This window comes from Actinocatenispora rupis (genome assembly GCF_016861975.1).
GTDB lineage: Bacteria > Actinomycetota > Actinomycetes > Mycobacteriales > Micromonosporaceae > Actinocatenispora > Actinocatenispora rupis.
Window position 1 is genome coordinate 1 of the sequence record NZ_BOMB01000044.1, and the last position, 55,001, is coordinate 55,001.

The window sequence follows — 55,001 nt, forward strand, 5'->3', positions numbered from 1 at the left end:
CACCATCAGCGGTCCCGGCTGGTACACGTGCTCGTCGTCGGCGTCGACCAAGGTGATGTGCCAGGCGTCCCGGTCGAGCCTGCGACGCAGGCGGTTGGCCGCGACCCTCCCGGCGGTTCCGCCACCGAGGATCACCACATGCCCCATCACCCCTCTGCCCTTCGCCCGCCCGTACGGCCACGGGCCGGGCACCGGCGTCGTTGCCCCCAGCTCAGCCGATCCGGCGGCACCGGGACAGTGCCGCAGGACCGGTCGCGCGGGAACCATCGGCCCGTCCGCGGGTTCCGGGAACCGCGGCAACGCTTCGGTGCGACGCGATCCACCGCGGCGCGACGCCGAAGGCGCACGCGGTCAGCGCGGCGGGTTCTGCCGTCGGTAGTGGTCGCGCCAGATCAGCCGGTAGACCGGGACCAGGCGCGGGATCGACCGCAGTCCGGGGATGAACGGTAGCAGCACCAGCGCGAGGGTGAGCACGGCCATCACGCCCCACACCAGCGCGTCGGCGTTGGCGGACGACGAGAACGGCGGCACCTGGTACCAGAAGGTGTAGAGCCACAACCAGGCCTGGCCCGGGTAGTTGCCGGTCTCGTTCATCATGCCCCACTGGTCGCCGGCCAGGTGCTGGGCGCGCGCCCGCGACTCCAGGTAGCTGCCGTCGGACAGGTACAGCAGTGGGCGGGTGTAGTCGGTCTGGTAGAAGCGGACGCCGCCCTCGGACTGCAGCGTCCCGTCCAGGCCGCCGGCCTGCGCCAGCCCGAGCAGCCGACCCATCATGACGGGAACGGGCCCGTAGTCGCCCGCGGGCACCTTGGTGGGGTCACCGCCCGGCGCCTTGGCGAGCGCGGCGGAGTAGTGGGCGGTCCAGGCGCGTTCCTGGGCCGACGGTGCCGTCGCGTACACCTGGAGCGCCAGGGACAGGAGCGGATCGTGGGCGCTGGCCCGCTCCAGCGGATCGAGTACGAAGTCGTGCGCGGTGTCGACGGGATGCCGGACTCCCGCCCACTGTTGCGGGGACAGCGGCCCGATCCGTTGCGCGGCACCGGACGTCGTCGTGTACGGGGGCCCGTAGGTGGCGGTGGCGCTGGTGCCGTCGAGTTCGGTCACGGAGGTGGCGACGAAGTCGTTCGGGTCGGCGTTCGACCAGCTGGCCAGCGTGATCGGCCGGTCGTCGGGCGAGGAGAACACCACGGCCAGACCCACGGTGAGTACGACGACCACGCCGAGCGCGATCACGAACTCCTTGACCAGGTCGTACGGCCGGTAGGACTGGCCAGTGGCCGGTGTCTCGGTCATGCTGGGCCCTCCCGCCGGGACCGGTCTCCCGGAGCGCCGGGCGGCGCGAACGGGCCGCCCGGCGCCTGGGCCGGGCGCGTCTCATCGGGCGTCGCCGTGCCGGGTTCCGTCGGTTCCGCCTGAGGCGCCTGGTCGGGCGTCCCCACGACAGGACCCGTCGTTTCCGTCTGACGCGCCTCGTCGGACGCGGCGCCGGGCTGCTCGGCCGCGCCCGCCGGACTCGCCTCGGCGGGTCCATCCGGTCCGTTGTCTCCACCATCACGCCGCCGGTACGGGAGGGGTTCGACGACGCCGCGCCGGCGTACCAGCAGGATGTGCAGCACGGTGAGGACACCGATGACCAGCGGGAGCAGCACGACGTGCCAGAGCAGCATCTGGCCGAAGTCGAGGACGTTGAAGTACGCACCGATGCCGACGGCGTTGAGCCCGTCCTTGGCCTGGGTGGAGATCCACTGCGAGTCGAAGTTCTGCTGGACCAGGTAGCCGGTGAACGCCGTACCGATCGAGCCGACGAACGCCAGGACGCCGGTGATCCAGGTGAGCGCGCGCCGGCCCCGCCACGCGGCCATGAAGAACTTGCCCCACAGGTGGATGACCATGAAGGCGAAGAACAGTTCGACGCTCCACAGGTGGGTGCTGTTGACGAAGTGCCCGACGGACGAGCCGTGCCACCACGCCGGCCCATACAGGGCGAGCAGGCCGCCGGACACCAGCGCCACGACCAGCGCCGACAGGGTGAGCACGCCGAACACGTACACCCAGGACGCCACGTAGCTGGGCTGCTTGTCGGGTAGCAGCCGGTCCGGTGGCAGCGCCCGTACGGCGCGGCGGCGTACCGCGGCCGTCCACCCCGTCGCCGGGGCCTCGGTGTCGTCACGCAGGTCCGGGTCAGCGTCGTCCACGGCGTTTCCCCTTCGGGAACGGGACGATCAGTGCGAGGACGAACAGCAGGATCATCAGGCCGATCACGACCAGGTTGGCCAGGGACAGCTGCACGACACCCCAGTGCAGGTAGTGGCCGGGATGGTTCAGGTCCACCGGCGTCGACAGCGCTCGGCCCCAGCTCATGGTTCCCACGCTCCTTCCATCGCCGTCCGATGACGTTCCGCGGCGACGGAATCCGTGACCCCAGAATGAGCCCGCCGCCGCGGAGTCCGGTGCGGCCGTTCGGCTTGCGTTACCGGGGACGAACGGCCCGTCGACGCGGACGGCAGGGCACGTACCTCACGTCAGGCGCGCAGGCTATCCGCGCCGCGGGGCCGACCGGCGTCGAGTACGGGACCTCTGGCACTTCGTCGTCGCCGGCAACGCGCCCGACCATGGACGGGCACCGGTGGTGCGGTGTCCCCGCCCGGGCGTCACGTACGCCCGCAGGTACGGCCCCGGGAGGCGGCAATGGGGTGGATGCGTGTCGACGCGGTGATGACGAGCGCCGTGCTGCTGCTGACGACCGACACGCCGTACCGGCGGATCGTCGAGTTGTTCGCCGAACGCGGCATATCGGGTGCACCGGTGGTCGCTTCGACCGGTGTCGTCCTGGGTGTGGTGTCGGAGACCGACCTGTTGGCCGGGGTCGCCGAGTCCGGAGACCGCGCACCGCGGCGGCGGTTGCTGCACAGGCACGCCGCCGACGCCGGCGGGGTGGACGCGGTGGGCGCTCGGACCGCGCGCGACCTGATGACCTTCCCGGCGCTGGTCGTCGCGCCGGAGGCGGCGGTCGCCGAGGCGGCCCGCATCATGATCGACAACCACATCAACCGGCTACCGGTGGTGAACGGGCAGGGCCGCGTGGCGGGCATCGTGACGCGCGGCGACCTGCTGCGTGCCTTCCGCCGGACCGACGAGGCGATCCGTACCGAGATCGTCGACGACGTGTTCCGGCTCGTCTTGCGGGTCGGTCCACCGGACGTGGACGTACGGGTCCGCGCGGGCCTCGCCACCCTGACCGGGCAACTGTCCGAGGCTGGCGACATCGACCGGGCCGTACGGCTGGTGCGGAACGTCGACGGCGTCACCGGCGTCGTCAACGACCTGACGTACCAGGGCGGCGACCGACGGGCGACGGGGTGACACCGGGCGCCGTCGTGGTGGACGACACGTCGGGCGCCGCGGGCGTACTCGACGGGCGCCGGGCCGCGGGGTGCCCGTCGACCGGAAATACGCCGTCCGTACGGCCACATGGGCCCCACGACCGGCCCGGGCAACAGGGGCCGTCCGGCCCTCCCCCGGGCCACCGTACGGGCCGCAGAGTGGGGCGCGGGGTGGTTGGCATGTTCCAGGACCGGGCGCAGGGCGGCCGGATGCTCGCGCACCGGCTGTCCGGGGTGTGCGTGGACGAGGCGGTCGTCCTGGGGATCACGCGCGGCGGGGTGCCGGTCGCGCGGGAGGTGTCCCGGCTCCTGACGATCCCGATGGACGTGCTGGTCGTCCGCCGGGTGACACCGGCGGACCGGCGGCTGACGCTCGGGGCGGTTGCCGAGACCGGTGAGCCCCAGCTGCGCCATGCGATCCACCGGTTCGGGCCGGACCAGCTCGTGGAGTTCGTCCGGTGCGCCGAGGCACAGGTCTCGCGCGAGGTCGCCGTCTACCGGATGCGGCACGCGCCCCTACCGCTGGTCGACCGTACCGCGATCCTCGTGGACGACGGTGTGGTCACCTCCGCCACCGCCCGGGTGGCGTGCCGGCTCGCACGCAGCCGCGGCGCGCGGCGGGTCGTGTTCGCGGCGCCGGTGATCCCGGCCGATGCGGTCGCCGCGCTCTCCGATCTCGCCGACGACCTGCCGCGCGCGGTGACGCCCCCTCGGGCGACAGCCGTGCGCGACTGGTACGTCGACTTCCCGGCGGTGACCGACGCCGACGTACTCGGCCTGCTCGGTCCGGTCGACGAACCCGCCACGGCGGGGCGGTAGCGGCGATGGACGACGCGTCGGTTCACCGCAACACGGTCGTGGTGGGTGTCGACGGCACCGGTTGGGCGGCGCTGGACTGGGCCGCCCGGTACGCCTCGGTCACCGGCGCGCGGCTGCTGGTCTGCGTGGCCCAGCCGTACGAGGATCGGCTGTCGCAGGAGGCGCTGGACGCGGCCGAGGAGGTTCTGGCCACGGCCCGCGACCGGGCGTCCCGCTGGCTGCCGCCGACCCGGCTCGATCCGTGTCTCCGGCACGGGGATCCGGCCACCGAACTCGCCGAGGCCGCGCGCGGCGCAGACATGGTGGTGGTCGGTTCTCCCGGGCGGATCGGCTGGCCGGAGCGGGTGCTGGGGCCACCCGTGGTGTCGGTCGTCGCCCGCGCCCGCGCACGGGCGGCGGTGGTACGGCCGGACCGGGACGGCCCGCCCGGACCGTACGCCGGGCACGTGGTCGTCGGTGTGGACCTGTCGGCGGGCGGGGACGCCGCCCTGCGGTTCGCGTTCGAGTACGCGGCGGCGCGGCGGCTGCCCCTGGCGGCGGTGCGGGTCGCCACGGACGGCGGCGGCGAGGACTACTGGTTCGACGAACGGATGCTGGAGACGCACTTCGCCGCGGTACCCGGTTCGATGAGCCTCGTCGCCGAGCGGGTGGAGCGGTTGCGTCACCGGTTCCCCGAGGTGATGGTCAAGCTCGCCGTGTCGCGGTCCGATGATCCGGGCACCGGCCTGCTGCGCGCCGCCAGCGGCGCGCAGCTGCTCGCGATCGGCCAGCGGGACGCCGATCCGGGCCACGACCCGCTCGGCCCGGTTGCCCTGACCGTCCTGTTGGACGCGCCCTGCCCGGTCGCGGTCCTGCGTCGGTGACGACCCCTCGGCGACCGACACGGGGCGCCGGCGGTACGGATGGGAGGCGGGAAGCGACATGACCAGGTACCGACGGGCCGCCCTCGTGGCGCTGCCACTGCTGCTACTCGCGGGATGCGCGGCCGGGCCGAACGATGTGGTCGCCACCAGCGGTTCGCAGCCCGCGGGGTTCTGGCTGGGTCTCTGGCAGGGCCTCATCAGCCCCGTCACCTTCCTCGTGTCGCTGTTCAACGACCACGTGAACATCTACGAGGTCCACAACAACGGCAACTGGTACAACTTCGGCTTCATGCTGGGGATCTCGACCGTCTTCAGCGCGCTGGCCCGGCCGGCGGCGGTGGCGACCGGTCGCCGGCGCGAACGCCGCCGCAACCACCGCCCGGACCGCTGACGTGGCTCCTCAGACGCCGTGCAGCACCCGCCGGTACGGGTCGGGATCGTACGTCGGCGGCCCCAGTCGTACCTTGGCGTCCACGACGGTCAGGCCGGTCGGGGTGACCACGACCGGGTTGAGGTCGATCTCGGTCGCCTCCGACGCGTGCGTGGCGAGCCACGACAACCGCAGCAGCAGGTCCTCGACGGCCGCCGTGTCGACGCGGGGCGACCCCCGGTAGCCGGTGAGCAGTGGCGCGGTACGCAGGGCACGCCACATCCCGGCCGCGTCCCGGTCGGTCAGCGGCAGCAGGTGCAGGACCCGGTCGCCGAGCAGTTCCGTCACGGTTCCCCCGGCGCCGAGCAGGACCACGGGCCCGAACAGCGGATCGTGCCGGAGCCCGGCGATCAGCTCCATCCCGGGCGCGGCCATCGCCTGTACCAGTACCCGACCGTCCGCGTCTCCGTCCGCGGCACGGACGGCACTCGCGGCGGCACGGACCCCGCCGGCGTCGACGATGCCCAGCCGTACGGCGCCGACGTCCGACTTGTGCAGCAGGTGCGGGTCGGCGGACTTGACCGCCACCGGGTACCCGATCGACTCGGCGGCGCGCACCGCCCGGTCCGCAGGCACCACCTGGCCCGTTGCCAGCGGTACGCCGAGGGCGGTGAGCAGGCGGGTCGCCGTGTCCTGGTCGAACCAGTCGGCGGCACCCCCGTCGTGCGCGCGCTCGACGGCGGCGCGTACTGCTGCCGCGTCGATTCCCGGCGGGGTGACGGCCCGCCCGACTGGCGTGCGGCGCCACCGGGCGTACCGACAGGCGCGGCCGAGCGCGCGGACGGCGCGTTCGGGTGACACGTAGACGGGTACCCGGCGGTTGCCGACACAGGCGGGGGCGTCGTCGGCACCGACCAGGACGACGGCGGCCGGCAGGTCGGGAGCGGTGTCGAGAGCTGCCGCGACCGCGGCGAGCAGCGTGCACGGGTGGTTGCCCCGCAACGCGATGAGTCCGACGACGAGGCAGTCGACCTCTCCGCTCCGGGCGAGCGTCCGTACCGCGTCGGACAGCGTGTCGGCAGGTATGTCCGCGCCGAGGTCGACCGGGTTGGTGAGGCCGCCGGGGTGGGTCGGGCCGTCGAGCGTGTCCACGAGCGTCCCGGACAGTTCCGGTACGGACAGCCCGGCGGCCTCGGCGGCGTCCGCGGCGAGGATGTTCAACCCGCCGGCGTTTCCGATGACGCCGAGCCGGTCGCCGGTGGGCGCCGGCTGGTCGACGAGCAGCCGCGCGGCGTCGAGCAGTTCGTCGGGGTCATCCGTGCGGATCACGCCGGCCTGCGCGAAGAGGCTGTCGACGATCGCGTCCGGGGTCGCCGCGGCGGCGGTGTGTGCGGCTCCGGCGCGCCGGCCGCCGACCGAGCGGCCGCTCTTGACCACGAGAACGGGTTTGCGCCGGCCCGTCTGGCGAGCAAGGCGGGCGAACCGCGCCGGGTTGCCGAACGATTCGAGGTACAGCGCGACCGCCTGGGTCCGCGCGTCGTCGTACCAGAAGCTGAGCAGGTCGTTGCTGGAGACGTCGATCTTGTTGCCGAGGGACACGAACGCCGAGACGCCGATCCCCGCGCGCGACGCACCGTCCAACAGTGCGACGCCGACGGCGCCCGACTGCGACGCGACAGCGAGCCCACCGGTATCGGGTCGGTGCGGGCCGAACGACGCGTCGAGGCGTACCGCGGGGTCGGTGTTGATCACGCCGAGGCAGTTCGGGCCGACGATGCGGACCCCGGCGCGGCGCGCGGCGCGCAGCAGGTCGGACTGGCGCCCGCCGTCCCCGGACTCGCCGAATCCGGAGCCGAGTACGACCGCGGCACCGGCGCCGCGCTGCGCGGCCTCCGCGAGCGCCCGCGCCGCCGCTCTCGCCGGGACGGCGAGAACCGCGAGGTCGACGGGCTCCGGGAGGTCGAGCGCGGACCGGTACGCGGGGACGCCCGCCACGTCGTGCCGTGCGTGCGGGTTCACCGCGTACACGCGGCCGGTGAATCCGGCGTCGAGCAGGGACCGCAGCACGTCGTGCCCGACGCCGTCGGTACGGCCGGCGCCGATCACGGCGACCGCCGCGGGGGCGAACAGCGGACGCAGCGAGCTGCGTTGCGCGGCGCGGTCCCGGGCATCCATCGCCGCGAGTGCCGCGTCACCGGGCAGCGTCGCGATCTGTATGTGGACGACACCCGCCGGCTCGTGGTCCAGGCCGGCGGTCAGTCCCTGGGACACCTTGAGCATGCCGGTGTTGGCGGCCAGTACGTCGCCGTCGAGGGTGTCGATGCCGTGCCGGCGAGCTTCTGCCGAAAGTTCCTCCAGCAGCAGCGTTCCGACGCCGCGTCCGTGCCAGTCATCGGCGACCAGGACGGCCAACTCCGCGCGGTCCGGTGCCAACCGCTCGTAGGACGCCACGCCCAGCAGGTCGCCGCACTGTTCCGCGACGAGGACCGCGTGGTCACCGTCCGGAGGCCGGCTCAGCCGTGCGATCTCGGCGTCGACCGCCCCGGGCGCGTTGCTGAAGAACCGCAGGTACCGGTTGTACGAGGACGTGCCGCGCAGCAACGCACCGATGTCCGGTGCATCGTGCGGGCGGCCCGGACGGATCCGTACGATGTGGCCGTCCGCGCTCAGTGCGTCCACGCCGCCGCCGGACGTGGGGCCGTCACCGGTCACCGTTCGAGCCGTACACGTTCGTGCGTGACCGCCTCGATGTCGGTCGCCGCCGAGAACAGCAACCGGTGCCCCAGGTCGTTGAGCGCGCGAGCCACCGCGAGCTCGTCGCCGATCTCCGGAACGTCCTTGTCCGCCGGGTTCATGTGGGCACGACCGATGCCGACGAGGGAGGCGGCCTCACCCGTCTGCAACCGGGCCTCGGCGTACGTGCTGCCCTCGTGCTCGTCGACGAAGATGTCGACCCGCCAACGCTTCTCGTGCATCACGACCTCCTCACCGCGTACCGCCAGTCCACCGCGGCCGGATTCGCCGGGACAGGGCCGAACGGTCCCGCGGTGACCGGCCGGTCGGCACTGTGGCGTCGCATGCCGGAGGCGCTGACTGTCGGTGAGCCCTATCGAGGAGGTTGGACCATGAGTGCGGCGACGCATGGCCAGTCCGGCGCGGCCGTCCCCGTTCCGAGGACGAGCACCCGAGCGATCAGCTCCGCGACCGTCGGCCGGTACACGATGGCGGGGTTGCGGCTCGGGATGGGATGGATCTTCCTGTGGGCGTTCCTGGACAAGCTCTTCGGCCTCAGCCACGACACCCTGACGAAGTCCGCCTGGATCCACGGCGGTAGCCCCACCAAGGGATTCCTGTCGACAGTGGCGACCGGGCCGTTCGCCGGCTTCTACCACAGCATCGCCGGCGCGGGCTGGGCCGACTGGCTGTTCATGCTCGCCCTGGCCGGCATCGGTGTGGCCCTGATGGCCGGGATCGGGATGCGCATCGCGACCATCGCCGGTGTCGTACTGCTGGTGATGATGTGGAGCGTGGTGCTGCCGCCGGCCGGCAACCCGTTCCTGGACGACCACCTCATCTACGCCGGTCTGCTGGTCGCCCTGCTGGCACTGCACGCCGGTGACACGCTCGGCCTGGGCCGCTGGTGGTCGCATACGCCGCTGGTCCGGCGCGTGCCGTGGCTGCGGTGAGCGCGCCGGAGGACCGTGCCGATCCGAGTACACCGGACCCGCGTGAGGCGCGCACGCTCCTCTACCGGGACCTGCGGGCCATCCCGACCGGGCTGTCCGGCCGGGAGGCCCGCCGTCGGCTGGTCTCTTACGGCCGCAACGAACTGCGGCGCCGTGGCGGTCGCCGATGGCCGCAGGAACTGCGCGCCCAGCTCACCCAACCGCTGGCGCTGTTGCTGGCGGTCGCGGCGATTCTGGCCTGGCTGAGCGGCAGCCCGCTGCTCGCCGGTGCGATCGGCGCGGTGGTCGCCCTCAACGCCACGTTCGCGTTCGTCCAGGAGGTCGAGGCCGAACGCGCGGTCGAGGCGCTCGCCGCGTACCTGCCGTCGCTCGCCCGGGTCGTACGCGACGGTGAGCATGTCAGCGTCGACGCGGCCGAGCTCGTGCCGGGCGACGTGCTGCTGATCGACGAGGGCGACCGGATCTGCGCCGACGGCAGGCTCATCGACGGTGAGCTGTTCGTCGACGCCTCCACGCTCACCGGCGAATCGGTGCCGGTGCGCCGGTCCGCCGAACTGGTCGACACCACCGGTCCGGTTCTCGCCGCCCGCGACCTGGTCTTCAGCGGTACCTCGTGCACCGAGGGCGAGGCACGGGCGCTCGTCACCGCGACCGGGATGCACACCGAGATCGGCCGGATCGCGGCCCTGTCGGAGCGGGTGGCGCGCGCCGACAGCCCGCTGGAGCGCCAGGTGAAGCGGGTCGCCTGGCTCATCGCCGCGGTCGCCGTCGGCGCCGGGTTGGCGTTCCTGCCGGCGGGGCTGGCCGCCGGCCTTGGCTTGGCGGCTGCGATCAGCTTCTCCGTCGGGCTGATCGTGGCGAACGTCCCGGAGGGCCTGCTGCCGACCATCACGCTCGCCCTCGCGGTCGGGGTACGCGACCTCGCTCGGCGCGGCGCGGTCGTCAAGCGGCTGTCGGCGGTGGAGACACTGGGCTCCACCACGGTCATCTGCACCGACAAGACCGGCACTCTGACCGAGAACCGGATGCGGGCGGTACGACTGTGGACTCCGGCCGGGGGAACGGTCGAACCGGGCACCACGGACCTGCCGGACGACGTGCGCCTGCTGGCCCTGTCCGCTGCGGCATGCACGACCGCCGAACCCGGCCGGGGCGACCCGACCGAGACCGCCCTCGTCGACCTGGCGCGCCGGCTCGGCATCGACACGGCGGGCAGGGACGCCAGGCGGCGTGGCCTGTTCGGCTTCGAGCCACATCTGAAGCGTATGTCCACTGTGGACATCGAGGGCTCCGGTGAACTCGCGGTGCACGCGAAGGGGGCACCCGAGTCGATCGTTCCACTGTGCACGGGCATCGGCGCGGACGGCGCGCCGTTCCGGGCCGACGATCGCACCCGGATCGCCGAACGGGTCGAATCCTTTGCGCGACAAGGTCTCCGGGTACTCGCGGTCGCCCGGCGAGGCGTGATCGCGGCGCCCGTGGATCGTGGCCACGCCGAGCGGGACCTCCGGCTGCTCGGTCTCGTGGCGCTGCTGGACCCGCCCCGCTCGGGAGTGGCGGAGGCCATCCGGGACGCACACCAGGCCGGCATCCGCGTACACGTGGTCACCGGGGACAACGGCACGACCGCCGCCGAGATCGCCCGGCAGGTCGGCATCGGCGCGGACCGGGTCGTCCCCGGCGACCGGCTCGACGCCATGCCCGAGGTCGATCTGGACCGGCTGCTGGCCGAGCCCGGCGAGATCGTGTTCGCCCGTACGTCACCGGAGGCCAAGCTGCGCATCGCCGACGCCCTGCGGTCGACCGGCCAGGTCGTCGCGATGACCGGCGACGGCGTCAACGACGCACCGGCGCTGCACCGGGCGGACATCGGCGTCGCCATGGGCCGGTCCGGCACGGACGTGGCGCGGGAGGCCGCCACCATGGTCCTCACCGACGACGACTTCGGCACCATCGTCGCCGCGGTGGCCGCCGGGCGCCGCGTCTACGACAACATCCGCAAGTTCATCGTGTACATCTTCACGCACGCGGTACCGGAAGTGGTGCCGTTCCTGGTGTTCGCGCTCAGCGGCGGGGCGGTCCCGCTGGGCCTGACGGTGCTGCAGATCCTCGCGATCGACCTCGGCACCGACATCCTGCCCGCGCTGGCGCTGGGACGCGAGCCGGCCGAGCCGGGGCTGATGGCGCGACCGCCGCGGCCGCGGCACGAGAACGTGGTCCGACCGGCGATGCTGGCGCGCGCGTGGGGATTCCTCGGCGTCATCTCCGCGGCGCTGAGCTTCGGCGGTTTCCTGTGGGTCCTGCACCGTGCCGGTTGGCAGCCCGGGGACCCGACGGGCGTGGGCAGCCCGTTGCACCACGCGTACCAGCAGGCGACGACGATGGCGTGGCTGGGCATCGTGGCGTGCCAGTGCGGTACCGCGATGGCCGTGCGGACCAGTCGGGCCGCGCTGCGGCAGATCGGTGTGCTGAGCAACCGCCGTCTGCTCGCCGGGCTCGGCGTCGGGGTCGCCGCCGCGCTCGCCGCGAGCTACCTGCCGCCGGTGCAGGCAGTACTCGGCACGGCAGCGCTGCCGCCGGTCTGTCTGTTCCTGCTGGCGACGTTCCCGTTCGTGGTGTGGTGTGCCGACGAGCTGCGCCGCGCCGCGGTTCGGCACCGTGACGACCGTCGGGCCGCCGGTCGAAGCACGCCCGAGCGGCGGGCACCGGCCAGCACCGGGGCCTCGTTGCGCTGAGCCGTACCGCGGTCCTGCGGTCAGCCGAGACCGATGCGGGGCGGCGGTCCCGTGGCGAGCCCGACGTCGCCACCGCCCGCGTCGGGCGGTACGCCGAGGGCCGCGAGCTCGACCGCATGGGCGATGTCCGTACCGGTGACGACCCCGGCGAGGATCCCGGTCCGGTCGAGCACCGGGACCAGGCGCCCTGCCGAGGCGAGTCGCAGGGCGTCCACGAGCGGCTGGTCGGCCCGGAGCAGGTCGTGGCCACGGATCGGCACCACGAGCGAACCCAGCTGGACAGTGGCCCGCGCCGGCGTGGGTACCTGGGCGAGCCGTCCCAGGCTCACGGTTCCCAGTACCTGCCCGCCGATGGTGAGGACCGGAAACTGCCGGTACGTGCAGCGGCTGGCGACGGACCGCACGAACGCGTCGACGGTCTGGCTCTCGTACCCGCAGACGGGAACGGTGTGCACGATGTCCCCGACGGTCGCGCCGGAGACCAGATCCGTCAGCGCCGCCGTACGCTGTTCGGCGCCCGCCGCCCAGCTCAGGAACATCCCGACCAGGGCGAGCCAGATGCCGGACAGGCTACGGGTCAGGAGCACCTCCAGCACGCCGGCCACCACGAGCAGCGTGCCGAGCAGCCCACCGGTGTACGCGGCGGCCCGGGTGCCGGCGGCGCGATCACCGCGCACGCGCCAGATCACGGCCCGGAGCACCCGGCCACCGTCGAGCGGTGCGCCGGGCAGCAGGTTGAACGCCGCGAGTATGCCGTTGATCGTGGCGAGCCAGAGCAGGCTGGCCGCGGCGAGCCGGGGCGCTCCGGCCGCCTGCGCGGCGACGGCTGCGCCGGCGGCGAGGGCGCCGCACAGCACGCTGGCGGCTGGTCCGGCCAAGGCGACCAACAGGTCCGCCTTCGGGCTGGGCGGATCGCCGCCGAGTTCGGACACGCCACCGAGCAGCCACAGGGTGATCCGCCGGACGGGGACGCCGTAGTGGCGGGCGACGAGCGCGTGGGCGAGTTCGTGGGCGAGCAGGCAGGCGAAGAACGCCACGGCGGCGCCGAGTCCGCCCGCCCAGTAGGCCGCGGCCGGCTGGTGTGGCGCCGCGGCGGGCAGCACGGTCAGCGCGAGTCCGTCGGCCAGCAGAAACATGATGAACAGGACCGACCAGTGCACGCCGACGGGGATCCCCGCGATACGACCGAGCGAGATGGTCTGGCGCATCGAACTCACCGCCCCTCTACTCCACGGTCCGCCGCCGTGGAGGGGGCGGCCAGGGTCGTCTGGCCGTGCTGCGCCAGCCGTCCGGCACCTCGTGTCCCGGGGTGTACGGCACGGGTCCGACTCAGGCGGGCAGGCGGCTCACCCGGCGGAATCGGAGGTGTCCGGGACCACGGCCACGGGGCACGGCGCATGGCGTACCAGCGCCTGGCTGGTGGAACCGAGCAGCAGTCCGCGGAAGCCGCCCCGGCCGCGGGCACCGACCACGGCGAGCTGGGCGTCGGCGGCCCGGTCGATCAGGACAGCTGCCGGATGCCCACGCGCGTCGTAGCCATCGAGGCGCACCCCGGGGTACTCCTTGTGCCACCGGCGGAGCATCTCGTAGATGCGTTCGGCCTCGGACTCCTCGTCCGGATCACCGAGGTCCGGCGGCGCACCGCCGGCCACCGGCCAGGCGTGCACCGCGATGAGCGGTACGTCGCGGCGCGCCGCCTCCGCGAACGCCCAGCAGGCGGCCCGGTCCGAGCCGGGCGGATCCACTCCCAGAACGACCGGCGCATCCGCGGGGATCGCCGCGTTCGGGCGTACGACGACCACGGGGCAGGGGGCGTGCTCGGCGAGTTGGACGCTGACCGATCCGGCCAGCAGTCCCGTGAACCCGCCCAGGCCTCGGTTGCCGACGACGATCGCCGCCGCGCCGCGCCCGGCGGCCAACAGGCATGCGGCCGGCGCCCCCGACTCCACCCTCCCCTCAACCGGCACGCCGGCGCTGCGTACCCGGGCGACCGCCTCGGCGACCATTCGGCGGACGGTCTCCCGGGGGTCGTACCGGGCGGGAACGCCGGTGAGGGGAACACCCATGACCGGCCACTGGAAGGCGTGCACGACGAGTACCGACGCGCGGAGGCGCGACGCCTCGTCGGCCGCCCAGTCGAGGGCCGCCTCGCTCCAGCCTGATCCATCGGCACCCACGACGATGGCCGGCTTGCCGCTCCCACTCATGACCGTCCCCCCGACGTGTCGACCCGGTCAGATGCGGAACTGTGTGGCGTCGTCGATCCGGCCGTCCTCGCCGCCGGCGTACGCGGCAGGCAGGTCCGGGTACACCGCGATGGTCGACGGCGGGTCGGCCAGGAACAGCGCGGTCCGCACCAGCGGCTGCGGGTTGGCCAGTCGCACGTCGTAGCCAAGCCCTGTCAAGGCTCCGACCGTGGCCACGAGGGCGTCGACACCGGCGGCGGTGGCCAGGTACAGCCGGGACAGGTCCATGAGCAGGATCCGGCCGTGCGGCCCCGGCGGCCGTGCGGCCACAGCCATGAGAGTTTCCGCGTCGTCCCCGGACAACCGGCCCACCAGAGCGATGACGGTGCCGTGGAACCAGTCCCGCCGTTCGACGTCGAGTCCGGCGACCGGTTGTCGCGTGAACATCTGCACCACTCCACTCAGGTCCGGGTCAGGGTGACCTTCAGCGCACCGCTGGAGGCCGGGTCGGCGAACAGGTCGTACGCCTCGGTCATGTCCGTCAGGGCGAACCGGTGAGTCACCAGGTCCGCCGGGTCGATCAGCCGGCCGGACAGCATCCGCAGCAGCTCCGGGGTCGACCAGGTGTCGACCAGCCCGGTGGTGATCGTGACGTCGGAGATCCACAGGCTCTCCAGGTGCAACGCGGCAGGCGCCCCGTGCACACCGACGTTGGCGACGTGCCCGCCGGGGCGTACCAGTCGGGTGCACAGCTCGAAGGCCTCGGGCCGGCCGACGGCTTCGATCACGACGTCGGCGCCCAGACCGTCGCCGAGGCGCCGCAGCTCGTCCTCCGCGTCCTCGGGAGCGACGACGGAGTCGGCGATGCGGTCCGCGGCGACTCTACGGGACGCGGCCGGGTCGATGGCGATCAGATGGGACGGCGAGTACAGCCGCGAGCACAGCAGCGCGGCCAGTCCGATCGGTCCAGCGCCGACCACCGCCACCACCGAACCGGGCCGAACCCTGCCGTTGTGCACGCCCACCTCGTACGAGGTGGGCATGATGTCGGCGAACAGCACCGCGACCTCGTCGGGAACCTCCGCCGGCAGCCGGTGCGTGGACAGGTCCGCGAACGGGATCCGCGCGTACTCCGCCTGTACCCCGTCGATCAGGTGCCCGAGGATCCATCCGCCGCCGTTGCGACACTGGCCGTACCTGCCGCGCCGGCAGTAGTCGCAGCTGCCACAGCCGGAGATGCACGACGCGAGGACCCGGTCACCCTCGGCCAGACCGGTCGCGGCGCCCGCGTCGACGACCGTACCGACGGCCTCGTGGCCGAGGATGCGCCCCGGCTTGACCTCCGGTACGTCGCCCTTGAGGATGTGCAGGTCGGTGCCGCAGATGGTGGCCGTGTCGACCCGGATCACCGCATCCCGCGGTCCCTCGACCGCCGGGTCCGGCGCCGTGGTCCACGCCTTCCCGCCGTTGCCTTGGTACACCAGGGCTTTCACGATGGGACCCCCGTTCCGTTGCGCTGATGGACGACGGCGACCGGGCAGGTGGCCCGGTGCAGGACCGCGCGGCTGGTGGAGCCGAGCACGAGGCTGGCGAACCCGCCGCGGCCGCGGGATCCGACGACGATCAGCTGCGCGGTCCGCCCGTACGCGAGGATCTGGTCCACCGGCGTGCCGTGCGCCAGCACCGGCCGCACCGCCACGTCCGGGTACTTCTCGCGCCAGCCGGCGAGCGCCTCGGAGAGCAGTACGTGTTCGGTGTCGGCGACCTCGTCCGGGTCGTAGTAGTCCGGGGCGCGGGTGAACGGGTCGGCGCTGCCCGGTTCCATCCAGGCGTGCACGGCGACCAGGTCGGTGTGCCGCCAGCTCGCCTCCTCGAACGCGAACCCGAGTGCGGCCTGGCCACCGGCCGAGCCGTCCACGCCGACCAGCATCGGTCCGCGCGTGTCCGGGAAGCCCGGTCCGTCGGGAATCACCAGTACCGGCCCGGACGCGTGCGCCGCGACCTGCGTGCTGACCGACCCGAGCACCATGCCGGACATGCCGCCGAGTCCACGCTGACCGACGACGGTCAGCTCGGCGCCGGCCGATGCGGCCACCAGGACCGCGGCGGCCGCGCCCCGCTCGGTCCGCCCGGACACCCGTAGGCCGGGAAACCTGGTGCGCAGCAGTACCTCCTGCTCCTGCAACCGGCGCTGTGCCTCGGCGCGCGCCGGCCCCACCGGATCGACCGCTTCGCCGTCGTCGAGGAAGTCGTACCCGGGCTGGTCGAAGACGCTGACGAGCAGTACGGGCCGGTGACGTCGCGCCCCGACCGCCCCCGCCCATGCCCCCGCACGCAGGCTCGCGGTGGATCCGTCCACCCCGACCAGGATCGGCCTGTTCGGCATCACCATCGTGTACCTCCCCCACCCAGCTCAGCGGCTGAGCGCCACCCCACCCAGGGCCGAACGGACCGACCGGGCAGGACATGCGAACCTCACCGGCGATCCGTCCGCCGGCAGACCACCTGCACGCAGTTCGCCACCGGGTACCGGGTGACCGGGCGCAGCGCCTCCAGCACCTCCGCGGTGAGGTCGTTGCGGACGTAGCCGGGCACACGGTGGTCGAAGACCAACCGGACCCGGATCCGCCCAGGACGGTCCTCGACCTCGATCCGGCCCGGCATGGCCACACCGTGTGCGGTCAGGACATCGAGCGCCGTGTCCGTCACCAGGTGCCGCAGGCGGCTCAGCCGCGCCGACTCGATGACTGCTGGCCGTGCCATCGTTCGTCCCCCTGCACAGTCCCGACGGCGGCACGCGCCGCCGTTGCCTCTCGGCGCCCGGCGGGACGAAACCCATGCACCGGCGGCATCCGCTGTCCTCGACGTCGGGAACGACCGCTGTCGTCTCGTCCGGCTCTCTCGGTGGTGGTTTCGCCCCGTCGGGCGCACCTTCACGATCGGTCGGGTCGCCGTGGTACGGGTAGCGCCGAACTGCTCGATCCAGCGGGCCGTTCGACTCGTACCGACCGTGCCCCCGGATCGCGCAGGACCCGGGCCGTGGGTCGCCCGGAGCATCAGGCGATGCGTACGGCGCGGGTGAAACGCCTGCCGGACCGTACGACAGCCACCGGCCCGGCTGCGTGATGCAGGACGTGGCGGCTGACCGAGCCCAGCAGCAGCGCCTCCACGGCGCCGCGGCCACGCGCACCGACGATCAGGATGTCGGCGTCGTGCGCCATCCGGACGAGGGTGCGGCCCGCGGGGGCGTGCACGACCCGCTGGGTGACTGCGACGTCGGTGTAGGTCGCCGACCAGCCCGACAGGGACTCGGCGAGCAGCCGCCGCTCCTCGTCGGCCACCTCGTCCGCGTTGTACACCAAGGGCTGCATGTCGCCGGGCTTGGATCTGCCCGGTGCGGTCCAGGTGAGTACGGCAGTCAGCGGGAGGTGTCGAAGGTCCGCCTCCTCGAACGCGAAGCCCACGGCCGGGTCGGAGAGCACGGATGCGTCGGTACCGACGAGAATCCGGCGTGCGGACGGTGGAGCGGCCGGGGCCGTCGGCACGACGACGACCGGGCAGGCCGCGTGCATCGCGACCCGCAGGCTCGTCGACCCCAGCGGTCCGGCACCCGAATGGGTACCGACCACCAGCATGATCGCCTCCTGCGACAGGCCGGCGAGTACCGGTCCGGGATGGCCGAACTCCACCGTGCCCGACATGGCCACACCGGGTGCAACTGCCTGGGCGCTTCTCACCGCCGCCGACACCTCCGCGGTACCGTCGCGTTCCGGCTCGACACGGTCGAAGGCGTGCACGATCCGCAGCGGCCGTCGGCGTACCATCGCCTCCCGTGCGGCCCACCGTACGGCCGCGGTCGCGGTCGGCGATCCGTCCGTGCCGACCAGGATCGGCGCCCCGGCCTTCCCCAGCACCGGTTCCACCGCCTCTCGTGTCGCGGTCGGCGTTGTGCCCCACCGGCTCCGGCGGAGACGCCGCCGTCCAGCGCCGCAGGTTCAGCCGCCGCCACCCGGCGCCCGCCCGTGCAGAACGTCCAGGCGGTGTCGGTACTCCTGTTCGTCGATCTCGCCGCGGGCGAAGCGCTCGGCGAGGACCCGCTCGGGCGTCGAGCCGTCGTGATGCGCGGCCCGGCCGCGTACCAGCATCCGCACCAGCACAGCGACGGCGGCAAGCACCAGCGCCCAGAACAACACCATCGTCACGCCCATCAGGCCGTAGCCCCAGGGGCCCATTCCCGGGCCGTACCAGTGCATCATCGTGTGCTCCCCCGAGGTTGCCGCGGGTTGCGGGCCCCAGCACGGGAAAGCGTGCCGGGACGGGTCATCCGGCCCGGCTCACCGTCGCCGCCATCGCGTCGGCCAGGGCCGCGCCCCACGCGCGGGCGCGGTCGCGTTCGCCGTCGTCGAGCGGCCCCTGCGTACCGGTGACGTAGAAGCTGCGCGGCGGTGCGATGACCCGCGCACCGCTGCGCCGGAGCCGGCGCCGGATCGCACCGGACGCCGAGCCCGGCAGCCGAGTACGGGCGTGCGTGTCGAACGACGCGGCGAGCGTGCCGTGCATCGGCCCCGCCACCGCCAACCACTCCCGTACCCCCCGCTCGCCGACCGCCGCCTTCTCGTCCTGCCGCGCCGCGGCGCTGCGGGTACCCCGGCGGCTCATGCCGAACGCGTGCGTCGGGCCGCCCACCACGACCAGGTCGATGTCGGCGGGCAGCGGCGCCGGCGCGTCGGCCACCGGGACCGCGCGTACCCCGACCCGTGCACCGAGCCCTTCGGCGATCGCCTCGGCGACCAGCGCGGTGTTACCGAACATCGATTCGTACACCACCAGGGCCTGCATCGTTCCTCCCTCGTCGGTTCTCACGCCTCCAGTGGACGTCGGTGGCGGGGATTCCGGCAGGGTCGGTCGGCCCGGGGCGGCGGGTCGGACGACACGGCGACTCCGTGGATGCGCCCACGCGCGGCCAGACCGCCGATACGCTGGCGGTACCGAACGGGGAGGTGGACGTGTCGGACCAGGACGCCCGCGACGACGGGTCGGCCGCGGCCGGCACGACGAAGGACCGGTTGCCGCGCAAGGTGTACGAGCGGGAACTGCTGCGGTTGCAGACCGAGCTGGTGCGCCTCCAGGAGTGGGTACGCGCCGAGGGCGCCCGGCTCGTCGTGGTCTTCGAGGGGCGCGACGCGGCCGGCAAGGGCGGCACCATCAAGCGGGTCAGCGAGTACCTGAACCCGCGCATCGCCCGGATCGCCGCGCTCCCCGCCCCCACCGAGCGCCAACGCACCCAGTGGTACTTCCAGCGCTACGTCGAGCACCTGCCGGCGGCCGGCGAGATCGTCCTGTTCGACCGCAGCTGGTACAACCGGGCCGGGGTGGAGCGGGTGATGGGCTTCTGCACGCCGGAGCAGTACCGGATCTTCCTGCGGCAGTGCCCGATCTTCGAGCGGCTGCTGGTCGAGGACGGCATCCTGCTGCGCAAGTACTGGTTCTCGGTCAGCGATCTGGAGCAGGAGCGGCGGTTCACCGACCGGCTCACCGATCCGATGCGGCAGTGGAAGCTGTCCGAGATGGACCTGGAGTCGATCACGCGCTGGGAGGACTACTCCCGGGCGAAGGACGAGATGTTCGTGCACACCGACATTCCCGACGCGCCGTGGTACGTGGTGGAGAGCGAGGACAAGCGGCGGGCCCGGATCAACATGATCGCGCACCTGCTGTCGAGCGTGCCCTACCACGCGGTGCGCCGGACGCCGCTGGAACTGCCGGCCCGGCCCGCGTCCACCGGCTACCAGCGCCCGCCGCGCACCACCCAGACGTACGTGCCGGACCACGCCGCGTCGCTGCACTGACCGGCGTCACCGGTCGCGGGTGGCATCCGGCCGGGTGACCGCGGCCAGCGCCAGGATCACCCCGCCCAGCACCACCATCGTCGGCTGCAACGGACTGAACTCGCGGAACAGCGTGATCTCCGCGGCCATCCACGCCAGCAACGCCAGCCCGGCAAGTACCGACAGGCCGGTCACCCGGGCCGGCGCCCACAGGTACGCGGAACCGGCCAGCAGCATCGGCACGCCCACCACAGCGAACAGGGCGACCGCCGGCACCGGCCACGTCGCGAACGGCGTACCGGCCAGGGCGTCCGACGGCAGGCCGGCACCGTCCACGAGCAGCATCACCGCGCCGCCCACCGCAGACATGCCCACGACCACGTCCAGCAGTACCAGCACGCGGACCGCCAGCGTCCGCCAGACCGTACCGGAACGCGGCGCGAGCATCGGACCCTCCCGTCGTGTGCCACCCGTACTCCAGTGCACCCCGGCCCGGATCGCCGCGGGAGGGCCGAACGACCCCCGCGCGCCGGTCGCTCGCCCCTGTGCGGGGACGGACGGCCGAGGTGGGGTGGACGGAGACGACGGCCAACGGGAGGTGCGTGATGACAGGGACGGGTCCGGGCCGCCAGCCCGCCGGTCGCGACCTGTGGGACTGGTTCGACTGGCCGGCACGGTTGCCGTGGCACACACCGCCGATCCGGGTCGAGGACTCCCTGGAGGGCGACCGGTACGTCATCCGCGCCGAACTGCCGGGCATCGACCCGGCGACGGACCTGCGGGTCACCGTCGGGCACGGAGTACTGGGCATCCACACCGAACGCCGGTCCACGGCGACGGCACACCGGCACGCCGAGTTCTCGTACGGCACCTTCGACCGGACCGTGTCGCTGCCGGACGGTACCGACGAGGACAGCGTGACCGCGCGCTACGACAACGGCGTACTGGAGATCTCGATGCACGTCGCCGGTACCCGGTCCCAGCCGCGGTCCGTACCGGTCGACACCGGGTAGCTCCTTCTCGCCGAACCCACCACCGGTCGGCTGTCCGTTGCGGCTCAACCGATTCCCGGCTCGGGCGTGGGCCCGCGGGACGGCTTCGAGTGCGGCCTCGCCCGGACATTTCGACAGCATCGAGGCACGACGATCACCCGGTCTGATGGTTGCCAGCCGGTCGCCGTCCGCGGCGGCAGGATGGGCGGCGTGGACGACTTCGAGACGCTGTACCGGGCGATGGCGAGCCGGGACGTCCGGTTCGACGGCCGTTTCGTGGTCGCGGTGACCAGCACCGGGGTGTACTGCCGCCCCAGTTGTCCGTCCCGTACGCCACTGGCGCGCAACGTACGGTTCTTCGCGCTGTCCGGCGCGGCGGAGGCGGCCGGGTTCCGGGCCTGCCGCCGGTGCCGCCCGGACGCCGCACCCGCGTCACCGGAGTGGCGGGTACGCGGGGATCTCGTGGCGCGGGCGCTGCGGCTGATCGCCGATGGCGCGGTGGACCGGGACGGCGTGGCCGGGCTCGCGCGCCGCCTGTCGGTCAGCGAGCGGCACCTGCACCGGCAGCTGCTCGCCGAGGTCGGCGCGGGACCGCAGGCGCTGGCGGTGACGCGCCGCGCGCAGGTGGCGCGGATGCTGGTGGAGTCGAGCGCGCTGCCGATGTCGGACGTGGCGTTCGCCGCCGGGTACGCCAGCGTGCGGCAGTTCAACGCGGGCATGCGCGTGGCGTACGGGTGCGCGCCGAGCGCGCTGCGGCGACGTCCGGCCGACGGCGCGGGCGGGGCGCTGACGCTGCGCCTGCGGTACCGGGAGCCGTTGCCGACGGGCCCGCTGCTGGCCTGGCTGGCGGAGCGGGCAGTGCCCGGTGTCGAATCGGTACGCGCCGGACGCTACGAGCGCACCCTGCGGCTGCCGCGGGGGCACGCGCTTGTCGGGATCGGGTTCGAGCCGGACCGCCCCGGCGAAGCCCTGGTACGTCTGAGCCTCGCCGACGTCCGCGATCTGGCCGCCGCCGTCGAGCGGTGCCGCGAGATCCTCGACCTGGACGCCGATCCCGCCACGATCGCGGCCGACCTCTCCGCCGATCCGGTCCTCGCGCCGCTGGTGGCGCGGGCGCCCGGGCTGCGCGTACCGGGCTGCGCCGACGGGGTCGAGGGCGCCGCCCGCGCCGTCCTGCGCCGGCACCCACATGCGTTGGTACGGCTGGTCGAGCGGTACGGCGAGCGGTTCGGTGACCGCCGGCTGTTCCCGACGCCGGACGCCCTGGCGCGGGCGGACCTCGGCGCCGTCGGGTTGACCGGCCCGCGCGCGGACACGCTGCGCGCGGTCGCGGCCGCGGTCGCCGACGGGGCGCTGGTGCTGGACCGCACCGCGGACCGGGCCGACACCCTCGCCACGCTGCGGGCGATCCCGGGCATCGGCCCGTCGAGGCTGGCGTACGTGGCTCGGCACGCGCTCGGCGACCCCGACGTGTTCCCGCCGGATCCGTTGCTGCGCAAGGCGGTCCGCCGGCTCGGCGCGGACCCGGACCGCTGGCGCCCGTGGCGCTCGTACGCCGCCGGGTACGTCCACGGCTTCGCCGTCGCCGACCGGCACCGTCCGTAGCACCGCCGGATCGGCTGCCCCGCAACGAAACCGCGGCCGCTTCATCCACCCCCGAGTACGGAAAGATCGATGGGTCAGTATCTGGACACCTTGCGTACCAAGGACTTCCGGCGCCTGTGGCTGGGCGCGACCGTCTCCACCCTGGGCGACGGCATGACGTACGTGGCGCTGGCGTGGCTGGTGGCCGCGCGTCCCGGCGGTACCGCGCAGCTCGGCCTGCTCGGGGTCTGTTACACCGCCCCGGTTCTCGTCGGCGGCTGGGCCGTCGGCCCGCTGCTGGACCGGTTCGACAAGCGCACCGTCCTCGTCGCCGACAGCGTGGTCCGCGCGCTGGCCGTCGCGTCGGTGCCGGTTGCCGCGGCGCTGGCGGCGGTGCCGGGCTGGCTGCCGTTCGCGGTGGCCGCCGTGTACGGAGCGCTGAAAATGGTGCCACTGGCCGGATTCCCGGCGTCGATCCCGTACCTGGTGGACGACTCGCACCTGGAGGCGGCGAACGCGCTGGAGTCGTTCGGGTTCAGCGTGGCCGGCGTGGTCGGTCCGGCCGCGGCGGGGCTGCTCGTCGGCTGGATCGGCGCGCCGAACGTCCTGCTCGCGGACTCGGTGTCGTTCCTCGTGTTCGCGTCCGCGGCGGCGCTGGTCCGCCCGCTGCGCCCACGACGCGACCCCGCCCGGCCGTACGGGTCGCTGCGCGTGCTGGCGCGCGACCGGGTGATCGTGACGACGACGCTGGCGTTCATGGCGTTCAACGTCGCCGAGGGCATGCTGCTGGTGACCGCGCCCTGGCTGGCCGTGCACCGGCTCGGCGGCGCCACCGCCCTCGGCGTACTCCTCGCGCTTCTCGCGGCCGGTGAACTCGTCGGCGCCGCCGTCGCCGGTCACCGCCGGCCGAGCCACCGCCGCGTACTCGGCATCGGCATCGTCCAGGCCGCCGGAGCGCTGGGCTTCCTCGCCGTACTGGCCGGGGCGCCGCCGCTGGTGGGAGCCGGGTTCCTGGCCGTCGGCGGGTTCGGCGCGGCGATGACCGTGTGGGCGCAGGCGCTGCGGATGCGCCGCATCCCGGCGGAACTGCACGGCCGCGCGTTCGCCCTGCTGCGCACCCTGATGCAGGCCACGCCGCCGCTCGGCGCCGTCCTCGTCACCCCGCTGCTGGTACACGCGCAGCAGGGCGCGGCCGCGCTGGTCATGGCCACCGTCGCCGGCGTACCCGCGATGCTGCTGGTCGCCGCCGGCCGCCGTACCCGCACCGACTGAACCTTCGTGGGCGGGCGGTCCGGTGGCTCCGCGACGGACGACCGGCGGCAGCGGCACCGTCCTCGCCCCGCCAGCACCGGCCCGACCGCACGCAAGCGGGTCGAGCCGGCGCCGGCAGCGAGGTGGTCGCCATCAGCGCGAGCGCCGCACCGCCGCACCGGCGCACCGGCGCGCCGGGATCACTGCCGGTCGGCGCGTTCGGCCGGACGCTGGTGGGCCGGCACGCCGGTCACGGGGTGGCGGGACGCTCGGCGACGGTGAGCAGGACCTTCCCGAGTACGGTCCGGGCCTCGACCGCGGCGTGTGCCCCGGCCGCGTCGGTGAGCGGGAACGTGCCGCCGACGACCGGACTGATCCGCCCGGCGGCGGCCTCCGCGAGGGTCCGCGCGACGAGCGCGGTGACCTGGTCGCGCGCCTGCGCCAGCGCGGGCAGGCCGTGGACGGTGATCCCGCGCCGCCGGGCCTCGTCCGGGTCGACGGTGGCGAACCCACCGGTCGGCGCGCCGTACGTGAAGATCGTGCCGCCGTCGCGTACCGCGGCCAGCGCGGCGCTGCCGATCGCGCCACCGACGCCGTCGAGTACCACGTCGACGTCGCGCACCCGGTCGAGCCAGTCGGCATCGGTCGGGTCGACCACCTCGGCCGCACCGGCCTCGCGTACGAGGGCCTGCTTGGCGGCACCGCGGGCGGCACCGATGACGTACGCGCCGGCCGCCGCGGCCAGGCCGACCGCGAGCAGGCCGGCACCGCCGTTGGCGCCGAGTACGAGAACCCTTGTGCCGGAGGCGATCCGGGCCGTGTCGAGCAGCGTCAGCGCCATCGGGCCGTCGTGCGTCAGGGTCGCCGCGGTCGCGTCGTCGACCCCGTCCGGGATCGGCACGATCTTCTCCACCGGCACCACGGCACGCTCGGCGTACGCGTTGACGCTGTCGGTGTAGCCGACGACGCGCCTGCCGAGCCACGCCGGGTCGACGCCCTCGCCGACCGCGACGACGGTCCCCGCGACCCCGTCCCCCGGCACGTACGGCGGGGTGACCGGGAAGTGTTCCCGGCCCCAGCCGGCGCGTACCTGGGTCTCGACGAACAGCACGTCGACGGCGGACACCGCCACCACGACCTGCCCGGTTTCCGGTGCCGGATCGGGCACCCGGCGCGTCACCAGGACCTCCGGTCCACCGAACCGCGCCACCTCGGCCACCAACATCGGCTCACTCCTCTGCCCCGCCGCTCTGTCCCCACCATCCTCAACGTTGAAGTGAACTTCAGGTCAAGCCCGGCGTGCGGCACGTCACGGCGCGACGCCACGTCCGACACCGTCGGCACCGGACCTCACCGTACGAACGGGTGGGTCACGACCTGGACGAGCACGAACGCGGCGACGACGAACACGAGGTAGGCGAACCAGCGGCGCAGCCGGACCGCCGGCAACCGGGCGGCGAACCGGCCCGCGACCAGCGACCCGAGAATGGCGGCGGCGGTGAACACGCCCGCAACGCGGTAGTCGACGGCCGCGTCGCCGGCGTGGGCCGCGAACCCGGCTGCCGAGTTGATCACGATGATCACCAGGGACGTACCGACCGCCGTCGGCATCGACAGGCCGAGCAGCAGGACCAGCGCCGGGATGATGAGAAAGCCGCCGCCCACGCCGAACAGGCCGGTGAGGAACCCGACCGCGAGCCCGGCCCCGAGCGCCCTCGGCAGACACCGCCGCCAGTTCACGCGGCCCTGCGGAAGCGCGCACGCGCCGCCCGTCTCGCGACGTTCCCGCAGCATCTGTACGCCGGCGGCAACCATCAGCAGCGCGAAGCCGGCCAGGACCACCCTCGGGTCCAGCAGCCGGTTGACTGCCGCTCCCCCGAACGCCGCGACCGCCCCCGCGGCACCGAACACCCCCGCGATGCGCCACTGGACCTGTCCGGTACACATCCGGGGCAGCACGGCGGCGGCCGACGAGATCCCCACGATCAGCAGCGATGTCGGTACGGCCGCGCCCAGTGACTGCCCGGTGCCGTACACGAGCGCGGGCACGGCCAGGATCGATCCGCCGCCGCCGAGCAGCCCCAGCAGTACGCCGACGGCCGCGCCGAATCCCAGCGCCGCGATCATCCGCTCAGACTCGGGTGACAGCGGGGGCGGGCTCGTCCGCGGCGGTCTCGGGTCGCGTGGCGACGCCGGTGCGCACCGCGCGAGGGCCCGTCACCGGTCGTCCTGACGCTGGCCGGGGACGGTCGGCAGGCCCGCCTCGGCGGCGCGGGTGTACGCGTCGTCGACGTGCACCACCCGCCGGCCGGCGCGGGCGAGCATGCTCACCGCGGCCGCCGCCCGGTACCCGGATCCGCAGTGCACCCAGATCACGCCCGGCGGCAGCTCGCCGATCCGGCCGGCAAGTTCTGGCAACGGTACGTGCACGGCGCCGTCGACGTGCTCGGCGCGCCACTCGTTCCCGAGGCGTACGTCGAGCACGACGTCGGGCGCCGGCAACCCGTCCGGGACGCGACCGTCGCGGGCGGCGGCCAGGTCCGCGAACGTGGCGACCGGCAGCGTCCCGGTGCGGGCCTCGTCGCCGCCGGACCACCGCTCCGGCGTACCGGTGGCCGCGGCGGTGGGCCGGTCGATGCCGATACGGGCCAGTTCGCGTTGCGCGGTGGCCACCTGCTCGGCCGTCTCGCCGAGCAGCGTGACCGGCTGGCCGGCGGGCATGAGCCATCCCAGCCAGGTCGACATCGCCCCGTCGAGGCCGAAGCTGAGCGTGCCGGTCAGGTGCCGGCGCATGAACGCCGTACGCGAGCGGAGGTCGACGACCCACTCGCCGGCGTCGATCCGGCGACGCACCTCGGCGGGGTCGGCACGACGCACCGGCGTCAGGTCGATCGGATCGGCGCCGGCGGCGTTGCGCACGCCCATGTGCGCGTAGTACGCCGGGTAGGCGTCGAGCCCGGCCAGCGTGGTGGTCACGAACTCGTCGGCCGCCAGCCGCAGGGCCGGGTTGCCGAGGCGTTCCTGACCGATGGTGGAGGTCGCGGCGTCGGACTGGCCGGCCGAGCAGAAGCTGCCGAACCCGTGCGTGGGCCAGATCCGCGCCCCGTCGGGCAGCAGATCCGCCAGCCGCCGTACCGAGTCGTGCTGGTGCCGGGCCAGGGTCTCGGCGTGCTGGTCGCCGAGCAGGTCGGTGCGGCCGGTGGTGCCGAACAGCAGCGAGCCGCCGGTGAACACGCCGACAGGTCCCTCCGCGCCGGCGAGCACGTACGACAGGTGGTGGAAGGTGTGGCCCGGGGTGCTCACCGCCGACAGCCGCATCCGTGGCGAGATGGCCACCTCGTCACCGTCGGCGATCCGCGTACGGTCGAAGGCGACGTCGTCGGCCCCCGCCACCAGGTACGCCGCGCCGGTCAGCCGGGCCAGCGCCAGTCCGCCGGAGACGTAGTCGTTGTGCAGGTGGGTTTCGGCCACGTGCGTGATCCGTACCCCGAGGCGTCCGGCGAGCGCGACGATCCGGTCGATGTCGCGCTGCGGGTCCACCACCAGGGCCACCCGCCCGTCGTGCGCGAGGTAACTCCGGTCGCCCAGCGTGGAGGTCTCCACGACCTCGACGTCGATACCCATCGTCCCGTCCCCCGTCGTCTCGTTCGTACCGCTGACCATCAGCCCCCCGTTTCGACGGCGGTCGCGCCCGCCGTTGGCCCGCGGCCCGGGAGCGGCGCTCCCCCGGCGCCACCTGCCGACCGCGGTACCGGCCCGCCACGGCGCCTCAACCTCAAGCGTGCCGCGACCGCAGCCCGTCCACGCTCATCTCCCGTACTCCTCGGACTATACCCCCGGGGGTATCACGAGTCGCGTGAAGCGCCTCACCGCGCTGCCACACCCCGGGGCGGTTCAACCCGATCGCCGCGGCCGGAGCCGAGGCGGCGGCCGCGACACCGACACACCACGCCACGTCCGCGAACATCCGGCGACACCTGACGCAACCCGGATCCAAGCGCCACATCCCTTGGTACGCAACGGGTTCCGCACGTACGCCAGGGAACGGCGGGAGGCGCAGTGCTCGCCACACGGTGGAGTCGCGGTGGACCGTCGCCCGGAACGGGGGCGACATACCGTCCGATGCGATCGTCAGCGCCGACGCGGGACCAACCGGGCGCGGCTCGCCCGTCGACGCCTGTCGACGTTCCCGCGATAGGTACGTCCCGCGGGTCGCGAACGCCGTACCGACGCTGCCGCGCGGATACCCCCCGAGGTATCTTCGGGATGTCGAGGTCTGAGCGAAAGGGGCCACGTGCCATGCAGATCGAACCGGACACCGTCGGCGACGCGGTGCGCCGCCTGCGCCGCGCCGAGGGGCAGATCCGTGGCGTCATCGCGATGCTGGAGGCGGGCCGCGACTGCGCCGACGTGGTGACCCAGCTCGCCGCGGTCTCCCGTGCGCTGGACCGGGCGGGCTTCAAGATCGTTGCCAGCGGCCTGCAGCAGTGCATGGACGCGAAGAGTGACGGCGACGACCAGAAGGCGAACCTCGCACAGATGGAGAAGCTGTTCCTCTCCCTCGCGTAACCGCAGTGTCCGGGTGGCGGTCCCGCTGTGGGGCGGGCTGTGCCGTCGGCCCCTGACGGGCGGACCCGTTCGCCCGCCGACTCACCTGCCGAACAGGCGGCCCAGCAGACGACGTCCCGCGCCCGGCGCAGCCGGCGTGTCCCCCTCGTGGCCGGGGCAGCGCCGATCCTCGGGGATGTCCCGCATCACCTGGTCGACGTGCCGTCCGCAGCCGGCCCAGGTGGTCTTTCCGCACCGACGGCACGTCACTGCTCGACACATGTACGGCTCCCTTTGCTGTCGTCGACGGTGAACTCCCAATACCCCCCGGGGTATCATGCCCGACGGTACACCCACGTACGCGGAGGCGCACGGCACAGGCGCGAACGGGGCACGGCGACGCCCACCAAGGCGAGCCATCGGCCGGCGGCTCTCATCGGAACCCGCCGGGAGCGAACCCCTGCCGTGCGCGCGCCTCAGAGCCCCGGCGGTGGCCGTCCACCTGCCGCTCGGATCGATGTCCCGCGCGCCAGCCGTACGATTCCCGTCTCGTACTCCCAGGCCCACGGAATCGGATTGTTGTGTGCCACGAGGTGGCGGGGCGCAATCGTGCCGCGGGGTCGAGTGACGCGTCGTGGACGTGGCGGTCCGGCGGCGAGGCGCAGCGGTGGAGAATGCCCACCTTGTCGTTTCACGGCCAAGGCGGCAGGTACGTCGGCGGTCGGTCGGGAACCATCGGCGACGACGCCGAGCGGAATTCGTCAGCAGGCCGACTGAAACCTTCTGCACGCGCCAGGCGTGAGGCAAGTATCTCCGCCCCTGCTTCCCGAGGAGTCCCCAGCGATGCCCTCCTCCGTTCCACCGCCGTTCCGTGTACGACCGACCGTGCGTGGTCTCCGGGCGCTCGCCGTACCCGCGCGGCCCGCCGGACGCGGCGCCGCCCGTACCGGGAACGGCTGCCGAGAGGTCCGGCGCGAGCGCAGGCCCGTCGCCCACCGCCGGCGCGTTGCCGCGGCGCGAACCCGGTCGGATCCACGGCTGGGCAACGGGTACGGCACGACGGGCGCCTCCTCGTCGACTCCGCCCACGGCACATCCGAGCCGTACCGGGTAGTGCCAGGCGGCCGGGCCCGAGGTGGTGCCCCGCCGATCAGCGAAGGGGTCGCCTGTCGGCGCGGCCCACGACGCGGTCGAACGGGCAGCCCCCGGAGCCGAGTTCTTCCCGCACGCCATCCGAGTAAGCCCGAATAGCGCGTCGCCACACGTCGAACGAATCAGCAGGGCCGCCGTGCCCGTTCATGGTTCGGCGTTGGTTCCTTCCTGCTCTCCTCCTTTTCCGAAGCGGGGTTTCATGTCCTTTTTGAGCATTGTCGTTCCCGTGTACCGGGTGCAGGCTTACGTGTCCGAGTGCCTGGATTCGCTGCTGGAACAATCGTTTTCCGACATCGAGATCATTGCCGTGGACGACTGCTCACCGGACCGCAGCGGCGAACTGCTGGACGACTATGCCCGGCGGGATTCCCGCGTACGGGTCCTGCACCTTCCGGAGAATCGCGGCCTCGGGCCGGCCCGGAACGCCGGGCTCGCCGCGGCCACCGGGCGCTACGTCTGGTTCCTGGACAGCGACGACTGGGTCGCACCGGACTGCCTGCGGAAGATCGCCGAGCGGCTGCGGGCGACCCGGCCGGACGTCCTCGTCGTCGACTACGCCCGCGCGTACTGGAACCTGAAGGCGGTGCGGAACACGTCGGGGCACCTGCTCGCGGACGCGCCCGAGGTGTTCCGCGCGTCGGAGTATCCCGACCTGCTCCGGTTGTTTCCGGGCGTGTGGACCAAGATCGTGCGTCGCGACTTCCTCCGGGCCACCGACATCGGGTTTCCCGCCGGCTACTACGAGGACCTCCCGTTCACCTACCCGCTCCTGTGCGCCGCGTCGCGGATCGCGGTACTCGACGAGGTCTGCGTGTACTACCGGCAGCGCCGGCACGGGTCGATCCTCACCAGCCACGGCCGCGACCATCTCGTCCTGCTGGACCAGTACCGGGAGGTCTTCGGGCGGCTCCGGCGCGCGGGCACCCCGCCGGAACTGCGGACGGTGGTCTTCGACCGCATGGTCGACCACCTGCTCCTGATGCTGAGCCGCCGCGGCCGGCTCGGCGCCGGAACGACGGCGCGACCGGTCCGGCGCATGTTCTTCCGCGAGGCCGCCGACCTGTGCCGGATCCACCGACCGGCCGGGTGGCGTCAGCCGCCAGGCATCAACGCCGTCCGGTACCGGCTGTTGGAGGCCGGGTCCTGGCCGCTGTTCTGCGCGTTGCGGATCGTCTACCAGGTGCTCCGGGTCGGCCGGGACACGGCGCGGCGGGTGGCGCGACCGCTTCGACGTCGCGTGCGCAGGGCACGGTCCGCCGCCCGTACCGCGATGCTGCGCGGGTACTACCAGCTCCAGCGGCGACTGCCGATCGACGGCAACCTCGCCGTGTACTCGATCTACTGGGGCGCCGGGTACGGCTGTCACGCCGCGGCCATCTACGAGCGGGCCCTGACGGTGGCCCCGCACGTCCGCGGCGTCTGGATCGTCACGCCCGAGGCCCGGGAGAATGTGCCGGCAGGCGTTGCGGCGGCGACCATCGGCAGCGCCGCCTACTACCGCGCGCTGGCGCGGGCGAAGTACGTGTTCAACAACGTGAACTTTCCCGACTTCATGGTCAAGCGGCCAGGCTCCGTCCACGTGCAGACCCATCACGGCACCCCGTTGAAGGCCATGGGAATCGACCTGCAACGCTGCCCCACACTGGCCCGCGGCAACAACTTCGCCAACCTGTTGAAGCGCTGCGACCGCTGGGACTACAGCCTCTCCTACAGCCCGTACTGCAGCCAGGTGTGGGAGCACGCCTACCCGGCCCGCTTCACCGAGCTGGAGTACGGTGCCCCGCGCAACGACGCGCTCGTCGCCCCCGACCCCGGTCGGATCGCCGAAATCCGCGCCGGGCTGGGCATCGGACCCGACGAGACCGTCGTCCTGTACGCGCCGACGTTCCGCGAGTACCGGCGGTCGGGCACCCCGCTGGTCGACTACGAACGGCTCCGCGACGCGATCGGCCCGAACGCGCGGCTGCTGGTACGCGAACACCACTTCGACCGAAGCCCGGCGCGCGACGACCTGCCCGCGGGGATCCTCGACGTCTCCCACCATCCCCGCGTGGCCGACCTGTACCTCGCGGCGGACGCCCTCGTCACCGACTACTCGTCCGGCATGTTCGACTACGCCGTCCTGGACCGGCCGATCGTCGTGTACGCACCCGACTGGGAGGTGTACCGGACGATCCGTGGCGCCTACTTCGACCTGATGGCCCAACCACCCGGCGTCGTGGCGCGTACCGCCGACGAACTGCTCGCGGCGTTCCGCACCGGCGCGTACGCCGACGCCGGAGCGACGACCGCGCGCGCCGCGTTCCGGGAACGGTTCTGCGGCCTGGACGACGGGCACGCGGCCGAACGGGTCGTCCGGCACGTCATGCTCGGACAGCCGCAGGCCGCCCGCGACACCAGCAGGGGCGAGCACGCGACGGCGGCCGCACCGGCGTGACCGCCACCGTCGCGGCACGCGCGAGCACCCCGGACACCGCCCGCCGGGTACTGCTCGACGGGGACTGGGCATGGTCCGCGGTGGCCATGCTCGGGATCGGCAGCGTCGGCATCATGCGGCCGGTCGTGTGGCGCGACGAGCTGTGCAGCATCACGGCCGCTCGCCGCGCACTGCCCGCGCTGTGGGACATGCTGCAGCACGTTGACGCCGTGTCCGGCCTCTACTACCTGCTGCTGCACCTGTGGATCTCGCTGGTCGGGGACTCGCTGCCCGCCATCCGGATCCCGTCGGTACTGGCGATGGCCGGTGCGGCGGCGTGCGTCACCCGCACCTGCCGGATCCTGTACGGGCCGCGGGTCGGGCTCGGCGCCGGCCTCCTCTTCGCCGTACTGCCCGTGACCTCCCGGTACGCCCAGGAGGCGCGCGGGTATGCGTTGTGCGTTTTCGCCGCGGCCGCCGGCGGGTGGCTGCTCCTGCGGGCCCTGCACCGTCCACAGTGGACCCGGTGGTGCGCGTACCTGGTTGCGATGACCGTCGCCGGGTACGCGAACGCCGTCGCGTTGAGCCTGCTCGCCGCGCACGCGGTCGTGGTCGGCGCAGGGTGGTGGCGGCACCGCGAAACCCGCCGCGTCGTGCGGTGGGCGGCCGCCGCGTCCGGCGCGGTCGTCCTGACCGGGCCGGTACTGCTGGTGGCGGCGCGCCAGCGCGGCGGGCAGCTGTTCTGGTTGACGGCCCCCGGCCCGCCGCAGCTCCGGGAACTGTTCCCGACGCTCGCCGGGTCGTCCCTGGTGGCCGGTGCGCTGATCGTCCTCGCCGCGCTGTCGGTGACGGGGCCGCGCCGCGCCCTGCTGGTCGGCGCGGCCGGGGTACTGGTTCCCGTGACGGTGGTCTTCGCCGTCTCCCAGGCACAGCCCCTCTGGTACGCGCGGTACCTGCTGTTCGTCGTCCCGAGCCTCGTCGTACTGGCATCCGGCGCGACGGCCCGGCTCCCCCTCCGGGCCACGGTCGCGATGGTCGCCGTCGTGGCGGTCATCGGCGTACCCGACCAGCGGGCCGTACGCGAACCGGGCGCGCACACCTCCGGGCGCTACCCGTACCTGAGCCCGCAACCACCGATCCGCTACGACGTGCTCGGTCGCGAGCTGCACCGCCGTGCCCGCCCGGGCGACGCGCGGCTGTTCCTCCCCGCGGAGGCGCACTGGCAGTACGAGACCTACCTCGACTGGCGGTACGGCCGCGACCAGCCACGCCTGGTGTGCCAGGCCCGCACCGCCGTACAGGCACAGCGCCTGCTGCCCACCGCGGACGCCGACATCGGGCGGTGCATCGGCCACAGCCCGCGCCTGTGGCTCGTCCGGGCGGGCAGGCACGACACCGCGCCGCTGCGCGGTCTGTCCGCGCCCGTCGGCACGGCATTCAAGCAGCGCTACCGCATCGCGTCCGCACGGTACGTGCAGGGCAGCACGCTGATCCTGGCGGTCGCCGCCACCAGCCACAGCGGACCGACGAGCCCACCGCGCTGACTCAGCTGCGCGCCAGCGAGGCCGCGACCGGGCCGGGCAGGCCCGCCCGTCCGGGCGAACGCGCACCCGGTCGAGCCCCTGGTTTCGCCTTGCCCCGCAGGGCGCCGCGTGCCGCACGCCGAGATGTGACACCCGCAAGGAACGTGCGGCCTCCGGCGATCACCGCGCCGCAGCATCACTGGCACGTGTGGCTGAGGTTACGGAGCCACCTCGCCACCTTGTTCGACGATTGTCGTACGATCAGGTTGATCGACCATCTTCGAACTATAGGCTTCCGGGGGTTGCGGATGATCACCACGCTCGATGCGCGCTACGGACCCGAGTCGGTCGACCGGCCCGACGCGGCACTGGACGCCGGACCGGCGGGCGCCGAGGCCGCACTCGCGTCGTTCTACGTCGCGCTCAACCACCGCGACCCCGCCGTACTCGACCGGGTGTGGGCGGCGGATCCGTTGGTACAGCTGGACAATCCGGTCGGCGGCATCCTGCGCGGGCACGGTGAGGTGACCGGGCTGTACCGGGCGATCTTCGCCGGCCCGGTCCGACTGTCGATCACCTTCGGCGACATCGTCGCCTACACCGGGGACGCGCACGCCGTGTTCACCGGCCGGGAGACCGGCACGTACACCGGGCCGGACGGTGTGGCGGTGCCGCTGGAGATCCGCACCAGCAGGTACTTCCGGTACGAGGACGGCCGGTGGCGCCAGTACCATCACCACGGATCCATCGACGACCCCGCGGCCCTCGCCGCGTACCAGGCCGCCGTCCGCGGTGGAACGGAGTGACCATGCCCCTCGTACGGATCGATCTCAGCGCCGAGCGGGACAACGCCCAGGCCATCGCCGACGGCGTACACCAGGCGCTGGTCGACTCGATCGGGATCCCCGCAACGGACCGGTTCCAGATCCTCACCCGTCATCCCGCCGCCGAGCTGATCGCCGACCCGTCGTACCTCGGCGTCCAGCGGCACGACGTGGTCTTCGTCCAGATCTCCCTCGTGGGCGGACGGCCCACCGACCTCAAGGTCGCCCTGTACCGGCGCATCGCCGAGGTGCTCGCCCCGCTGGGCGTCCGCGGCGACGACCTCTTCGTGACGCTGACCGAGAACGGGCTGGCCGACTGGTCGGTCGGCAACGGCGAGGCCCAGTTGCTGGGGCTCGGCACGGTCCCCGGCCTGCCGACCTGACCGCGAGGCCGCGAGTACGCGGCTCGTCGGACGCTGGGCATGGCGTCCCGGTGCGGCGGGAGGCGGCTCACGACCCCAGCCGGCCGGGCCCGGGCCGCACCGGGCGCCGGCGGACGGCGCCCTGAGGTGCCTGTGGCGCGAGGGTTCTGGCCATGCGGCTACTCGGTTCCGTGCCGGGCGCCACCGTCACGGCCGCCGCGCGGTGCACACCTCGTCGGGCGTACCGGCGATGGATGGGCCCGGCTCGTGCCGGGCGCGTCGACCGCGGATCAGCGCTGGTGCGTCGTGGCCTCGGCGTGATGGTGCACGATCCGCCAGCCGTCGCCGTACCGGCGCAGCACGTCGGTGACGCGGAACAGTTCGTCGTCGCGCGCGTCGTGGCGGGCCCGCAGCACGTACCGGGCCAGCCCGGTGTCACCCCACTGCTCGGTACGCAGCGCCTCCGGTGCCACCGACAGCGGTGCCGGCCCGTCGGGCGTACGGCGGTCCCGCAGCGCGGTCAGCTCGGCCAGTCCGGTCAGGAGCCGGTCGGCGTCGGACTCCCAGACGGTCAGCTCCGGGTCCAGGTGCGCGTCGAAGCGCGTACGGTCGCCCAGGCAGGCGTACAGGTCGGTGATGTGCGCGGCGATCTGGTCAGCCATGGTTCCCCTCCAGGGCGGTACGCAACGGGTCGAGTCCGGCCGGGCCGAGCGACAACGCGCGGGCGTGGAAGCGCGCCGGGTCGAAGCCGGCGCCCTCGGCGCGTTCGGCGGCGGCCCGGGCCTCCCGCCACAGCCGGGCGCCCACCGAGAAGGCGAGCGCCTGTCCCGGCCAGCCGAGGTAGCGGTCCACCTCGAACCGGGCGGTCGCGGCGTCCATCCCGGCGATCCGGGTCAGGAACTCCACACCCAGTTCCGGTGTCCAGCGGGTGGCGTCGGTGAACCCGTTGCCCGGCGGGATCGGCAGGTCGAGGTGCAGGCCGGCGTCGATGACGATCCGGCAGGCGCGCCAGATCTGGCCGCACAGCAGGCCGAGCCGCTCGCCGTCGTCGGCGAGCAGGCCCAGTTCGCCGGCCAGCCCCTCGGCGTAGTGCGCCCAACCCTCCGCGTACCCGTGGACCTCGCAGAGGGTGCGCTGCCACGGGTGCAGGTGCGGCAGCGTCATCGTGATCGCGTGCTGGAGGTGGTGGCCGGGCAGCGACTCGTGGTGCAGGGTGCTGACCTCGCGCCAGGTGGTCGCGGTGTCGACGCCCGGCGGCAGGCACCACCAGACCCGCCCGGGCCGGGTGAGCCCCGGGTCCGGCGGCGTGTAGTACATGACACCGGAGGTGGCGGGCGCGATGCGGCACTCGACCCGGCGGGTCTGCGCCGGGATCGTGAAGTGCGGGCCGTCCAGCGCGTCGGTGACCGCGGCGACCCGCCGGGTGAGCCAGTCGGTCAGCTCCGTCACGCCGGACAACCGCCGCGCCGGGTCGGCGTCCAGCGCGGCCATCGCCTCGGCCACCGTGCCGCCCGGTACGATCCGGCCCGCCACGACGGTCATCTCGTCGGCCAGCCGGCGCAGTTCGGCCCAGCCGTACGCGTAGACGTCGTCGAGGTCGAGGGTGGCGCCGAGGAAGCTGCGCGCGGTGATGCCGTACATCTCGCGGCCGACACCGTCGCGTTCCGGCGCGCCGGGCGCCAGTTCGTCGCGCAGGAACGCGGCGAACTCGGCGGTCGCGGCCGACGCGTCGGCGGCGCCGCGCGCCAGCCGTGCCGCCGACGGCCCGGCGTACCCGGTGACCAGGCGGCGGTAGAAGTCGTCCCGGGCCGGATCGATCCAGGCGGCGCACTGGTCGGCGACCACCAGTACCTGCCGGCGCGCCACCCGTTGCCCGCGGGCCGCCGACCGGCGCAGCGTCTCGCGGTACGCGGCCAGTTCGGAGCGGACCGCGGCGAGCCGGTCGGCTACCGTCGCCCAGTCCGCCTCGGTGTCGCGCGGCAGGTTGTCGAACGCCGACCGGACCAGATGTACCGGCGTGGCCAGCGGGGCCAGCAGCCGGGTGGTGAAACCCGACTCGTACAGGTCGGTCTCGGCGGCGAGCCGGTCGGCCAGCGCCGCGCCGAGCATCCGGTCACCGGGCCGCCCGGGTACCGCCACGGCGAGTTCGGCGGTCGCGTTCGCGGCGAGCGCGGCGCGCGCCTCGTACGCCTCCGGGGACAGGTCGGTGGCCGGCACCTCGGTCCGGCCCAGTGCCTGCGCGGCCCGCGGCTCCCACTCGGCCAACCCGGCCAGGTACCGGTCGGCCGCCTCCCACACGCTCGTCATGCGCCGTCATTCTCCTGTCAGGTAACGGATCCGGGGCAGCACCTTCGTACCGAGCAGGTCCACGCCGCGGCCGTCGGTCAGCCCGTGCGGGGTGCCGAACTCGACGCGGCTCGCCCCGGCGGCCAGCACCGCGGCGGCCCGCTCGGCGACCTCGGCGGGAGTACCGGCGAAGCAGAACCGGTCCAGCAGGTCGTCACCGACCAGCGCGCCGGCCTCGGCATGGGCGCCGGCGGCGACCAGCTCGCCCAACCGGGCCAGCAGGTCCGGCTCGACCGTCACGGTCGGGTCCAGCCGAGCCACCACGTCCAGGTACATCGCGACCTCGGCGCGGGCCCGCCGGCGTGCCGCGGCCCGGTCCTCGTCGACCACGGTGACCGCACCCGCCACCACGCCCACCGGACGGTCCGAGGCGGCCGACAGCCAGCCGCGCATGGTGGCGACCATGTCCGGGTTAGCCGAACCGCCGAGCTTCACCTCGTGCGCCACCTCGGCGGCCAGCGCCGCACCGCGCGGCCCCCACACCCCGAGCAGCAGGTCCACCACCGGCCGGTACGGCACGTACCGCAGGGCGGTGCCGGGCGCGATGCGGAACACCTCGCCGGCGTAGCCGGAGTCGTCGCCGGCCAGCAGCGCGGCGACGACCTCGGCCGCCTCCCGCAGTGTCCGAAGTGGACGGTCCTGGCGTACGCCGACGCGGGACAGCCAGCTGCCGCGCGCGAGCCCCAGGTACGCCCGGCCGCCGGACGCGGCGTCCAGCGCGGCGACCTGCCCGGCGATCTCCACCGGGTGCGTCAGGTACGGGTTGAGGCACGCGGCGCCGAGCCGGAGCCGGCTCGTGGCGCGCGCCATCACCAGCAGCGGGTACAGCGGCGGTTGGTAGCCCAGGTCGCCGAAGACCGACACCCCGTCGAAGCCGTACGACTCGGCGGCGACGGCGAGCCGGGCGTACTCGTCCGGTCCCTTGTCGGACTGGAACGCGATCGACACCGCGCCGGTCACGTCAGCTCGTCCGTCGGAATCCGTTGCACGCCAAGGCGTTCCACCCGCATCACGAGTCGCTCCTCCGGATCCGGGCAGGCGACCTCGCAGTCGCGGGCCAGCCAGTCGCCGTCGGCCAGCGCGCGCTGCTTGGCCGGTAGCAGCGGCAGCACCGCGGCCAGCGCGTACAGGCAGAAGTGTCGGCCGGGCGGGATGGTCAGGCGCGACGAGCGGGTCAGGTCGAGGTGGTCGCCGGGGCGCATGCCGCACACCGAGCGGCCCTCGATCCGGTCCACCACCACGCGCAGGTCGGCGACCTCGGTGTGGTCGCTCATCGCCGGCCCCGCGGCGCGGTGAGCCCGGTGTCGTCCCGGTACACCCGGCCAGCCTTCATCACCAGGTGCAGGGTGCGCAGGGCCGACACGCCGCGGGTCGGGTCGTCGCGCAGGGCGATCAGGTCCGCCTGCCGACCCGCCTGGATGGTACCGATCCGGTCGGCGGCGCCCAGCCACTCCGCCGGCCGTACGGTCGCGGCGCGCAGCGCGTCGGCGACCGGCATGCCCGCCTCGACCATGAACTCCAGCTCGCGCACCGTCGCGGTGGTCTCGTCGTACGGCGCGTGCGGCGGCATGTCCGAGCCGAGCGCGATCGGTACCCCGTTGCGCAGCGCGTGCTGCAGGCTCTCCCAGTGCCGCGGTCCCGCCGACAGCGCCCGGTCCATCATCCAGCCCGGTACGCCGCTGTCGATGAAGAACTGTTCGCACCGGCTGACGGTGATGGTCGGCACGTACCAGACGCCGCGCTCGGCCATCACCCGGGTGAGGTCGTCGGTCAGTTCGTAGCCGTGTTCGACGCAGTCGAGGCCGAGTTCGACGGCGCGCACGATGGTGTCGGCCGGGCCGGCGTGCGCGGTCACCTTCCGCCCCCAGTCGTGCGCGATCTCCAGTACTGCGGCCATCTCGCCGTCGGTGAGCTGCGGGGTGTCGATCTGCTCGTGCTCGCCGGCGATCCCACCGGAGATGCACACCTTGATCAGGTCGGCGCCGGCACGCAGCTGCTGGCGTACCGCGCGGCGGAAGCCGTCGGCGCCGTCGGCCTCCAGCGCGTCGGCGTCCCAGCCGTGCCCGCCGGTGCAGCACAGCGCGTGCCCGGCGGTGTAGATCCGCGGGCCGTCGACCGCGCCGGCGTCGATCGCCTTGCGCAGCGCGAAGTCGGCGTACCGGGTCTCGCCGACGAGCCGGACCGTGGTCACTCCACTGTGGAGGGTCTGGCGGGCCGAGTCGGCCATCAGCAGTACCAGCTCGGCGAGGTTCGCGCGCTGCACCGCCTCCGCCATCCCGCCCGGCAGGCCGAGTCCGAGGTGTACGTGCATGTTGGTCAGGCCGGGCATGACGTAGGCCCCGGCCATGTCCACGACGGTCGCGCCGCGCGCCTCGGACAGTACGTCGTCGGAGGTGCCGACGGCACGGATCTCGCCCGTACGGTCGATCCAGATGCCGCGGTCGGTGGTGACGCCGTCGCCGACGCCGTCGTACACGGCGCAGTCGACGAGGACGCGGTCGGCGGGTGCGGGGATCATTCAGCGTCCTTCCGGAACGGTCGGGTCGGGCAGCCAGCAGGCCACCGAACCGGCGCCGGTCGCCCGGACCGGTGGTTCGACGGCGCACTCGGCCACGGCGTACGGGCAGCGCGGACGGAACCGGCAGCCGCTCGGCGCGTTCGCCGGGTCGGGCACCTCGCCGGCCAGTACCGCGGGCAGGGTCGGCTCGGCGGAGATCCGCGGTACCGCGTCGATCAGCGCCCGGGTGTACGGGTGCCGCGGCGCGTCCCACAGCTGCGCGGTCGGCGCCACCTCGACGATCTTGCCGAGGTACATCACCGCGGTACGGTCGGCGATCTGCCGTACCAGCGCCAGGTCGTGCGAGATGAACAGCAACCCGGTGCCGGTGTCCCGGACCAGCTCGACGAGCAGGTTGACGATCTGCGCGGCGGACGAGGCGTCGAGGGCGGTGACCGGTTCGTCGGCGACGAGCAGCCGCGGCCGGGGCGCGAGCGCGCGGGCGATCGCCAGCCGCTGCCGCTGCCCGCCCGAGAACTGGTGCGGATACTTACTCGCGGCCTCGGCGGGCATGCCGACCCGGTCCAGCAGGTCGGCCACCCGCCGCGCCCGGTCCGGTCCGGCCGGCAGGCCGTCGGCGAGCTGCGAGCCGATCCGGCGCCGCGGGTTGAGCGACGCGTACGGGTTCTGGAACACCATCTGCAGGCCCACGTCGACGCTCGGCCGCCGGCGCCAGCCCAGCGGCGTCACCGGACGGCCGTCGTACGCGATGGTGCCGGCGCGCGGCGCGGTCAGCCCGGCCACGGCCCGGGCGAGAGACGACTTGCCGCAGCCGGACTCGCCGACCAGGCCGACGATCTCGCCGGCGGCCACGTCGAGGCTGACCCCGGCGACGGCCGCCACCGTGCCCCGTTCCCGCGACCGGTACTCGACCCGCACGTCCTCGATCGCCAGCAGCGCGCTCACGCGCTCACCTCCAGCTCGGGCGCCACCGGGCACGCCGCGTACCGGTCGGGTCCGGTGCGGGCGAGTTCCGGCGGCGCGGTCCGGCACGCGTCCACCGCGTACGAGCAGCGCGGTTCGAACGGGCAGCCGGGCGGTGCGGCGCCGGGGATGACCGGGCTGCCCGGGATCGGTTGCAGCGCACCGGTTCCGGTCGCGCCGTGCGGCCGTGCGCCGAGCAGCGCCGCCGTGTACGGGTGCCGCGGCGTCGACAGCACCGCCGGGGTCGGCCCGGTCTCCAGTACGCGCCCGGCGTAGAACACGTACGTGCGTGCGGTGAGCGCGGACAGTACGCCGAGGTCGTGCGTGATGAACAGGACGGACAGGCCGGTCTCGTCGCGCAGGCGGCTCAGCAGAGCCAGGATCCCGGCCTGCACGGTCACGTCGAGCGCGGTGGTCGGTTCGTCGGCGATGAGCAGCTTCGGCCGGGCGGCGAGCGCGATGGCGATCGCGACCCGCTGCCGCATGCCGCCGGAGAACTGGTGCGGGTAGGAGCGCAGGGTCCGTTCCGGGTCCGGGATGCGTACCTGGTCGAGCAGCTCGACGGCGCGGGCGCGGGCAGCGCGGCGGGACAGCCCGAGGTGCCGGCGCATGTGCTCGGTGAGCTGGGTACCGACGCTGAGCATCGGGTGCAGCGCGGCGGTCGGGTCCTGGAACACCATCGAGATGCCGGCCCCGCGTACCGACTGCCAGCCGCGCCGGTCCAGGCCGAGCAGGTCCTTGCCGTCGAACCGGGCGGCACCGTCCACAGTGGACCCGGCGGGCAGCAGGTTCAGCAGGGCCTGCGCGGTGAGGCTCTTGCCGGATCCGCTCTCGCCGGCCACGCCGACGATCTCGCCCGCGCCGACCTCCAGCGACACGTCGTGCACCACCGGTACGCCGCCGGGCAGCGTGATCGTCAGTCCCTCGGTCGCAAGCAGCATGTCAGCGTCCCTTCGCGAAACGCGGGTCGATCCGGTCGCGCAGCGCGTCCCCGAGGACGTTGCAGGCCAGTACGACGGTGAGGATCGCGAGGCCGGGGAACACGCTGACCCACCACTTCGACAGGTCGTGCGATCCCAGGGCGATCATGGCGCCCCACTCGGGTGCCGGCGGGCGTGGTCCGAGTCCGAGGAACGACAGCGCGGCGAGCATCAGTACGGCGTTGCCGAGTTCGAGGGTGGCGAGGACCACGGCGGGGCCGACGCTGTTGGGTACGACGTCGCGGCGCAGCGCGGTGACCGGGCCGACGCCGAGCAGCCGCGCGGCGTGCAGGTAGTCCTCCCCGCGTACGGTCAGCACCGAGCTGCGGATGACCCGGGCGTACACCGGCCAGGAGACGATCACCAGCGCCAGCACCGCGTTGCGCGTACTCGGGCCGAACGCGGCGCTGACCGCCATCGCCAGGATGATCTGCGGGAAGGCGAACACCAGGTCGGTCAGCCGCATCAGCGCCTCGTCGACGAAGCGGCCGAGGTAGCCGGCGACCAGGCCGAGCACGCCGCCGACGGCCAGCGCGAGTACCACGATGACCAGGGCCAGCGGGATCGACAGCCGGGCGCCGAACAGCAGCCGGCTGAGGATGTCGCGGCCCAGCTCGTCGGTGCCGAACCAGTGCGCGGCCGACGGCGGGGCGTACGTGGCGTCGTCCTGCTGGAGCGGATCGTACGGGGCGAGCACGTTCGCCAGCGCCGCGACCGCGAGCCAGCCGGCCACCACCACCAGCGCCGCCACCGTCAGCGGCTGCCTCCACAGTGGACGGTGGGCGAACCAGTCGCGCCGGCCCAGCGCCTTGCGTACCCGCCTGTCGGTCAGGTCGACCGGGACCGGCGCCTGGGTCGTCTGTTCGGTCATGACAGCCGGATCCTCGGGTCGATGAGTCCGTACACCAGGTCGACGATCAGGTTGACCACGGTGTACACCAGCGCGACGAACAGGCTCACGCCGAGGATCGACGGCAGGTCCAGCGCGGTCGCGCTGCGGTAGGCGTACTGGCCGATGCCGGGCCAGCCGAAGATGTTCTCCACCAGCACGGTGCCGGACAGCAGCGCGGCGAACGCCAGCCCGCTGACCGTGATCACCGGTACCAGGCCGGCGCGCAGCAGGTGCCGGCGCAGCACGGTGAAGCCCGGCAGGCCCTTGGCGTGCGCGGCCTTGATGTAGTCGGTGGACAGCACCTCCAGCATCGCCGAGCGGACGAACCGGATGAGCGTGGCCACGGTCAGGCACGTCAGCACCAGCACGGGAAGTACCAGGTGCTGCACGGCGTCCCACCACTCGGCCCACTGCCCGGCGAGCGCACTGTCCACTGTGTACATTCCGGTCACGGTCGGCGGCGGCGAGAAGTCGGTCGACAGCCGGCCGCCGGACGGCGAGACGCCGAGCAGGTAGAAGAACTGGTACAGCACGACCAGCGAGAGCCAGAACGGCGGCGTGGACAGCCCGAGCAGCGAACCCACTCGTACCACCTGGTCGGTGGCGCGGCCGTGGCGAACCGCGGCGAGCATGCCGACCGCGGTGCCGATCAGCAGCGCCAGCACCATGCTCGGCACCGCCAGCTCCATCGTCGCCGGCACGTAGTGCGCCAGGTCGGACAGCACCGGCTTGCCGGTCTGCTGCGAGGTGCCGAGGTCGCCGTGCAGCAGGTTCCACAGATACCGCAGGTACTGCACGTACACCGGCTGGTCGAGGCCCCACCTGGCGCGGTACGCGGCGACCAGTGCCGGGTCGTTGAGCGCCTGCTCGGACAGGTTCGCCGTCGCCGAGTCCCCCGGTACGACGTGCACGAGGGCGAACGTCACGACGGTGACACCCCACAGCAGCCCGACGGTGACCGCGAGGCGCTTCGCCAGGAACCGCACCAGATGCGGCACCCGGGGGCGGCGCCGGGCCGCGGCGGGCGCCTCGCCCGCCGCGGCGACGGAAGCCGACATTACTTGCGCCCCACCGCGGCGATGTCGACCTGCCAGCCGGCCGGCGCGTACTCCGCACCGGTCAGCGTCGCACCGGCCACCACCACACCCGAGTTGTACGCCAGCGGAATGTACGGCGAGTACTGGTTGAGCAGCCGCTGCCAGTCCTGCAACGCCGCCTGCTGCGCGGCCGGGTCGAGCGTGTCCTGCACCTTCTTGCCGGCGGCGACGACGCGCTTGTCGGCGCGGGCGACGGTCCAGCCGGTGGTGGCGGCGGTGCCCTGGCCGGGCGCGAGGTTGTTGACCAGCGACGCGGCGACCGGGTAGTTGAGGCTCTGCGGGCTGAACCGCATCGCCACCTTGCCGCCGCGCTGCTTGTCCAGGAACGAGGTCAGCGGCTGCGGGTCCAGCGTCAGCCTGATGCCGGCCTTCTTCGCGTCACCCTGCACCTTGGTCGCGATCGTGCCGAGATCCACCCCGCGGTACGTGATCGACGGGTACATCAGCGACACGGTCGGGTTCTTCAGCCCGGCGTCGGCCAGCAGCTTCTTCGCCGCCGCGATGTCCTGGTGCTGCGCCTCGCTCTTCGGCAGCGCCCCCGGGTACGCCGGCGGCACCACGCCCGCCGCCGGGGTCGCGCCGCCGCCGAACAGCGCCGCCACGCCCGGGTAGTCGATCGAGGCGCGTACCGCCTTGACGAACGCCGGGTTGGCGGCCACCTTCGACACGGCCGGATCGGCGTTGAGGGTGAGGAAGTAGAACGTGTCGTCCGCGCTGGACTGCTTCAGGCTCGACGGCAGGCCCTCCAGCATCTTGCCGGACAGGTCCAGGGCCAGCTCGGCGCCGGTCGTCTTGGCCATCGTCAGCTTCTGGTTCTGCACGTCCATGTTGCGCAGCACCACGCGGGAGAACGTCGGCTTGGCCCCCCAGTACTTGGGGTTGGCCGTGAGTACGACCTGCGAGGAGGCGTCGAAGCTCTTCAGCACGTACGGGCCGGAGCCCGCGGACGCGCCGTCCAGGTACTTCTGCGCGGTGTCGGACTTTGCCGCGTCCGCCCCGTCGGTGCCGCCCTTCTGCTTGACCACCTTCGAGTTCACGATCCCGGTGTACGGCTGGGTGAGGATGATCGGCACGTTCGGGTCGGCGGTGGCGCTTCGTACCACGACGGTGTGCGCGTCGGTCTTCGACGCGGTCAGCCCGCCCACGGTGACGGCCGGGCTCGCCTTGAGGTTGCGCAGCCGGTTGAGGCTGAACACCACGTCGTCGGCGGTGACCGGCGTGCCGTCGGAGAACCGCGCGTCGTCCCGCAGCGTGAACGTGAACGTCTTCGCATCCGCCGACACCGTGTACTTGGTGGCCAGGTCCGGCTGCGGCTTGGTCATGTCCGACCCGTGGAAGGTCAGGAGCGTGTCGTACAGCGCGTGCACGGTGGTGTTGCCGGTCGCCTCGTACACGTGGCCGGGGTCGAGGCTCTTGATGACGAACGAGGTGTCGATCGTCAGGGTCTTCGCGCTGCCGCCGCCGGCGCCGCCGGCGGTGCAGGCGGTCGCGGCGGTGGCCAGGGCGAGCGCGACGAGCGTCGCCCCGACGCGGCGCGCGTGGCGCGGTGTCACCGACATGGGGGGTCCTTCGGGCAGTGGGAGGGGGAGTCCGGGCGCACGGCGGCGATGCCGGGGCCGAGGGCGGCGGACTGGTGACCGGCGTGGGTGGCCGGTCGGGTCGCGGACGGCGGGGGGTGGCTCGACGCGCGACGTGTTCATTTCTAGCAGACCCGTCCTGGGCCTGTTTGACCATGCTAAACAGAGCTGTGTACTGTCGTCAAACAAGTTCATCGTCATCAACCATGAGGGGTGTGGATGCTCGGCGATCGGCTCCGCGAACTGCGCCAGCGGCACGGGCTGACCCTGCGCCAGTTGGCCCAACAGGCGGACGTCTCCCCCGCCCTGCTCAGCCAGATCGAGAACGGCGCGACCGACCCGAGCCTGGCCACGCTGCGTAAGCTCGCGAAGGTCTTCGACGCGTCGATCTCGATGCTGTTCGACGAACCCGACGCGCCCCGGGTACACGTCAGCAGGCCCGAGCGCCGTACCCGGCTGGCCGCCCCGCGCGGCGAGATCTCGTACGACCGGCTCACCCCCGGCCGCGGCGACCTGGAAGTACTCCAGGCCGACCTCGCGCCCGGCGACGCCAGCGCACCGGAACCGTGGGCCCACCCGTCCACCGAGTGCGCGATCGTCATGGCCGGCACCGTCGTGGCCGAGATCGACGGCGAGCGGCACGAACTGTCCGAGGGCGAGGCGATCACGTTCGACTCCCGCCTGCCGCACCGGTACCGCAACGACAGCGACGCGCCCGCCCGCATCGTCATCGCCGTGACGCCACCGACCCCGTGAAGGACCGACAGTGAACCGCGACAGCGTCGACTGGTCCGGCTACCTGCCGGCGGTCACCACCCCGTTCACCGAGGACGGCGAGCTGGATCTCGCCGCCTGGCGCGAGCAGCTCGACTGGCTGCTCGCCGAACGCATGGACGGCATCATCGTCGCCGGCACCACCGGCGAGTGGTTCAGCCTCAGCGAACCCGAACGCGCCGAGCTGTTTCGTACCGCCGCCGATCAGGCCGCCGGGCGGGTTCCGGTGCTGGGCGGGGCCACCGCGTACACGCCCGGTGAGGCGATCCGGCACGCCACCGCGGCCAGGGCGGCCGGGCTGTCCGGCGTGCTGCTCACGCCCCCGCCGTACCTGGTGCCGAGTCGCCGCGAGATCGTCGCGTTCTACCGGACCGTGAGCGCCGCGGTCGACATCCCGATCTGCGTGTACAACTGGCCGCGCGGCACCGGCGTCGACCTGGACGTGGCGCTGCTGACCGAACTGGCCGGGATCGACACGGTCGTCGCGGTGAAGAACTCCACACCCGACTTCGGCTCCTTCGTACGCGGCCTCATCGCGCTGGGCGAGCGCGTGCGGTACTTCGGCATCCCCACCAACGACACCGGCATCGCGCTGCTGACCAAGCTGGGCGGCGACGGGCTGATGGGTGCCGGCGGCGTGCTCGGCGCCGACCATCCCGGCTTCTTCCGCGCCGTGGCCGCCGGCGACCTGGACACCGCGCGCCAGCTCGGCGCCCGCGACCGGGTACTCATGGACGCCTGGTTCGGCGCCGACTACGGCGCCCGCTTCGGCAACGCCCCCGCGATCCTCAAGTACGCGCTGCGCCGGCGCGGCGTGCCCGGCGGACACGTACGCCCGCCGCTGCTGCCGTTGACCGCCGACGAGCAGAAGCGCGTCGCCGACACCCTCGACTCGCTGGGCCTGTAGGACGATGTACGACGTCGCGGTGATCGGCGGCGGCCTGCTCGGCTGCGCCGTCGCCTACCACCTGGCCCGTGCCGGCACCCGGGTCGTACTGCTGGAGAAGGACGAGCTGAACCGGCACGCCTCCGGGCAGAACGCCGGGAGCCTGCACTTCCAGCTGGAGTACCGGATGGTGGCCGACGGGGACGCGGCCGCCGAACGTGCCGCCCGGGCGCTGCCGCTGCACCTCGACGCGCAGCGGGCGTGGGCCGGTCTGGCCGCCGAACTCGACGCGCCGGTCGAGGTCGTCCAGCACGGCGGGCTGATGCTCGCCGAGACCGCCGACGAGCTGGACCGGTTGCGGCGCAAGGCATCCCTGGAACGCCGCCACGGGCTGGACGTCACCGTACTGACCGGCGCCGAGCTGACCTCGCTCGCCCCGTACCTGGCGGCCGGGGTGCGCGGCGCCGCGTACGCGCCGGGCGAGGGCAAGGCGAACCCGCGCCTGGTGACCCTGGCGTACGCGCGGGCCGCGTCCCGGCTCGGCGCCGACCTGCGTACCGGAACCCGGGTGACAGCCCTGACCCGGGAGGCCGGCGGCTGGCGGCTGACCACGACGCCGACGGCCGCCGGACGTGGCGCGCGGACCGACGGAGTGCGCGCCGCCGCAGTGGTCCTGGCAGCCGGGGTGTGGACCGCGGAGCTCGCCGCGATGGCCGACGTCCGGCTCCCGGTGGTACCGGTCGCGCTGTCCATGACGGCGACCGCGCCCACCACGCCGTTCCTGCCGCACCTGGTGCAGCACGTCGGAAGACGGCTGTCGATGAAGCAGACCAGCGACGGCAACGTCTTGATCGGCGGCGGGTCGCCGGCCAAGTTCCGCGCCGTCGACGGCCGGATCGACCTGGAGACCGCACCCGAGCTGCGGTACGAGTCGCTGGTCGGCAACGCCGACGCCGCGCGCGTGGTCCCCGCCGTACTCCGGCTGCCGGTGCTGCGCTGCTGGTCCGGCGCGACCACGCTGACCCCCGACCAGCTGCCGGTACTCGGCCCGCTGCCGCGCCGGCCCGGCCTGTACGCCGCGACCGGCGGCTCGGCGTTCACGCTCGGCCCCACGTACGCCCGGCTGCTGGCCGAGACCCTGCTCACCGGCGAGCCGTCGCTGCCGATCGACGCGTACTCGCCCGCCCGGTTCGGATTCCTCAATGCCGTCTGAGCGCACACCGCCCACCGCGTCCCGGCTGACCGACATCGGCCGACCCGCGCCGGTCACCATCGACGTCGACGGCACGCCGGTCACCGCGTACCCGGGTGAGCCGCTGGTCGCCGCGCTGCTCGCCGCCGGGCACCGGGCGCTGCGCCGGACCGCGTCCGGTGCGCCGCGCGGGGCGTACTGCAACATGGGCGTCTGCTTCGACTGCGTGGTGACCGTCGACGGCGTACCGGCGAGCCGTTCCTGCCTGACCGAGGTCCGCGCCGGGATGCGGGTGCGTACCGATGCATGACGTGGCGGTCGTCGGTGCCGGTCCCGCCGGGCTGGCCGCGGTCGACGTACTCGCCAGCCACGGCGCGCGGGTCCTGGTCGTCGACGAGCAGCCGCGCGCCGGCGGCCAGATCCACCGGCAGCCGCCGGCCACGTTCGCCGCCGCGACGGTACCGGCGGGGCGGGCGCTGCTCGCGGTGGCCGAGCGTGCCGACGTCGACTGGTGGTGGCGTACCGCGGGGTGGGGCGTCTTCGGCGGGCACGCCGGGCTGGACGACTTCGCCGGCTCCACACCCGCCGACCGCGCCGACGGGGACGGGCCGATGCGGCTCGCGGTGCACGGGCCGGACGGCGCCCGCACCGTACGCCCGCGCGCGGTCCTGCTCACGGCCGGGGCGTACGACCTGCCGGTGCCGTTCCCCGGCTGGACGCTGCCGGGCGTACTGACTGCCGGCGGGGTGCAGGTGTTCGTCAAGTCGGCGCACCTGCTGCCGGGACGCCGGTTCGTCCTGGCCGGGGCGCACCCGCTCCTGCTGGTCGTCGCCGCGCAGCTGGTCGCGGCCGGCGCCGAGGTCGCCGAGGTGCTGCTCGTCCGCCGGCCGCGGGCCGGCGCGCTGCTGCGGATGCTGCCGGCCGCCGCGGGCAACACCGGCAAGCTCCGCGAGGGTGGGCACGCGCTGGCGGTACTGCGCCGGGCCGGCGTACCGGTGCGGTTCGGTACCCGCGTGGTGCGGGCCGACGCCGGGCCGGACGGTGAGCTGGCCGCAGTCGTCCTCGCCGCGCCGGACGGGACGCACCGTACGGTGCCGGCCGACGTGCTCGCGCTCGGGTACGGCTTCGTCCCGTCGACGGACCTGGCCCGGCAGGCCGGCTGCGCGGTCCGGTACGACCCGGCGGCCGGCGGCTGGGTCGTCACGCACGACCGGTGGCAGCGCAGCAGCGTACCGCGGGTGTCGGTGGCGGGCGAGATCACCGGGGTGGCCGGCGCCGAGCAGGCGGTCGCCGAGGGGCGGCTCGCCGCGCTGGGGCTGCTCGCCGACCTGGGCCTGGTGCCCGCGCCGCGGATCGGCCGGCTGGCCCGGCCGGTACGCCGGGATCTGCGCCGGCGCCGCCGCTTCGCCACCGCGCTGGCCGCGGCGTTCCCCCCGCCGGCACCGGCACCGGCCGACGACGAGACGGTGCTGTGCCGGTGCGAGGAGGTCACCGCGGGCACCGTACGCGCCGCACTGCGCGCGAACCCGCACCTGCGTACCGCGAACGGGGTGAAGCTGCTGACCCGTACCGGGATGGGGTTGTGCCAGGGCCGGTCCTGCCAGCCGGCGGTGTGCGCGCTGATCGCCGCGGAGACCGGCCGCAGCGTGGCCGAGGTCGGCCCGTACACGGCGCGCCCGCCGATCCGCCCGATCCCGCTCGGCACGCTCGCGGGTGGCGACCCATGACGGAAACGGCCACCGCCGAGCCGCCCGGTGGGGTCTCTAAGCTGGGCTCATGACATCGGTCAGGAAGATCCAGGTCACCTTCGACTGCGCGGACCCGGTGCGGGTCGCCCGCTTCTGGTGCGAGGTGCTGGGCTACGTCGTACCCGAGCCGCCGGAGGGGTTCGCCTCCTGGGACGAGTTCGACCGGTCGTTGCCGCCGGAGGAGCAGGGGGCGGCGTTCGCCTGCGTCGACCCGACGGGTGTGGGCCCGCGCCTGTTCTTCCAGCGCGTACCCGAGGGCAAGGTCGTCAAGAACCGGGTGCACCTCGACGTACGGGCCGGCGCCGGGCTGGTGGGTGACGAGCGGCTGGCCACGCTGGAGGCCGAACGCGACCGGCTGATGGCACTCGGCGCGACGCAGGTGCTGCTCCAGCGTGCCGACGGCATCAACGAGTCGTGCATCTGGATGCAGGACATCGAGGGCAACGACTTCTGCCTCGACTGAGCGCGTCACGAGTCGCGGTCCGGTGCGATTCTCCCGGTACCGGACTGCCACGGCTGCCGCGGCGAACGACGGGGATGCCGCCGCTGGTCGCCGGGATCGGCGTCGCCGCAACGGGTCTCAGCCTCGGGACCGCCGGCGCGAACCCGGCGTCTCCGGCATCGCCGTCCCGAACCTGACCCGCCCCGTCCGCTCCCCCGTCGCCGCGACCGGTGTACCGGGTCGCCCACCGAATCCGATTAGTCCACTGTGGACAGTGGTGCGGTTGCGCACACGGTGGGATGCTTGGCCCTGCTCGTACTCCTTCGTCCCGTACGGTGAGGGGAGTTCGGATGAGGCTCGGACGTGCCGGTGTGCTGGTCGCGGCGATCGCGGCGGTGCTGCTGGGGGCATCGTCCCCGGCGACCGCGGTGCCCTGGGACGGCGTCGCGCCGTACGTGGACAGCGGGAGGAGTACGACCGGCCTGCAGCAGCTGGTCTGGACGCCGACCGACACCAGCGGCATCGACCCCGCGTACGCGGCGGGTCGGCTCGCCGCGGAGCCCACCCCCGGCCTCGGCCAGGTGTACGCGCACACCAACCACGCGGTGCACTACAAGTCCGACGCGGCCTGCGCCGACGCGCGGGCGGCGATCTCCGCGGCGGACGCGGCGTACACGCTGGCGGCCTGGTGCTTCGACGGCAACGACGAGACGTCGAACCGGTGGCTGCCGCAGTCGGTGACCAGCTCGCAGGACGCCGAGCAGGCCCCCGGGTACTCGGCCGGCGGGGACGAGGTCGTCGGCGTGTGGCGGCAGGAGGCGTCGAGTGACGACATCGCCCGGTGCCCGGGGCTGCCCGCCGACACCGCGCGCTCGGCGGGACTGCGCGCCACGTTCCTGCAGCGGCCGTACACCGACGGCACGCACGGCGGCTACCGGCACGTACTGCTCGTGGTACCCGGCGCGTCCAACGGCGACGGGCTCACGTTCGGGCCGGTGTGCGACGTGCACGGCGGCGGCGTGAGCTGGTACGGGCCGTACCTGTTCGTGGCGAAGCACGGGTCGGGGGTGCTGGTGTTCGACACCCGCCGCACGTACCTGGTGCCCGACGACGGCGCCTGCGGCCCCGACCACGCCGCGCCCACCCCGAACGACGTCGGCCAGGTCACCGACCCGTCCGGCGGCAGCCAACTGTGCGCCGCCGGCTACCGGTACGTGATGTTCGAGGTCGGCAGCTTCCACACCACGCCGTCCGGCTGCTCCACCACGCCGAGCGCCCTCACCGCCGACCTGTGCTTCTCGTCGATCTCGCTGCAACGGTCGGACGACTCGCTCGTCACGACCGAGTACCGGGGGACGGCGGACATGACGGCCTCCGGCGCGCCGGTCCGGATCGTCAACTGGCCGACCGCCACGCTCGTCGACCGCATCACGACCGGCTCCACCGCACCGGTCTCCGCGAGCCGCCTCGCCGCGACCAACCTGGAAGGCATCCAGGGCGTCGTCGCCCGACCCGACCCCGCCGGCTCCGGACACCCCGAGTACTTTCTCGCCCGCACCGTTCCGGGCGGCCACGGCAGCCAACTGTGGTTCGAACGCGACGGCGACGGCGTCTGCGCGAGTCGCGGCACGTTCGTCGACGACACCGAATCCATGGCGTACTGGCTGGACTCGGGCGGCAGCGCGCACCTGTGGACGTTCACCGAGTACGCCAACCGCCGGATGCTCGTCCGCGTCTACACCAGCGAGTACAACGATCCTCCGTCCGGCTGCCCCACCCAGTAGCAGCGTCAGGGACGCGGCGGTGGGGCGACGCGGCCGTGGCCGTGCCATTCCGGGTACGGCAGGAAACGGCTCTGCACCCCGAGTCCGCGCAGGAAGTCGCCGACGAGCCGCTCGACCAGCGCGGGTGTCTCGTCGATGAGTTCCGCGGTGACCGTACTGGTCAGCATCTCGTACTCGTCCGCGTCGTACTGGGCGGCTCCCTGCCAGCCCATGACGCCCTGGACGGCCTCCTCGGCGGCCGCGTACCGCATGCCGTCGAACCGGACGCCGAGCTGCCAGCGCCCGCGGTAATGGCTGACCTCGGTGAACGCGGCCGCCAGCGCGAGCGTGCTGTGCACGACCCCGAGCAGCCACGTGCAGGGGACGGTCGTGAAGTCGAGATCCCTGGCCCAGTCCGCGTCGTGGTACCTGGTGCCCGAGCCGCACGTGGTCTCGATCCCGCCGTCGCGGCGGACGAGATAGTCGAGCACGCCGGACTCGTGCCGGTCGGCGGTCCTCGTCAGGGCGAGGCCGCGGGGCCGCGACCGCCATCCGGCAGTACCGTCGCGCAGCAGGTGACCCGAGCCGGTCAGTTCGGGGCGCAGGGTCGCGGCGGCCCGGTCGACCGCGTTGTACACCGACGTCCGGTCGTCCTCGTCGAGTACCGCGGACAGCAGGTTGCGGTCGGCGTCGACCGGGTCGGCGATCACGTACAGGTGGCCGAACTCGCGGGTGCGCGCCGGGAGCGGGAACCGGTCCGCCATCGCGGCCAGCTCGGTTCCGGTGCGCTGCAACGCCACCGACCGGACGCTCAGGAGTTCCCGGACCCGGTCGTCCGCCAGCCGCAGCTTCCCCAGGTCGCCGCGCCCGAAGTACTCGAAGTCGACCTGGTGCGGTGCCTGCCCGCTGGGCGGGACCTCGACGACGATGCAGGCGACGTCGTCCTCGTCGGGATGCATGATCGGGCGGAGGTGGAAGTACAGGCGGGGGTGGATGTACGACTCGGCGGCCCGCACGATGCGCTGCCGCGCCTCCGCGAGCGGGACGCCGGCGACCTTCTCGGCACGGGAGTCCTTCGCCTGCACGCCGACGATGAGCGTGCCGCCGTCGACGGCGAGCGACGCCAGTTCGCGTGCCAGTTCGGTGTTGGCGCTGGGTCTGTTGGGGAGGTCGGTCGTCAGCTCAAGCCAGTGGCTCTCGTCGAGCAGCCCGCCGTCGACGGCGTCCTGCAGGTCGTTCCAGGTGGCGAGGGTGCGGCGGCTGGCCTCGATGCCCAGATACACAGTCATAGTGCCGTCCTACACCTGGTATCCGACACGTGGCAGTACGTGCTTATCCTCCGAACAGTCGGACCTTCCGAGCCTGTGGGATGAACCGCGACCGCGCCGGCACGGTCGCGCACGTGACGCGACGTACGAGACCGGCAGACCGTCAGGCGTGGTGGGATGGTTCGCGCAGGTCGACCGGCAGGGGCGTGCCGCCGCCCGGCAACAGCCGTCGCAGGGCCGGGTACGCGGCCGCCGCCAGCCCCATCAACAGCGCCACCTCACGCTGGGGTATGGCGCGCGGAACCGACCAGTACGCACCGATCGCGCCGATGGGCGCGGCACCGCCGATCGGCACCATCGCCAGCGACCGTACGAACGTCGGACGGTAGATCTCCTGCGGGATCCGCTCGTCGACCGTACTGTCCACGACGATCGCCGGCTCGCCGTGGATCATGGCCCAGCCGCTGATGCACTGCTGGACAGGGAACCGCTGCCCCTTCCACAACGGGCTGACGGCATCCTCGTCCGCGTAGAAGCACCGCCCGTCCTCGTACAGGACGACGGTGGCCCCCTGCGCGTCGACGAGGCTCCGGGCCGTGGCGCGCACGATGTGCTGAACCTGCTCAAGCGTCTCGGCGCGCGCCACGCGCTCCTGCGCCTGCGCCAGGAGCGCCTTGTCGGCGACCGTACTCAACCCGAGCTTGCGTGCCGCATCCATGGAGCAACGTTACCGCCGGTCAGCGGCCCGGCCAGCGCGCTTGACCCGCCCGCCCCGACGACCGGCGTCGCATCCGGCCACGACTCCGGACCATCCGTCGACGCCCGCAGAATTGCCCACGATCCGCCCGGCGACCACGATTCACGACCAGCATGGCGTGCCGCTTCGCCGGCCGTCAGTACGTCAGGCGGGTGCCGCGGCGCCAGATCGCGCGGGTGTTGAGGGTGTCGCCGATGTCGACGGTCGGGTCGCCGTCGACCAGCAGGAGGTCGGCCCGCAGCCCCTCGGCGATGCGGCCCCGGTCGCTGAGCCGGAAGCGACGGGCCGTGGTCGCTGTCGCCGCCCGCAGGGCCCGTTCGGGTGTCAGTCCGGCCGCCACCAGGTACTGCAGCTCGTGGTGCAGGCTCGCCCCGTGCGCCAGGCCCCCGAAGAACGTCTCCGGCATCGAGACGTCCGTGCCGGCCAGTACGTCGACGCCGGCGGCGTCCAGCGCGCGCACGGTGGCGTACACGTCGTCGAGGTTGCCGTGCGGGAAGCGGTCGTAGCTTGCGCGCAGGGTCCGGTCCCACGCGCCGTCGAGGCGCCCGGCGACCCGCGGGTCGTCGGCGAGCTCGCTGGCCGTGATTCCCATCATCGAGGCGTTGAGGCTGATGCAGGGAACGACGAACATGTCCGCGTCCCTGATCAGCCGGACGATCTCGGCGCTGTGCGGCCGGTCCATGAACACGTGGGTGACGCCGTCGATGCCGGCCTCGGCCGCGATTCTGGTGGCGTCCAGGGTCAGCGCGTGCGCCACGGTGAGGGCGCCGTACCTCTTCGCCTCGGCCACCCCGGCGCGCACGGTGGCCAGGTCGAGCGACGGCAGCCCGGGATGTCCCTCCACGCTGCCGTCGTCGATCATGAACTTGATGAAGTCGGATCCCCGGGCGAGGAGCTGCGGTACGAAGGCGGCCGCCTCCTCGGGCGTGGTGGAAAACGGCGTCAGGGGCATGACCGGCGGGAGGTCCCATTTCGGCCGGAACCCCTCGGGCATCAGCTCGCTCGGGTGACCACCGGGCGGCGTGATGGCGAAACCGGCCGAACGCACGTCGGCGACGGTGTCGTCGTCGGTGATGCGCGCCCGGTTCTCCCGGGTGTGCATCCCCTGCATCTCCAGCTCGGTCGTCACCCCGAACCGCAGGGCGAGCGCCAGGGAACCCGGGGCGGAGTGGACATGGGCGTCGATGAGCCCCGGCAGCAGGGTGCCGCCGCTGCCGTCGACGATCTCGCAGTCCCGAGGTGCGTCACCGCCGACGCCGACGATCCTCGTACCGTCG

55 protein-coding genes (1 of these 55 running past the window's edge) are annotated in these 55,001 nt (G+C 73.4%); 22 read left to right on the forward strand and 33 right to left on the reverse strand.

Translation table 11 applies throughout. The annotated features are described in order from the left end of the window. The 4 genes from Aru02nite_RS37500 to Aru02nite_RS31725 all read right to left on the reverse strand — a co-directional run. The coding region (locus tag Aru02nite_RS37500) for a tryptophan 7-halogenase (RefSeq protein ID WP_308446287.1) at positions 1–267 on the reverse strand (267 nt) is incomplete at its 3' end. An 84-nt stretch (positions 268–351) separates the two neighbouring features. Continuing rightward, positions 352–1,293 (reverse strand): hypothetical protein, encoded by a 942-nt coding sequence (locus tag Aru02nite_RS31715; protein ID WP_203663859.1) that lies wholly within the window; start codon positions 1,291–1,293, stop codon positions 352–354. Beyond that, complete coding sequence (locus Aru02nite_RS31720) at positions 1,290–2,195, reverse strand: cytochrome b N-terminal domain-containing protein (protein ID WP_203663861.1); 906 nt, start codon at positions 2,193–2,195, stop codon at positions 1,290–1,292. The genes Aru02nite_RS31715 and Aru02nite_RS31720 overlap by 4 nt, the downstream gene beginning before the upstream one ends. Next, positions 2,182–2,361, reverse strand: coding sequence for a hypothetical protein (locus Aru02nite_RS31725; RefSeq protein WP_203663863.1), 180 nt, complete (start codon positions 2,359–2,361; stop codon positions 2,182–2,184). The genes Aru02nite_RS31720 and Aru02nite_RS31725 overlap by 14 nt, the downstream gene beginning before the upstream one ends. Positions 2,362–2,688: 327 nt before the next feature. On the opposite strand from Aru02nite_RS31725, the gene Aru02nite_RS31730 reads away from it, so the two are divergent. The 4 genes from Aru02nite_RS31730 to Aru02nite_RS31745 all read left to right on the forward strand — a co-directional run bounded on the left by Aru02nite_RS31730 (position 2,689) and on the right by Aru02nite_RS31745 (position 5,456). After that, positions 2,689–3,363 carry a CBS domain-containing protein gene (locus Aru02nite_RS31730; RefSeq protein WP_203663865.1) on the forward strand — a complete coding sequence of 225 codons (675 nt, stop codon included), beginning with the start codon at positions 2,689–2,691 and terminating at the stop codon, positions 3,361–3,363. Positions 3,364–3,563: 200 nt separating this feature from the next. Then, the gene (locus Aru02nite_RS31735) at positions 3,564–4,202 is read left to right on the forward strand and encodes a phosphoribosyltransferase (protein WP_203663867.1); all 639 of its coding nucleotides are present in this window, start codon (positions 3,564–3,566) and stop codon (positions 4,200–4,202) included. A 5-nt stretch (positions 4,203–4,207) separates the two neighbouring features. Continuing rightward, entirely contained in the window at positions 4,208–5,065 is an 858-nt protein-coding gene (locus Aru02nite_RS31740) for a universal stress protein (RefSeq protein WP_203663869.1), read from the forward strand. Between the two features lie 58 nt (positions 5,066–5,123). Next, positions 5,124–5,456, forward strand: coding sequence for a hypothetical protein (locus Aru02nite_RS31745; protein WP_203663871.1), 333 nt, complete (start codon positions 5,124–5,126; stop codon positions 5,454–5,456). Between the two features lie 9 nt (positions 5,457–5,465). On the opposite strand, the gene Aru02nite_RS31750 is transcribed toward Aru02nite_RS31745, so the two are convergent. Both Aru02nite_RS31750 and Aru02nite_RS31755 read right to left on the reverse strand, forming a co-directional pair. Beyond that, positions 5,466–8,147 carry a bifunctional acetate--CoA ligase family protein/GNAT family N-acetyltransferase gene (locus Aru02nite_RS31750; protein WP_239077075.1) on the reverse strand — a complete coding sequence of 894 codons (2,682 nt, stop codon included), beginning with the start codon at positions 8,145–8,147 and terminating at the stop codon, positions 5,466–5,468. Then, positions 8,144–8,410, reverse strand: a complete 267-nt coding sequence (locus Aru02nite_RS31755) for a DUF1876 domain-containing protein (protein ID WP_239077076.1) — start codon at positions 8,408–8,410, stop codon at positions 8,144–8,146. The genes Aru02nite_RS31750 and Aru02nite_RS31755 overlap by 4 nt, the downstream gene beginning before the upstream one ends. Positions 8,411–8,560: 150 nt before the next feature. Here Aru02nite_RS31755 and Aru02nite_RS31760 point away from each other — a divergent pair, with 150 nt between their 5' ends. Together Aru02nite_RS31760 and Aru02nite_RS31765 are read left to right on the forward strand one after the other, a co-directional pair. Continuing rightward, positions 8,561–9,121, forward strand: a complete 561-nt coding sequence (locus Aru02nite_RS31760; protein WP_203663875.1) for a hypothetical protein — start codon at positions 8,561–8,563, stop codon at positions 9,119–9,121. Next, positions 9,118–11,856, forward strand: coding sequence for a cation-translocating P-type ATPase (locus tag Aru02nite_RS31765; RefSeq protein ID WP_203663876.1), 2,739 nt, complete (start codon positions 9,118–9,120; stop codon positions 11,854–11,856). Before Aru02nite_RS31760 ends, Aru02nite_RS31765 begins: the two co-directional genes overlap by 4 nt. 20 nt (positions 11,857–11,876) lie before the next feature. Here the strand turns inward: Aru02nite_RS31765 and Aru02nite_RS31770 are convergent, their stop codons facing one another. The 9 genes from Aru02nite_RS31770 to Aru02nite_RS31810 form a co-directional block, all read right to left on the reverse strand. After that, a complete protein-coding gene (locus tag Aru02nite_RS31770; protein ID WP_203663877.1) occupies positions 11,877–13,064 on the reverse strand; it encodes a site-2 protease family protein in 1,188 nt (395 codons plus the stop codon). 138 nt (positions 13,065–13,202) lie between these two features. Further along, complete coding sequence (locus Aru02nite_RS31775) at positions 13,203–14,063, reverse strand: universal stress protein (protein WP_203663878.1); 861 nt, start codon at positions 14,061–14,063, stop codon at positions 13,203–13,205. Positions 14,064–14,090: 27 nt separating this feature from the next. After that, a complete protein-coding gene (locus Aru02nite_RS31780) occupies positions 14,091–14,489 on the reverse strand; it encodes an STAS domain-containing protein (RefSeq protein ID WP_203663879.1) in 399 nt (132 codons plus the stop codon). Positions 14,490–14,503: 14 nt separating this feature from the next. Continuing rightward, on the reverse strand, positions 14,504–15,535 hold the full coding sequence (locus Aru02nite_RS31785) for an alcohol dehydrogenase catalytic domain-containing protein (RefSeq protein ID WP_203663880.1): 1,032 nt from the start codon (positions 15,533–15,535) through the stop codon (positions 14,504–14,506). Beyond that, positions 15,532–16,428 carry a universal stress protein gene (locus tag Aru02nite_RS31790; RefSeq protein ID WP_203663881.1) on the reverse strand — a complete coding sequence of 299 codons (897 nt, stop codon included), beginning with the start codon at positions 16,426–16,428 and terminating at the stop codon, positions 15,532–15,534. Before Aru02nite_RS31790 ends, Aru02nite_RS31785 begins: the two co-directional genes overlap by 4 nt. An 89-nt stretch (positions 16,429–16,517) precedes the next feature. Next, positions 16,518–16,805 (reverse strand): hypothetical protein, encoded by a 288-nt coding sequence (locus tag Aru02nite_RS31795; RefSeq protein ID WP_203663882.1) that lies wholly within the window; start codon positions 16,803–16,805, stop codon positions 16,518–16,520. A 293-nt stretch (positions 16,806–17,098) separates the two neighbouring features. Next, the gene (locus tag Aru02nite_RS31800; protein WP_203663883.1) at positions 17,099–17,965 is read right to left on the reverse strand and encodes a universal stress protein; all 867 of its coding nucleotides are present in this window, start codon (positions 17,963–17,965) and stop codon (positions 17,099–17,101) included. A gap of 72 nt (positions 17,966–18,037) precedes the next feature. Then, a complete protein-coding gene (locus Aru02nite_RS31805; protein WP_203663885.1) occupies positions 18,038–18,298 on the reverse strand; it encodes an SHOCT domain-containing protein in 261 nt (86 codons plus the stop codon). A gap of 64 nt (positions 18,299–18,362) precedes the next feature. Beyond that, positions 18,363–18,881, reverse strand: coding sequence for a flavodoxin family protein (locus tag Aru02nite_RS31810; protein WP_203663887.1), 519 nt, complete (start codon positions 18,879–18,881; stop codon positions 18,363–18,365). Between the two features lie 167 nt (positions 18,882–19,048). Between Aru02nite_RS31810 and ppk2 the strand changes: the two genes are divergently transcribed. Further along, positions 19,049–19,891 carry a polyphosphate kinase 2 gene (gene ppk2, locus Aru02nite_RS31815; RefSeq protein ID WP_239077077.1) on the forward strand — a complete coding sequence of 281 codons (843 nt, stop codon included), beginning with the start codon at positions 19,049–19,051 and terminating at the stop codon, positions 19,889–19,891. 6 nt (positions 19,892–19,897) lie between these two features. Here the strand turns inward: ppk2 and Aru02nite_RS31820 are convergent, their stop codons facing one another. Continuing rightward, entirely contained in the window at positions 19,898–20,317 is a 420-nt protein-coding gene (locus tag Aru02nite_RS31820; RefSeq protein ID WP_203663889.1) for a hypothetical protein, read from the reverse strand. Between the two features lie 158 nt (positions 20,318–20,475). On the opposite strand from Aru02nite_RS31820, the gene Aru02nite_RS31825 reads away from it, so the two are divergent. The 3 genes from Aru02nite_RS31825 (at position 20,476) to Aru02nite_RS31835 (ending at position 23,718) form a co-directional block, all read left to right on the forward strand. After that, positions 20,476–20,883 (forward strand): Hsp20/alpha crystallin family protein, encoded by a 408-nt coding sequence (locus Aru02nite_RS31825; protein WP_203663890.1) that lies wholly within the window; start codon positions 20,476–20,478, stop codon positions 20,881–20,883. Between the two features lie 180 nt (positions 20,884–21,063). Beyond that, positions 21,064–22,467, forward strand: coding sequence for an AlkA N-terminal domain-containing protein (locus Aru02nite_RS31830; RefSeq protein ID WP_373325030.1), 1,404 nt, complete (start codon positions 21,064–21,066; stop codon positions 22,465–22,467). A gap of 69 nt (positions 22,468–22,536) precedes the next feature. Next, positions 22,537–23,718: an MFS transporter gene (locus Aru02nite_RS31835; protein WP_203663892.1), complete on the forward strand. Its 1,182-nt coding sequence runs from the start codon at positions 22,537–22,539 to the stop codon at positions 23,716–23,718. Positions 23,719–23,947: 229 nt separating this feature from the next. On the opposite strand, the gene Aru02nite_RS31840 is transcribed toward Aru02nite_RS31835, so the two are convergent. From Aru02nite_RS31840 to Aru02nite_RS31850, 3 genes are all read right to left on the reverse strand, one after another. Beyond that, positions 23,948–24,922, reverse strand: coding sequence for a zinc-binding dehydrogenase (locus Aru02nite_RS31840; protein ID WP_203663893.1), 975 nt, complete (start codon positions 24,920–24,922; stop codon positions 23,948–23,950). Positions 24,923–25,047: 125 nt separating this feature from the next. Further along, entirely contained in the window at positions 25,048–25,824 is a 777-nt protein-coding gene (locus Aru02nite_RS31845; protein ID WP_203663895.1) for a sulfite exporter TauE/SafE family protein, read from the reverse strand. Between the two features lie 90 nt (positions 25,825–25,914). Further along, on the reverse strand, positions 25,915–27,321 hold the full coding sequence (locus Aru02nite_RS31850) for an MBL fold metallo-hydrolase (protein ID WP_203663987.1): 1,407 nt from the start codon (positions 27,319–27,321) through the stop codon (positions 25,915–25,917). Between the two features lie 675 nt (positions 27,322–27,996). On the opposite strand from Aru02nite_RS31850, the gene Aru02nite_RS31855 reads away from it, so the two are divergent. Next, entirely contained in the window at positions 27,997–28,266 is a 270-nt protein-coding gene (locus Aru02nite_RS31855; RefSeq protein ID WP_203663897.1) for a metal-sensitive transcriptional regulator, read from the forward strand. An 81-nt stretch (positions 28,267–28,347) separates the two neighbouring features. On the opposite strand, the gene Aru02nite_RS37710 is transcribed toward Aru02nite_RS31855, so the two are convergent. Then, positions 28,348–29,340: a DUF8730 family Cys-rich protein gene (locus tag Aru02nite_RS37710; protein WP_505712020.1), complete on the reverse strand. Its 993-nt coding sequence runs from the start codon at positions 29,338–29,340 to the stop codon at positions 28,348–28,350. Between the two features lie 255 nt (positions 29,341–29,595). Here Aru02nite_RS37710 and Aru02nite_RS31860 point away from each other — a divergent pair, with 255 nt between their 5' ends. From Aru02nite_RS31860 to Aru02nite_RS31875, 4 genes are all read left to right on the forward strand, one after another. Next, complete coding sequence (locus tag Aru02nite_RS31860) at positions 29,596–31,833, forward strand: bifunctional glycosyltransferase/CDP-glycerol:glycerophosphate glycerophosphotransferase (RefSeq protein ID WP_203663898.1); 2,238 nt, start codon at positions 29,596–29,598, stop codon at positions 31,831–31,833. Next, positions 31,830–33,356, forward strand: a complete 1,527-nt coding sequence (locus tag Aru02nite_RS31865) for a glycosyltransferase family 39 protein (RefSeq protein ID WP_203663899.1) — start codon at positions 31,830–31,832, stop codon at positions 33,354–33,356. The genes Aru02nite_RS31860 and Aru02nite_RS31865 overlap by 4 nt, the downstream gene beginning before the upstream one ends. A 287-nt stretch (positions 33,357–33,643) precedes the next feature. Beyond that, positions 33,644–34,141 (forward strand): YybH family protein, encoded by a 498-nt coding sequence (locus tag Aru02nite_RS31870; protein WP_203663900.1) that lies wholly within the window; start codon positions 33,644–33,646, stop codon positions 34,139–34,141. Between the two features lie 2 nt (positions 34,142–34,143). Beyond that, positions 34,144–34,542, forward strand: a complete 399-nt coding sequence (locus tag Aru02nite_RS31875) for a tautomerase family protein (protein WP_203663901.1) — start codon at positions 34,144–34,146, stop codon at positions 34,540–34,542. A gap of 269 nt (positions 34,543–34,811) precedes the next feature. Here Aru02nite_RS31875 and Aru02nite_RS31880 read toward each other — a convergent pair whose 3' ends face one another. Genes Aru02nite_RS31880 through Aru02nite_RS31925 form a run of 10 tightly spaced genes read right to left on the reverse strand, consistent with a single transcriptional unit; the run spans position 34,812 to position 44,876 of the window. Continuing rightward, positions 34,812–35,183 carry a nuclear transport factor 2 family protein gene (locus Aru02nite_RS31880; protein ID WP_203663902.1) on the reverse strand — a complete coding sequence of 124 codons (372 nt, stop codon included), beginning with the start codon at positions 35,181–35,183 and terminating at the stop codon, positions 34,812–34,814. Beyond that, positions 35,176–36,828, reverse strand: a complete 1,653-nt coding sequence (locus tag Aru02nite_RS31885; RefSeq protein ID WP_203663903.1) for a DUF885 domain-containing protein — start codon at positions 36,826–36,828, stop codon at positions 35,176–35,178. The genes Aru02nite_RS31880 and Aru02nite_RS31885 overlap by 8 nt, the downstream gene beginning before the upstream one ends. Positions 36,829–36,834: 6 nt before the next feature. After that, on the reverse strand, positions 36,835–37,827 hold the full coding sequence (locus Aru02nite_RS31890) for an LLM class flavin-dependent oxidoreductase (RefSeq protein WP_203663904.1): 993 nt from the start codon (positions 37,825–37,827) through the stop codon (positions 36,835–36,837). Next, positions 37,824–38,141: a TIGR04076 family protein gene (locus Aru02nite_RS31895; protein ID WP_203663906.1), complete on the reverse strand. Its 318-nt coding sequence runs from the start codon at positions 38,139–38,141 to the stop codon at positions 37,824–37,826. The genes Aru02nite_RS31890 and Aru02nite_RS31895 overlap by 4 nt, the downstream gene beginning before the upstream one ends. Next, positions 38,138–39,385 carry an amidohydrolase family protein gene (locus Aru02nite_RS31900; RefSeq protein WP_203663908.1) on the reverse strand — a complete coding sequence of 416 codons (1,248 nt, stop codon included), beginning with the start codon at positions 39,383–39,385 and terminating at the stop codon, positions 38,138–38,140. Before Aru02nite_RS31900 ends, Aru02nite_RS31895 begins: the two co-directional genes overlap by 4 nt. Beyond that, positions 39,386–40,330 (reverse strand): ABC transporter ATP-binding protein, encoded by a 945-nt coding sequence (locus tag Aru02nite_RS31905; protein ID WP_203663910.1) that lies wholly within the window; start codon positions 40,328–40,330, stop codon positions 39,386–39,388. Further along, positions 40,327–41,289 (reverse strand): ABC transporter ATP-binding protein, encoded by a 963-nt coding sequence (locus Aru02nite_RS31910; RefSeq protein ID WP_203663911.1) that lies wholly within the window; start codon positions 41,287–41,289, stop codon positions 40,327–40,329. Before Aru02nite_RS31910 ends, Aru02nite_RS31905 begins: the two co-directional genes overlap by 4 nt. Position 41,290: 1 nt before the next feature. Then, positions 41,291–42,199 carry an ABC transporter permease gene (locus Aru02nite_RS31915; protein WP_203663912.1) on the reverse strand — a complete coding sequence of 303 codons (909 nt, stop codon included), beginning with the start codon at positions 42,197–42,199 and terminating at the stop codon, positions 41,291–41,293. Next, positions 42,196–43,278, reverse strand: a complete 1,083-nt coding sequence (locus tag Aru02nite_RS31920) for an ABC transporter permease (RefSeq protein WP_203663913.1) — start codon at positions 43,276–43,278, stop codon at positions 42,196–42,198. The genes Aru02nite_RS31915 and Aru02nite_RS31920 overlap by 4 nt, the downstream gene beginning before the upstream one ends. After that, the gene (locus Aru02nite_RS31925; RefSeq protein WP_203663914.1) at positions 43,278–44,876 is read right to left on the reverse strand and encodes an ABC transporter substrate-binding protein; all 1,599 of its coding nucleotides are present in this window, start codon (positions 44,874–44,876) and stop codon (positions 43,278–43,280) included. The genes Aru02nite_RS31920 and Aru02nite_RS31925 overlap by 1 nt, the downstream gene beginning before the upstream one ends. Before the next feature lie 237 nt (positions 44,877–45,113). On the opposite strand from Aru02nite_RS31925, the gene Aru02nite_RS31930 reads away from it, so the two are divergent. The 7 genes from Aru02nite_RS31930 (at position 45,114) to Aru02nite_RS31960 (ending at position 51,720) form a co-directional block, all read left to right on the forward strand. After that, positions 45,114–45,650 carry a cupin domain-containing protein gene (locus Aru02nite_RS31930; protein WP_203663915.1) on the forward strand — a complete coding sequence of 179 codons (537 nt, stop codon included), beginning with the start codon at positions 45,114–45,116 and terminating at the stop codon, positions 45,648–45,650. Between the two features lie 10 nt (positions 45,651–45,660). Then, positions 45,661–46,575: a dihydrodipicolinate synthase family protein gene (locus tag Aru02nite_RS31935; RefSeq protein ID WP_203663916.1), complete on the forward strand. Its 915-nt coding sequence runs from the start codon at positions 45,661–45,663 to the stop codon at positions 46,573–46,575. 4 nt (positions 46,576–46,579) lie between these two features. Beyond that, positions 46,580–47,767, forward strand: coding sequence for an NAD(P)/FAD-dependent oxidoreductase (locus Aru02nite_RS31940; protein WP_203663918.1), 1,188 nt, complete (start codon positions 46,580–46,582; stop codon positions 47,765–47,767). Next, a complete protein-coding gene (locus Aru02nite_RS31945) occupies positions 47,757–48,056 on the forward strand; it encodes a (2Fe-2S)-binding protein (RefSeq protein ID WP_203663920.1) in 300 nt (99 codons plus the stop codon). The genes Aru02nite_RS31940 and Aru02nite_RS31945 overlap by 11 nt, the downstream gene beginning before the upstream one ends. Then, positions 48,049–49,473 (forward strand): NAD(P)/FAD-dependent oxidoreductase, encoded by a 1,425-nt coding sequence (locus Aru02nite_RS31950; RefSeq protein ID WP_203663922.1) that lies wholly within the window; start codon positions 48,049–48,051, stop codon positions 49,471–49,473. The genes Aru02nite_RS31945 and Aru02nite_RS31950 overlap by 8 nt, the downstream gene beginning before the upstream one ends. Positions 49,474–49,522: 49 nt before the next feature. Beyond that, positions 49,523–49,957, forward strand: a complete 435-nt coding sequence (locus Aru02nite_RS31955; RefSeq protein WP_203663923.1) for a VOC family protein — start codon at positions 49,523–49,525, stop codon at positions 49,955–49,957. Between the two features lie 329 nt (positions 49,958–50,286). Next, complete coding sequence (locus Aru02nite_RS31960) at positions 50,287–51,720, forward strand: hypothetical protein (RefSeq protein WP_203663924.1); 1,434 nt, start codon at positions 50,287–50,289, stop codon at positions 51,718–51,720. Between the two features lie 5 nt (positions 51,721–51,725). Here the strand turns inward: Aru02nite_RS31960 and Aru02nite_RS31965 are convergent, their stop codons facing one another. From Aru02nite_RS31965 to Aru02nite_RS31975, 3 genes are all read right to left on the reverse strand, one after another. Then, complete coding sequence (locus tag Aru02nite_RS31965) at positions 51,726–52,988, reverse strand: AlbA family DNA-binding domain-containing protein (protein WP_203663925.1); 1,263 nt, start codon at positions 52,986–52,988, stop codon at positions 51,726–51,728. A gap of 142 nt (positions 52,989–53,130) precedes the next feature. After that, positions 53,131–53,685, reverse strand: coding sequence for a GAF domain-containing protein (locus Aru02nite_RS31970; protein ID WP_203663926.1), 555 nt, complete (start codon positions 53,683–53,685; stop codon positions 53,131–53,133). Positions 53,686–53,860: 175 nt separating this feature from the next. Continuing rightward, positions 53,861–55,001, reverse strand: partial view of an amidohydrolase family protein gene (locus Aru02nite_RS31975; protein WP_203663927.1) — the 3' portion only. 74 nt of this gene lie beyond the right edge of the window; the window shows 1,141 of its 1,215 coding nt (coding positions 75–1,215); its start codon lies off the right edge, out of view; its stop codon occupies positions 53,861–53,863.

Bases quoted from the DNA above. Each gene is read 5' to 3' on its own strand.
- Aru02nite_RS31740 (WP_203663869.1), top strand. From the start codon at position 4,208: ATGGACGACGCGTCGGTTCACCGCAACACGGTCGTGGTGGGTGTCGAC.
- Aru02nite_RS31745 (WP_203663871.1), top strand. From the start codon at position 5,124: ATGACCAGGTACCGACGGGCCGCCCTCGTGGCGCTGCCACTGCTGCTA.
- Aru02nite_RS31810 (WP_203663887.1), bottom strand. From the start codon at position 18,881: ATGCAGGCCCTGGTGGTGTACGAATCGATGTTCGGTAACACCGCGCTG.
- Aru02nite_RS31970 (WP_203663926.1), bottom strand. From the start codon at position 53,685: ATGGATGCGGCACGCAAGCTCGGGTTGAGTACGGTCGCCGACAAGGCG.
- Aru02nite_RS31795 (WP_203663882.1), bottom strand. From the start codon at position 16,805: ATGGCACGGCCAGCAGTCATCGAGTCGGCGCGGCTGAGCCGCCTGCGG.
- Aru02nite_RS31945 (WP_203663920.1), top strand. From the start codon at position 47,757: ATGCCGTCTGAGCGCACACCGCCCACCGCGTCCCGGCTGACCGACATC.
- Aru02nite_RS31910 (WP_203663911.1), bottom strand. From the start codon at position 41,289: ATGCTGCTTGCGACCGAGGGACTGACGATCACGCTGCCCGGCGGCGTA.
- Aru02nite_RS31870 (WP_203663900.1), top strand. From the start codon at position 33,644: ATGATCACCACGCTCGATGCGCGCTACGGACCCGAGTCGGTCGACCGG.
- Aru02nite_RS31940 (WP_203663918.1), top strand. From the start codon at position 46,580: ATGTACGACGTCGCGGTGATCGGCGGCGGCCTGCTCGGCTGCGCCGTC.
- Aru02nite_RS31835 (WP_203663892.1), top strand. From the start codon at position 22,537: ATGGGTCAGTATCTGGACACCTTGCGTACCAAGGACTTCCGGCGCCTG.
- Aru02nite_RS31730 (WP_203663865.1), top strand. From the start codon at position 2,689: ATGGGGTGGATGCGTGTCGACGCGGTGATGACGAGCGCCGTGCTGCTG.
- Aru02nite_RS31850 (WP_203663987.1), bottom strand. From the start codon at position 27,321: ATGGGTATCGACGTCGAGGTCGTGGAGACCTCCACGCTGGGCGACCGG.
- Aru02nite_RS31830 (WP_373325030.1), top strand. From the start codon at position 21,064: ATGGGCGGCGTGGACGACTTCGAGACGCTGTACCGGGCGATGGCGAGC.
- Aru02nite_RS31950 (WP_203663922.1), top strand. From the start codon at position 48,049: ATGCATGACGTGGCGGTCGTCGGTGCCGGTCCCGCCGGGCTGGCCGCG.
- Aru02nite_RS31735 (WP_203663867.1), top strand. From the start codon at position 3,564: ATGTTCCAGGACCGGGCGCAGGGCGGCCGGATGCTCGCGCACCGGCTG.
- Aru02nite_RS37710 (WP_505712020.1), bottom strand. From the start codon at position 29,340: ATGTGCCGTGGGCGGAGTCGACGAGGAGGCGCCCGTCGTGCCGTACCC.
- Aru02nite_RS31955 (WP_203663923.1), top strand. From the start codon at position 49,523: ATGACATCGGTCAGGAAGATCCAGGTCACCTTCGACTGCGCGGACCCG.
- Aru02nite_RS31840 (WP_203663893.1), bottom strand. From the start codon at position 24,922: ATGTTGGTGGCCGAGGTGGCGCGGTTCGGTGGACCGGAGGTCCTGGTG.
- Aru02nite_RS31770 (WP_203663877.1), bottom strand. From the start codon at position 13,064: ATGCGCCAGACCATCTCGCTCGGTCGTATCGCGGGGATCCCCGTCGGC.
- Aru02nite_RS31920 (WP_203663913.1), bottom strand. From the start codon at position 43,278: ATGTCGGCTTCCGTCGCCGCGGCGGGCGAGGCGCCCGCCGCGGCCCGG.
- Aru02nite_RS31925 (WP_203663914.1), bottom strand. From the start codon at position 44,876: ATGTCGGTGACACCGCGCCACGCGCGCCGCGTCGGGGCGACGCTCGTC.
- Aru02nite_RS31845 (WP_203663895.1), bottom strand. From the start codon at position 25,824: ATGATCGCGGCGCTGGGATTCGGCGCGGCCGTCGGCGTACTGCTGGGG.
- Aru02nite_RS31760 (WP_203663875.1), top strand. From the start codon at position 8,561: ATGAGTGCGGCGACGCATGGCCAGTCCGGCGCGGCCGTCCCCGTTCCG.
- Aru02nite_RS31880 (WP_203663902.1), bottom strand. From the start codon at position 35,183: ATGGCTGACCAGATCGCCGCGCACATCACCGACCTGTACGCCTGCCTG.
- Aru02nite_RS31805 (WP_203663885.1), bottom strand. From the start codon at position 18,298: ATGATGCACTGGTACGGCCCGGGAATGGGCCCCTGGGGCTACGGCCTG.
- Aru02nite_RS31825 (WP_203663890.1), top strand. From the start codon at position 20,476: ATGACAGGGACGGGTCCGGGCCGCCAGCCCGCCGGTCGCGACCTGTGG.
- Aru02nite_RS31855 (WP_203663897.1), top strand. From the start codon at position 27,997: ATGCAGATCGAACCGGACACCGTCGGCGACGCGGTGCGCCGCCTGCGC.
- Aru02nite_RS31915 (WP_203663912.1), bottom strand. From the start codon at position 42,199: ATGACCGAACAGACGACCCAGGCGCCGGTCCCGGTCGACCTGACCGAC.
- Aru02nite_RS31820 (WP_203663889.1), bottom strand. From the start codon at position 20,317: ATGCTCGCGCCGCGTTCCGGTACGGTCTGGCGGACGCTGGCGGTCCGC.
- Aru02nite_RS31775 (WP_203663878.1), bottom strand. From the start codon at position 14,063: ATGAGTGGGAGCGGCAAGCCGGCCATCGTCGTGGGTGCCGATGGATCA.
- Aru02nite_RS31960 (WP_203663924.1), top strand. From the start codon at position 50,287: ATGAGGCTCGGACGTGCCGGTGTGCTGGTCGCGGCGATCGCGGCGGTG.
- Aru02nite_RS31885 (WP_203663903.1), bottom strand. From the start codon at position 36,828: ATGACGAGCGTGTGGGAGGCGGCCGACCGGTACCTGGCCGGGTTGGCC.
- Aru02nite_RS31790 (WP_203663881.1), bottom strand. From the start codon at position 16,428: ATGCCGAACAGGCCGATCCTGGTCGGGGTGGACGGATCCACCGCGAGC.
- Aru02nite_RS31895 (WP_203663906.1), bottom strand. From the start codon at position 38,141: ATGAGCGACCACACCGAGGTCGCCGACCTGCGCGTGGTGGTGGACCGG.
- Aru02nite_RS31875 (WP_203663901.1), top strand. From the start codon at position 34,144: ATGCCCCTCGTACGGATCGATCTCAGCGCCGAGCGGGACAACGCCCAG.
- Aru02nite_RS31755 (WP_239077076.1), bottom strand. From the start codon at position 8,410: ATGCACGAGAAGCGTTGGCGGGTCGACATCTTCGTCGACGAGCACGAG.
- Aru02nite_RS31715 (WP_203663859.1), bottom strand. From the start codon at position 1,293: ATGACCGAGACACCGGCCACTGGCCAGTCCTACCGGCCGTACGACCTG.
- Aru02nite_RS31930 (WP_203663915.1), top strand. From the start codon at position 45,114: ATGCTCGGCGATCGGCTCCGCGAACTGCGCCAGCGGCACGGGCTGACC.
- Aru02nite_RS31780 (WP_203663879.1), bottom strand. From the start codon at position 14,489: ATGTTCACGCGACAACCGGTCGCCGGACTCGACGTCGAACGGCGGGAC.
- Aru02nite_RS31900 (WP_203663908.1), bottom strand. From the start codon at position 39,385: ATGATCCCCGCACCCGCCGACCGCGTCCTCGTCGACTGCGCCGTGTAC.
- Aru02nite_RS31965 (WP_203663925.1), bottom strand. From the start codon at position 52,988: ATGACTGTGTATCTGGGCATCGAGGCCAGCCGCCGCACCCTCGCCACC.
- Aru02nite_RS31860 (WP_203663898.1), top strand. From the start codon at position 29,596: ATGTCCTTTTTGAGCATTGTCGTTCCCGTGTACCGGGTGCAGGCTTAC.
- Aru02nite_RS31725 (WP_203663863.1), bottom strand. From the start codon at position 2,361: ATGAGCTGGGGCCGAGCGCTGTCGACGCCGGTGGACCTGAACCATCCC.